This window comes from Mycobacterium shunyiense (assembly GCF_058270075.1).
Map to the genome: position 1 here is coordinate 345,440 of NZ_JBZDPU010000005.1, position 55,528 is coordinate 400,967.

The following is a 55,528-nucleotide window of genomic DNA, read 5'->3' on the forward strand; positions in this document are numbered from 1 at the left end:
GCTGCGTTTGATCTCGGTCTTGTCCTTCTTCATGCTGCGCGGCCCGTAGGCGACGTTGTCCCACACCGTCATGTGCGGAAACAGCGCATAGTGCTGGAAGACGGTGTTGACGTTGCGCTTGTGCGGTGGCACACGGGATACGTCGACGCCCTCCAGCCGGATCGCACCCTCGGTCGGGCTTTCGAATCCGGCGATCATGCGCAGCGTGGTGGTCTTCCCGCAGCCCGAGGGGCCGAGCATCGAGAAGAACTCACCCGAGGCGATCGAGAAGTCAGCCTCGGCCACGGCTACGTAGTCGCCGAACCGTTTCGTGACGTGGTCGATCTCTATGACTGGCGCGCCGGTGCGTGGCGAGCCGTCGTGACCCGTCGACGTGTCGACGGCGGTGATTTCTGGGCCGGTCAGCGGAATCCTCCTCCAGTACAGCCGCGGAAGCTGTCGGTAAACAATCGCCGATTGTTCCGACCTTCGCAACCGTTTCCGCAATGAATTAACAATTTTTCAATGGAATCCTTCGTCTGAAGCGCCTCGACAGCGTGATTCCATGGCGTGGCGGCTCAACGGCCACGGCGATTCTGGTCGGTCGACGATCGGGAGGGCAGCGACTGGCTGGCCTCAAGTTTCGCAGCTCAGTGGTTTGTCGCGACGCGAAAACCGGCGACGAGACGGATCAGCCCCACTCGTGGTTCATCGCGCGGGACTCAGAGAGGGTGTGCACGGAGTCGCCGTGACGGTCAGGTGCGCGGGACACCGCGATGAGAGCCATCGCCAACGCGGCGGTGACTGCACCGGCAACGAAGATCGTCACGAAACTGCCTTCCGAGGGCACCGCCCGGTGCCCGAGCAGCACGGCCACGACCGCCGCCGCCACGGAACTACCGATGGTTCGTGCAATCGCATTCATGCTCGTGGCGATGCCGGTCTCGCTGTTGTCCACCTCGCTGACCACCAGTGCCGGCAACGCGCCGTATCCGAGGCTGATGTAAGCGTTGGCCAGCACACCGGCCAGGACGACCTGCCAGGCCCGGTCATGTGCGACGGCGAGCATGACGAATCCGGCGATACCCGCGACAGCGGCCACCACCAGCACCCGACGCGCTCCGTACCGGTCGATGTACCGGCCACTGACCAGTGCCACGAGGAAACCGGTGAGCGCGCCGGGGAGAAGGAAGTAGACGCTCGCCTGCAGCACGCCGGCCCCGAATCCGTAGCCTGCGGCCTCACGCGACATCTGCACGAACTGGGTCAGGCCGAGGAACGCGAAGTACAGACCCATACCGACCAGGATGGTGGCCAGGTTGGTGAGCAGGACGGGTCGGCGGGCCAGCATCGTGGTCGAGACCAGCGGATCGGCGGCTCGTCGTTCCCACCACCACCAGCCGGCCAGCACGCCGGCACCGCCGAGCAGAAAACCGATCGTGCCCGGATGGCTCCATCCCCACGCGTTGCCCTGGGTGATCGCCAAGAGCACCGACGACAGACCGATCGCCAGACCGGCGGCGCCCAGCCAGTCGATCGCGCCACCGGCTTCGGGCCGGCGGTTCGGCACGACCAAGACCGCCACCACGATGACGACCGCGGTGAATGCGGTGGTGAGCCAGAAGACGCGGTGATATCCGGCGTCACCGGACATCAGGAGCCCGGTGACGACGAGGCCGACGCCGCCGCCGAAGCCCAGCGTTCCGGACAGCACCGACATCGCGCCGACCAGTCGATCCTCGGCGAGTTCTTCCCGCAGGATCGCGATGCTGATCGGGTAGAGCGCGTAGGAGGCGCCCTGCAGGATGCGCGCCGCGACCAGTAGCGGTACCGACGCGGTGACTGCAGCCAGCACCGATCCCGTCAGCACGACCACCAGTACACCCAGCAGGACCCGCTTCTTGCTGTAGAGGTCGGCGAGCCGCCCGATCAGCGGAGTCGAGGCCGCCGCCGCCAGCAGGTTGGCGGTGACGGCCCAGCTGACCGCAACCGAGGAGGTGTTCAGCTGATGGGCGATGATGCCCAGGATCGGGACCACCGCGGTCTGCAGGACGGCGACGGTGAGGGCGACCAGACTGAGGCCGGCAATCAGGACACCGGGGCGGCGCGACATGCCGATCACCGCGGGGGAGTCGGACCGGTCAGCTTCGGTCCTCGCCACTTCCGCTCCGATCCATAGCTAATCTTTGTGTTTCTCGATTATGGCCATGGTGCGGCACGCGCCCGTACACCGGGTACGTGGTCGAATAGACAAATGGCTTTCGGGGTCAGCGCACTCAACGCGTCAACGTTCAGCGGACGCCGGCCGACCGGTGCGGGCGATCTGACGGTCGAGACCCATGGGATCGCGCCGCTCGCCGCCGGCCAGCGCTACGGACATCCGGCCCGGTTGTTCACGGTCTGGTTCGCGCCGCAGGTGAACATGACCGGAGTGTTCACCGGGACATTGGCGATCACCCTCGGGTTGGGCTTCTGGCTCGGCCTGCTGGCCATGGTGATCGGCACGGTCCTGGGCTCGGCCGTGGTGGCCTACCTGTCGACGTGGGGGCCCCGGACCGGGGCAGGGCAACTTCCCAACGCACGCATGGCCTTCGGCGGTCTGGTGGTGGTGCCGGGCATCCTGCAGTGGGGGTCGTCGATAGCGTGGGACGCACTTGTCGGCCTGTTCGGCGGCGAGGCGCTCGCGGCGCTACTGGGCATCCCGTTCTGGAGTGCGGTACTGATCGTGCTGGCCGTCCAGGGCGTCGTCGGCTTCTTCGGCTACGAGCTGATCCACCGGCTGCAGGCGGTGCTGACCGTCATCCTGTTTCTCACGTTCGCCGTGTTCACCGTCAAACTGGTCAGCGGACATGACATCGTGGTGGCGCCGTCGGTGGGTGGTGCGGATCTGGCCGGTGCCTTCGTTTTCGAGGTCACGATCGCTCTGAGTCTGGCCATCTCGTGGGCCAGTTATGCTGCCGATTTCAGCCGGTATCTTCCGACGGAGTCATCGCGGTGGCAGGTGTTCGGCTATTCGTTCGCCGGGATCGTGTTGGCCTACGTCTTCGTTCAGGGCATCGGGATCGCGGCCGCATCGGTCATCGGAGAGCACACGGCCGATGGTGTGCACGCGGTCATGGGCGGCGGTCTGCTCGGCGCCGTGGCTTTGTTGGTGATTGCGCTCGCGGCGATCGGGTCGGGGGTGATGAACGACTACAGCGGTTCCTTGGCCTTGCAGACCATCGGCGTGCGGGTGCGCAGACCGGTCTCGGCGATCATCGTGACGGCACTGGCGTTCGGCCTGATCCTGTGGCTGCACGCCGCCGACACCGCGACCAGGTTCACCGATGTCCTGCTCTTGGTCAGCTACTGGATTCCGGCGTTCGTCGCGGTGATCGTGGTGGATTGGATGCTCCGCACCAGGGGACGCACCAGCATCGACCCGAGTGCCGAACCCACGGTTCGCCGCGACGCGGTGGCCGCTCTGCTCGCGTTCCTGCTTGCCTACGTGGTGGCCATGCCGTTCATGAACACCACCCTGATCCAGGGCGCGGTCGCGACCGCTTGGCATGGCGCCGACATTGCCTACTTCGTCAATTTCCTTGCAGCGCTGTTGATTTACGGTGGCTATCGACTTGTCACGCGCCGCTCCTAGCAGTCACTGCAGTGCGGCGAGTACGTGCTCGGTGAAGGACGAGGTCGACGCGCTGCCACCGATGTCGGGCGTTCCGACACCGGCGTCGAGGATGCGACGGATGGCCTGCTCGATCCGGTCGGCGGCGCCGCCGAGTGCCGGTGTGCCGCCGTCGCGGCCGGCCAGCCAGCGCAGCAACATCGCGGTGGACAGGATCATCGCCACGGGGTTGGCGATGTCGCGTCCGGCGATGTCGGGCGCCGATCCGTGTGCGGCCTGCGCCATCGCGTGCGTGTGCGACGCGTTGATGGAGGGCGCCATCCCCAGTGAGCCGCTCAATTGGCCGGCCAGGTCGGAGAGGATGTCACCGAACATGTTCTCTGCGACGATCACGTCGAAATCGCGCGGATGGCTCACCAATCGAGCCGCCAGCGCGTCGATGTGCTCGCCACGCACTTCCACATCGGGGTAGCTCTCGGCGACGGTCAGACACACGTCGCGGAACAACCCGGTGGTCTTGGCCAGGACATTCGTCTTGTGGGCGATGGTGACTGACTTGCGCCGGGCGACGGCCAGTTGGAACGCCTGATGGGCGATCCGCTCACACGCGGTCCGGGTGAAGACGGCGACGGCCAGCGCGACATCAGGCGTTGGCATGAATTCGCCTGCACCGTCGTACATGTTGCGGTCGGCGTAGAACCCTTCGGTGTTCTCCCTGACGATGACGACGTCGAGATCGGGGCATACCGCATGGACGGCGGTGCTCAAGGTTCGCGCGGGCCGGATGTTGGCGAACAGGTTGTAGCGCTTGCGGATTGCCCCGCCGGGCGACAAGGTGCCGCGGAACTGGTCGGGGTACCCGGCGTTGTCGTGCGGTCCGAGGATCCATCCGGGCAGCCCGTCGAGTTCGGCCAGTGTCGGTTCTGGCAGCGGAGTTCCGAACTCGCCGATCGCCTCGATGCCGAAGGCTAGTTCGCGCCAGTGCACGTCGACCGACGCTGTGGCCAGCGCCCGTTCGGCAACCCTGGTGGCCGCGTCCACGATCTCCGGTCCGATACCGTCGCCCAGAAGCACTCCCAAGGTCAGCACTCTGTCACCTTCCGCTCACACGGGATGGGTTGCGAACCACTGCAACAACATATCCGCGATCTCCGCCGGCTTTTCCTCCGGCAGCCAGTGTGACGCGCCGCGGAGCGTCTCGAAACGGTAGGGACCGCTCACGTAATTCGCGGTGTCGCGCGCCGGCTTGGCGGTGATCGCGATGTCGCGGTCACTCCAGACATACAGCGTCGGCACCGTGATCTTGTCCGTTGCGGCCCGCCCGAGCCGGCTCAGCGGCATGGCGCGATACCAGTTCAGCGCCGCGGTCAGGGCCCCGGGCTCCGCCATGGCCCGAGCGTCACGGTCGGCGGCCTGGGGTGCCAGCCCGCTGCGGATCAAGGATTTGGCAATGGCCTTACCACGGCCGTCGCGCCCGAGCATCAATCGTTCGGACACCCAGGGCAGTTGATTGACGTACATGTACCAGGACGCCAGACCCTGCCGGCTGGTCAGCATGGACCGCACGAACGCCATCGGGTGGGGTACGGACAGCGCGGACAACGAGGCCAACCTCTCGGGTGCGCTGGCGGCCACGCCCCATGCGACCGCGGCGCCCCAATCGTGGCCGACGAGATGCACTCGGTCGGCACCGCTGGCGTCGATCAGCGCCAGGGTGTCCTCGACCAATTCCGCCGAACGGTAGTCGCGGCGGCGGGTCGGCCGGGCACCCGGCGAGTACCCGCGCTGGTTGGGTGCCAGGCACCTGAAGCCCTTGGCGGTGAGCAGCGGGGCGATCTGCGCCCAGCTGGTGTTCTGCTGCGGGAAGCCGTGCAGCAGCACGACCACCGGGCCGTCGGCAGGTCCGCTCTCGGTGACGTCGAATACGAATTCCCCGCGGCGGTATTGATCCATGAGCAGCATCATGCCAAGTAGACGAGTCGGTCAGGCATTGTCCTTCGACGAGATGTTGTTGAGCAGGCTCTGGGCCTGGCGGTCCACCATTCCGGTGATGCCCTGTTGTGACGCTCCGAACAGTAACGAGTAGCCGACTACGTGGGCGCTGGTGGTGACGCTGACCCCGTCTCCGGCGATGCCCGCCTTGACCATCAGCAATCCGGCGACGGCGGTCAGCGCGCCGGTGGGAAGTTTGAGCAGCAACGAGGCCATCGGCACCGCATAGGCCGTCGATGTTCCTTTCATCCGGCGGATTGCCACCGCACCGACCAGGCTGGCGCTCACCAGGCCCAGGAGTTCGGCTATCGCGACGTCGGCACGGGGTGTCGACGTGCCGGTTGTGACGAGACCGAACGTGTCAGGCCGAAAGGCGCCGACAACCCCGAAGCAGATGGCCAACAGCCCCAGCACCGCCGTCGCACCCAGCAGGATGTTGCGGAAACTGCGTAGTCGCATGCTCTCGCTATCGGAGGCGGCATGTACCGCCCTGGCACTGTGCGCCAAGACTTCCCGATCGTGTTCGGTCCACTTCGAGTGCCCCAGAATCTCCCGGATCGCTACGACCGACTGATCATTGTCGCCGATCAATTCCTTTCCGGTAGAGACGATTTCGGGCAGCCTGGCCCGGACGACTCCGGGTGTCGCCAGGCGGATGACCGCGATGTCCACGGCGTGAATCCGGAGCCAGGTGGCTTCCACGGCGGCCCCGTTGAGCAGGCCTCGCACAGTCCGTGGCGCGTTGACGATCTGGATGGCCTCCACGAGTCGCCGCCGGGCGTCGAGGTAACGCGGGTCGTCGCCATGCTCAGCAGCCAGCTCGTCGAGGTCAACTTCGAGGTCGGCGAGCCGGCCCCGGGCGACCTCACGCCACACCGACAACGGCCGGTGGCCCACCGTGCGCCGCAGTGTGGAACCGGATGGTTGGTTGTCGGCTGTCGCCGACGCGGCAGCGGCGAGTGTGAGCGTCGGGCGGTCGCCCATGGCGGAGTGCTGTGTGGTCAACGCGGTCATGTCCACGTCTCATTCGTCATCGTCATCACCGTCCGGCAACTGAACTGACAGGTCGAGCATTCACAGCATGGCCGGATCCGGCGGGTGTGGGCACGCGTAGCGCACTACCTCAAGTCCGATTCGGCGACTTGAGGTAGCCGGCTACGCGCGACCGCCACCGTCCTTGGCTCCCACACTGAGCCGATCGACGCCTCAAACAACCAGAAAGGCACGGACAGATGAAGAACTACACCGTGACACTCGGGGACACCCTGTTCGGGATCGCCGAGCGCGAATATGGCGATGGCGGTCTCTATCCCGTGATCGCCGAACAGAATCACCTCAGCAATCCGGCCCTGATCGACATCGGGCAGGAGCTGCTGATCCCGTACGTCACCTATCGGTACCTGTTCACCGCCGATGACGGTACCGCTGTCCGGCAACAGCTCACGCAGTCCTTCTATGGCACACAGAGCGCTGCCATCCAGTTCATCTGGGAAGTGGTCAACGGAGTGGCGCAGCGGGAGATCCATCGCGGCACGTGGTTGCTGTTGCCCGACCTGACCAACGTCGGACACCACACGGTCGCCGCAGGGGAGACCTTCGCCGGATTGGCCGGCCGCTGGTATGGCGATGATCACCTCGCGGCCGTCGTCGCCAACGCCAACGATCTCGATGCGTCCGTCGATCCGACACCGGGCCAAGTCCTGATCGTTCCGGGGCTGAACCGTCGTCGCCACCTCGCCGGGGACACCCTCGAATCAATGTGCGTCGAGGAGTACGGGGACCACGATGTGAAGACTCGGGCAGCAGTTGCTGCCGCGGCCAACTACATCACCCGCCCGGACACCTTGTTCGCGAGCCAGGTGGTGCACTTCCCGTCGTGAACACCGCACGCTGACTGAGAGTGGTTGTTTGCCAGGCGATCCCGTTTCGGCCAGGTTCGGTGGGGTCGTGATCTTTCGGTGGCCAACTTGTGACAGCAACGTGGTGACGTAGGAGCGCTTTCCGGTTGCCGCGCGTGCACAGGATCCGGTACCAATCTTCAGGTGTGGGTGGGAAGGGCGAAACGATGACCGGGTTTGGAACAGAAGATGTTCCGGGGCACTGGCTGACCGCGGCAGAAATCGCCCGGGCGTCGCAGCTGCGTGAAGACCTGGTCGAGCGGTTCCTCCCGGCGGGGCAACCGCAAACGAATCTCTACGGACGCGATCTCGTGACGGTCGCGCGGTTCGTCAAGGCACTCACGGATCTGGGAACGCCGACCGCAGCTGTCGAAGTGGCTGTCACCGAGCTACGGGCACGGCCGGACGCAGCCTTCAACGTGGCGCTCGGCGCCGGCGGGGGTTCCGGCCGCCGGCAGCTGAGCGCCAGGATGCCCGGTGCACGGATGTGGAAAGCGATCGGTGCGACCACCGCCGCCGCATTGCTCGTCGGTGGCGTCGTGGCGGTCACCGTCTCCGGTGACGATGAGCGGCAGACCGCGGGACCGCCCCCGCCCACTGCGAAACCTGTTCCCGCTGAAGTGGTTGCGTCGACCGTGACCGATGGCCCCGGCAGCAAGCCTGCGCAGGCGTTTGCCACGGCCAAGCCGGATCCGGTCTGTGCGCAGTGGCTGCGGGCCAGCGCCGGGTACGACGGCAAGCAGCAGGCCTGGGTCAAGACCGATCATCGGATTCCGGCCTCGCGCTGGTCGCGCAAGCAACGGTCGGTGACGATGTCGGTCATCCCGGTTCTGAATCAGGAAGCCGCGGAATTACGCCGCTTGGCCGACAAGGCCTCGGATCCGCTGTTGGCCGGTCTGTTGCGGGCGCAGTCGCGGTACACGGACACCTACGCCGCGAAGCTGCCGAAGTTCGAGCCGCCAGACCAAGCGGACTGGACCGCGGCCACTGCGATGGACGGCGCAGTGAAGGCAGTCTGCTCCACGCCACGTTGAGCGTTCTGATTCTGAGATTCTGGTGGGGCACTAGGGGATGAGTGCCCCACCAGAATCGGTTGCCTACATCGGAACCCAACGATCGAGGAACCAGAAGCCCCAGCCGCGGCCGTCACCGGAGGGCATCGGGGTCACTCGCTGGCCGTTCCATTCGAAGGGTTGGTGATCGCGACGGCCCTCGTCGATGCCGCGACCGTGCCAGTCATCGGGCCTGGCGCCGCGGTCGTCGTGCCGGTCACACTGCGGCGCGCCCGGACGGCCGCAACCAGGCCCCGGGTCGGCACCGGCGGTACCGATGCCGAGGCCCAGTAGCCCAGCCATGCCGATTCCTGCCGCCATCGCCGATATGCCCACGGATCTCTTGAAACCCATTGCTCTACTCCGTTTCTGACCAGTGCGACGACGGTGCCGCACGGAGAGCAAAGCTATTTCGGAGGGTTGTGTTTGCCCTGTGCTGACGATTGGTAGGCGCTGTGCGGTCGGTAACGGGATGAAAACTGCTTGGAATCAATGCTGTTGAGAGTCGACAGACGACTCTCAGGTTCGGGCCGGCAGCCCAACGTTCACCAGGTCAGGTTGTGCTTCTCGAAATGACGGGCCAGCGCCTCCATGTATTCGTCGCCGTGGAACGGACCGCGAGCGCCGATCGCCTTCTCCAGGAAGGGGCCGTACTCCTCGTCGTTGACGTAGGTCGACCAGTGGGTGATCTGGCCGTCCTCGTTGGTGTCGATGAAGCTGATCGAGTAGAAGCCCATCGTCTCGCCGTCGGCCGTCGTCCCTTCCCACCGGTAGCGCATGACGAGGCCGTTCTCTGCCGGCCAGAACTTGTGGTCGACGGGTTTCCAGTCCGGGAAGACCACCGAGTAGGCCTTGGCCTCGACGGTGGCTGCGACGTCGAAGGACGTCGCCACATCTTTGAGGACGAGTTCCTGACCGGCGACGAAGTAGGGCGAGGTGTACACGGCGTCGTCGGTGAACTCCCACTCGTCGTAGGACTCGCCTTCCTGGACCTTGCGCAGTACGTATTTGTCCCGGTAGCTCTCGGCCATACGGCGGTGTTTGGCGATTCGATCGACCAGATCCATTGCGGTCCTTTTCCGTTGGAAGGGTGAGGGCAGGCCAGCGGCTCATGTGGCGTGGCGCACACGCTTAATATACAGAGCTGTATCGCAGATTCAATGATGAATTTGCACGCTCGAGGCGGCCCGGCGACAGCCCTAGCTGCGGGTCAGGAAGCCCAACACGGTCTGCTCGAAGGCTTCTTTCGCCTCGATCATTGCCCAGTGCCCACAGTTGGGGAACACGTGCAGTTCGGCGTTCGGGATCGTGCGCATCGGGATCAGGGCCATGTCAAGGGGGCTGACCCGATCATCTCGTCCCCAAGTCAGCAGTGTCGGCGCGGCCACCTTGTGCATCTGCGCCCAGGGCATCGGGGCGTCGGACGACCGCATGGCGGCCATCATTCCCGCGAAGGCCGCCTTCCCGTACATCCGTTTGGCGGCGGCTAGCGTCGTGGGATCGGTCGCCAGCTCCCAGCGCTGTTCGATCAACTCGTCAGTCACCAGCGCCGGGTCGTAGACCATTGAGTTCAGCCAGTCGATCAGGCGTTGGCGGCTCGGGTCTTCGGTGAATTCCTGAAGCAACCGGATGCCCTCGCTGGGTCCAGGGCTGAACACGTTCGTTCCGATACCGCCGATCGTGACGAGCTTGCCGATGCGGTCGGGTTGGCGGATGGCGAAGTTGATCCCGACGCCGCCGCCCATGGAGTTGCCGACGATGTGGACGCGGCCGAGGCCGAGGGCATCCACGAACGGCCCCACCACCCCCTGGGCGGTGACCATGGGATGGCCGCCGATGTCGTCGGTGACTCCGAATCCTGGGAATTCCAGTATGAGACAGCGAAATTGCTGCGAGAAGGTGGGCAGAATTCCCTGAAAGTTGCGCCAGCCGGTGACCCCTGGGCCCGAGCCATGCAGGAACAGCAACGTCGGTCCGTCGCCCGTGTCGTAATACCGCAGGACTCCGGCGGGTGTGTCGATCTGCTTCAGTTCCAGCTCCGTCATGCCGACCAACCTACGGGTTTCTGAGCACCGCGCCGTTGGCGATCCCGCTTCTCGGAACACGATCTGAATACGACTCCGTCACCGCCGGAAACCCCGCGGTGACGGAGGACGTGTTCCGGTCAGAACGTCGGTACGAACACTCCGTTCATCCAGACGCCCCAGTGTTGCCAGCCGTCATCCCACACCTGAGGATTTCTGGCACCCCACATCGGCGGAGCCGGTGCCGGCGGTGCCGATGCAGGCGGCGGACCGGGGTTAGGTCCCCCAGGAATGGTCATTGCGACCATCGGCTGGTTGGGCGCAGGTGCTGGTGATGGGGGCCATTGACCACCGGGATCATCGTTCTCACCGGTCCGCCGGGTTCGGGAAAATCCACGATCGCGGGCCACGTCGCCCGCACGTACCGACGGGGGGTTCACCTGCACACCGACGACTTCTGGCACGCGATCGTGGCCGGTGCCATACCGCCCCACCGGCCCGAGGCCGATGATCAGAACCACACCGTCCTGGACGTCATCGCGGAAGCTGCTTTCACGTATGCGACCGGAGGATTCACCACAGTTGTGGACGGAATCGTCGGTCCGTGGATGCTGCATCACTTCCAGGCGCGCATGGATCTCCAACCGCGAATCCCCGTGCACTACATCGTGTTGTTCCCCAACCGTGAGGCCACCCTGTCGCGCGCAACGAGCCGCAAAGGCCCGAACGCCCTCACCGACCGGCAACCGATCCTCGACCTCTGGGATCAATTCGCCGATCTTGGTCAACTCAACTCCCATGCCTTCGACACCTCCGACGAAACCGCTGCGGAGACGGCCCGCCGCGTTCTTGTTGCAGTAGAAACCGAGATCTGCTTGCTTCCTGCGACGTAGCGGAGCGGCGGTACCTGGTTATCCGGTTTCGTTGCAAGGTGCTTCGCAACGGAACAACATGGCGCTGATTGCGCCGCCGCAAAGCGCAACCGCGCCCGATGCGAAAACGGCCGTCACCACCGCGCCGGTTGCCAGCCCGCCGCCGGTGTCTGCTGCCCGGCTGATGGTGCCGCACAAGGCGATACCGATGGTCAGACCGAGCTGGCGAGCAGCATTGGCCGCCGCGGCGGCCACTCCCGCCCGTTCCGGCGGGACCGATGTCGCCGCAACTGCAGGAAGCACGGGGGATACGATCGCCGCCCCGATGCCGGTGACGATCAGCATCGCGATCAGGGAGGTCCAATCCGGGCGTAGCAGAAGTGCAGCACCGGACAGACAGGCCAGGCCGGTGAGTGCGGTCCCGCCACCGAGCACCCAGCTGCGCGGCGCTTCGTGCAATCGCGCGCTGAATATGAGCGAAACGAGAACGAACGCAGCAAGTTGCACGGTCAGCACCAGGGCAGCCTGCAGGGGCGCCATGCCGGCGCTGGACTGCAACCACCGGGACAGGACCGGCAGAACGGCGAAAGCGGCAAAGTAGTAAGCGAATCCGGCGACGAGGACGGCGAGGAAACCGCGGGTGGCGAAAAGGTCCGGAGGCAGCAACGGGATCGTGGCTCGGCGTTGGACCTGGACGAAACTCCAGATCGCGGCGACAGTGATCGCAGCGGCACCGATGGTTCCGGGTGAAGCCCAGCCGGACTCGCCTGCATTGATCACGCCGTAGGTGGCCCCCGTCATCATCGTGGTGATGAGTGCAACTCCAGGGACATCGAGTCGTACCGTCGCGTGACGGTCACGTGACAGCGACCGCATGCCGGTGATCACGGCGACCACGCATATGGGCAGCGCCGCGAGAAACAACCAACGCCACGAGATGAATTCGGTTGCCGCTCCGCCGGCAATCGTCCCCACAGTGCTGCCGATCCCGGCCACTGCGCCCCACACGGCGAATGCAGTCCCACGCGCCCGGGCGTGGTAGTGCCAGGTCAACAGCGGGACGGCGGTACCGAAGATCGCGGCACCGCCGACGCCCTGGACGGCACGCGCCGCTACCAGAAGGCCGCCGCTGGTCGCCGCCGCGCAACCCGCCGATGCAACCCCGAAGGTGATCAGACCGAGCAGGAACAAGCGCCGATGTCCCAGCCGGTCGCCGAGCGTACCCATCGCCACCACCAGCGCCGCCAACGCGAGGGTGTAGACGTCGATGATCCATTGGGCTACTGCGAATCCCGCGCCGAGCCGGTCTGCGATGGGCTCGGCGCTGACGGTCACGACGGTGGTGAACGCCAGCAGTAGGAAAGTCCCGAGACAGCAAGTCACCAAAGGGCGCCAATCGGTGTCTCGATCGCCTGCGGCAGCGTGGACGGAATTGGAGTTGAGGGAGCTCGACGGCATGGCCTGACCCTGCTGTAATGGTCTTGTGCATGTAAACCATTACGTCGAGCCGTTGCTCCGGAATGCGCTCGATCTGGTCAACCACCCGGCGACGACGCCCGGCGATCTGGAACAGCGCTGGACGGGTCTGGGCATGCCGATCCACTGTCGCGTCACGCGCAGAGACCTCCGACAGGTGGGTGAATTTCTCGAGGGTTGGACGGACGTCGTCGATGCCGGCAGCGAGGAGAACCGGGTGTTCATCCTCAACGAGTTGCTGGCTCGGTTCGCCACCAGTCCGTCGATCACCAACCACGACGGCAGTGGTTGGCATCTGCACTACCGCGATGACGACGCGAGCTTCGCCGGCACCCTCGCCGGCGCCACAAGTGCTGCGGCAGCGCACTTTCTCACCGAACGCGGGATGCAACGTATCCGCCGGTGCGCACTGAAAGACTGCGCCACGGCATTCGTCGACTTCACCCGTCCCGGCACACAGAAGTACTGCAGCCACGGCTGCGCCAACCGTGACGCCGTCAGGCGGCACCGAGCCAGGTCCAACCGCCCTTCGGAGCGTCGCTGAAACCTGCTCTCACGCAACAGCTCCCGCCGCTCCGCGCGATCGGCGTCCGATCGGTCCTTTTCTGGCGGCGCGATTCAGTCCCGGTTCGTATATTGGTTGGTGAGGGGTTGACCCATACCTCGGGCAGCACGGGGAGATCGTAGATGTGACTTCGCCACCGGCACCGGCCTCACGCCCACCTACCGGCGTGACAACGGACGCCGTCGGCGTCGGTTTCGGTGCCCACCTCAGGCTACGGCTGCGTCTCCTGCTGGCCGTGGTCGTACTGACCCTCGCGGGCAGTACGGCGGCACTGGTGGTGGATCACGACACGGGGCGCATCGGTCACGAGTCGGCGCTGATGAGTCTGGTCGCGGTGTCGTTGGCCGCGACGATTCTGCTGCACGGTCTGCTCCTCGGACGCCCGATGACCGTGGCCCATGGCGCCACCGCGGCAGCCGCCGTGACGCTCGGGGCGTTTGCGGTGCTGATCGGGCACCCTGCGGACGGGTGGATCTGCCTGGTGCTCGCAGCGGCGATGTTGGTCAGGCCGAGGGCGTCGAAAGCACAGCCAGGCGCACTGCCCGCGGTGTCAACGCTGGTCAACCGGACCACCCGCGATCCACTGGCGCCGTTTGCGATGTGTTCGGACAAGAGCTACGTGTTCTCTGCGGACGGCACAGCCGCCCTGGCCTACCGCGCACTGGCGGGGATGGCGGTGGTGAGTGGGGATCCGATCGGAAACCGGGCCCGCTATGGCGAAGTGGTAGCGACGTTTGCGGCCCTGTGCCGGGCGCGGGGCTGGCGAATGGTGGTGTTGGGAGCCTCGGAACGTCGGTTGACGTTGTGGCGTGACCGAGCCGTGACGGGCAGCAGATTGCGGGCCATTCCGATCGGGCGTGACGTCGTGGTGGACGTCAACGATTTCGACCTCGTCGGCCGGCGCCGCCGCAACCTGAGGCAGGCGGTCCAGCGGACCCACAACGCCGGGGTCAGCACCGAGGTGGTCGCCGAATCCGACATCGACGGTGTGGTGCGGGCAGAACTTCTCGACGTGATGCAGCAGTCGGGAGAGGCCGTCACGGCCGAGCGTGGGTTCTCCACGATGCTTGGCGGCACCTTGTCCGGCCGATACCCCGGCGTGTTGCTGATCTACGGGCGCGATCGTGCCGGACGGATTCAGGCATTTCAGCGGTATGCCAGTGCTGGTGGCGGCAGCGAGCTGAGCCTTGACCTGCCGTGGCGGCGATCAGGCGCGCCAAACGGGATCGACGAACGGCTGACCGTGGACATGATCACGTGGGCCCGGTCGCACAAGGGCGAACGCGTCTCGCTGGCCTTCGCGCCGTTCCCCGAGCTGTTCAGCGATGACCGCAGCGGTGAGGTCATCGTGCGCGCGCTACGGACCTTTGCGCACGTCGGCGACCGGCTGATCAAGCTGGAGTCTCTGTATCGGTACGTCCGCAAGTTCGACGCCATGGCGGAGCGGCGGTACGTGTTGTTGCCACTGATCGATGTCATTCCGGCGGCGGCCGCATTGCTGACCTTGGAACTCACCCCACACCGTTCGACCCATCTGACCAGCGCATTTCGGTAGCTTCGCGCCGGTATGCTGTATCGAGATGTTGTCGCGCTTGTTCTCCAGTCTGCTCCGGGTCCGGGTGACCCTCAGTTACTCGACGGCACTTTTCGTGATCGCGTCTCTGCTGCTGATCCTGGGGCCCCAGGTGCGGGACCGGGTGGTCAGCCATCTGAGCACCAACCTGGAGAATCTCGGGCGGGGTCATCTGGGAACACTGCTCGGCAGCGCCTTCGTCACCGCTGAGGGATACACGTTTCTGCTGTTGCCCGGCTTGGTGTGTCTGCTCGCGCTGGCGGAGCTGCTCTGGCGCAGCAGGTGGTTGATCCAGGCGTTCGCCCTCGGCCATCTTGGTGCCACCCTGATCGTGGCCGCAGGACTGGCGGCCGCGATCAAACTCGGGTGGCTGCCCATTTCGGTCGCACACGCCAACGATGTCGGGTTGAGCTACGGCGCTCTCGCAGTCCTCGGCACCTTGACCGCGGCGATCCCCATGAGGTGGCGTCCGGCATGGGTCGGCGGGTGGGTGACCACCGCGCTGGTGGTCGCGGTCGCGGGGTCGGACTTCACCGCCATCGGCCATGCTGTCGCGTTGACACTCGGAATTCTGTTGTCGATGCGGTTCCGGTCTGATTCGCATTGGACGCCGCACCGGCTGTCGTTGCTGGCAATCGGCATCGGCTTCGGGCTCCTGATGCTCGTCGGTGTCTCGCCGCACGTGGCGCCGATCGCGCTGCCTGCGGGTATTGCCGCCGCACTGCTTGCCACATGGGCCCGGCGGCATTGGGTTGCCAGGTCGCAGAGCAGCAGGGCAAGCCTGGCTACAGTGTCCGCATGACGCTGCACGCCGACGCCGCCCATCCCGATCTGGTCACGGTCGAGGTGCCGACGCACTGGTACAACCTGCCGGCCGAGCTCGATCAACCGATCCCGCAGCACCTTCACCCCGCCACCAAGGAACCGGTCACCCCGGACGACCTTGCAGCCCTGTTCCCGAGCGGGCTGATCGCGCAGGAAGTGTCCACCGAGCCGTACATCCCGATCCCGGACGCCGTGCGTGAGATCTACTCGATGTGGCGTCCGTCCCCGTTGATCCGGGCTCGGCGATTCGAACAGGCACTCAATACGGGTGCCCACATCTACGTCAAGTACGAAGGCGTCAGTCCGGTCGGTAGTCACAAGACCAATTCTGCTGTGGCACAAGCCTATTACAACAGCATCGACGGGGTCCGGAAGCTGACCACCGAGACCGGCGCCGGGCAGTGGGGTAGCGCGCTGGCGTTCGCCGGAGCCCAGTTCGGTCTGGAGATCGAGGTTTGGCAGGTCCGGGCGTCCTACGAGTCGAAGCCGTACCGCGGTCACCTGATCCGCACCTACGGCGGCACCGTGCACTCCAGCCCCTCGACTCTCACCGCGTCCGGGCGCGCAATCCTGGCAGCCACCCCCGACACCACCGGCAGCCTGGGAATGGCGGTCAGCGAGGCGGTCGAGGTTGCGGCCGGCGATCCGGACACGCGCTACGCGCTGGGCAGCGTGCTGAATCACGTGGTGCTGCATCAGAGTGTGATCGGTCAGGAGGCCGTGGCGCAGCTCGCCGCCGTCGAGCCGAACGGCGCCGACGTGGTCTTCGGCTGCGCCGGTGGCGGTTCCAACCTTGCCGGGCTGGCATTCCCGTTCCTGGGCGAAAAGATCCATGGACGGTCGAACCCGAAGGTCGTGGCCGCCGAGCCGGCTGCGTGCCCGTCGATCACACAGGGGGAGTACCGCTACGACCACGGTGATGTGGCGGGCCTGACCCCGCTGCTCAAGATGCACACGCTCGGAATGGATTTCGTGCCCGACCCCATCCATGCCGGTGGTCTGCGTTACCACGGGATGGCGCCGGCACTCAGCCACACCGTCGAACTGGGACTGGTCGAGGGCGTCGCCGTCGGCCAGCACGACGCGTTCTCGGCGGGGGTGCTGTTCGCGCGGACCCAGGGCATCGTCCCGGCACCGGAAGCCACCCACGCGATCGCCGCCGCTGCCCGGCACGTCGCCGGTGATCCGGCCGAGCAGGTGGTGGTCATCGGACTGTCGGGTCACGGCCAACTCGACCTGCCGGCGTACGCAGAGTTCCTGGACGGGAAGTTCTGACGGGCTCGGCCCTCATATCTGAATTCGACCTGAATTCGTCATGAAACTCGTATGCGGCTAATTATGCGTCGCATATGAGTTTCGCCCTGGATTCGTATTCGCAACTAGGCTCGATGTCAGACGCCTCAGGAATACGAGGTTGGCTTATCGACTGGCCGGAAAGGGAATTGGATGACGAAGAATCTGCTCGTGAAGACCGTCGCCGTTGCCTCGATTGCGACTGGACTCGGGTTCGCCGCATCTGCGCCGGCACATGCGGCACCCAGTGGTCAGACGTCCGCTCAGGCGACCATCAGCGACCTCGAAGCACAGGGTTTTCGCGTGATCCTCAACAAGGTGGGCAATGCGCCCATCGATCAATGCACCGTCACTGCAGTGCGGCAGGGCACGGACGTCAAACACTCATGGGTGCAGCGGGGGCCCACGGGCAATGTGAACAATCTCGTGCGCTATACGACTGCATACGTCGACCTCATGTGTAATCGCTGAATTTCATTCCAAGGTCGACAATCAATTTCCTGCCATTAATTCAGCCCAATTCGCGAGCCCATTTCGGCCGCACCGGAAGCGCCGAGCCCGCCACAGATCAAGGCGGCGGACTCGGCACCCCGCGGTGATCAGATCTGCCAGTCCTGGGCGCCGTCCGGCTGGTTGTAGAGGCCGACGGAGTTCTTGACGACGACAGGGTCGCCGCTACCGAAGTGGTCGAAGAACCACTGTGCGTTGGCAGGGCTGAGATTGGGGCAGCCGTGGCTGACATTGCGTTTGCCTTGATCGGCGACCGACCAGGGTGCGCTGTGCGCGAAGATCCCGGTGTTGCTGAGACGGACGGCATTTTGGACCTTGAGCTTGTAGCCCTCGGCCGAGTTCACCGGGACCCCGTACGTTGACGAGTCCATGATGATGTCGGAGAACTTCTCCAGCACGTAGTAGGTGCCGTTGAGGGTTTCGTAGCCGGGCTTGCCCAGGGACACCGGAAAGGTCTTCTCCAGCTCGCCGTTACGGTGGATCTGCATCTGATGGGTGTTGTCGTCGATGGTGGCCACCAGTGAATCGCCCACGCGGAAATTGGATTTCGCACCGGCGGCATCGATGTTGACCACCGTCCCGGCCGGCCAGAAATCGATTGGACGCCAACGCACCTGCGTGTTGCTCATCCAGTAGAACTTGCCGGGCACCGGAGGGTTGGACGAGATGTGGATGGCGTCCTCGGCCATCTGGCGGTCTGCGATCGGCCGCTGGAACGTGATGTAGATCGGCTTGGCGACACCGACTGTGGCACCGTTGGCCGGATTGAATGCGGGTGGCAGGAACGGCGGTTCGCCAGTGAAAGGCAGCAGGTTCTGTCCTGCCGGGGTGCCGACAGTAGCGGCCTCGCCGAAGGGGGCGGGCCACGGCATCTGGGGCGCGAGGTGGGGTGCCGGTTCGACGGGTGGTGGGGGTCCCGCCGGCTCCGCCAGTGCGGAAGTGCCGGTCACGCTCGATGCGGTGACCATGACGGTTGCCGCGATCGCGGTGATCCACAGGTAGCTGGTGCGGTGCTGCACGAGGCCTCCATCGACGAGGTGTCCTTGATGACCACGCCCGCTCGGGCGGATTCATGGTTGCGCGACCAGTCTACTAGCTACGTACGGGGATAGTAGATCGTGGCGGTGAGTGAACGGCCGATCGCCAGTGGACCTACTCGTCGAAAGTGGTTATTTACCATTGCTTTTGTGTAGGTTCTGTAAAGCCACCGCGCGCCCGAGCGCTGCGTTGACCTGCGTGATCATCCCGTACGTAGGTACCACATACGGGATTAATGCGTAGAAATGGGCGTAGCGCTTTGTGTTCGACATGAGTTTCGGTTCCTACGACGGTGTGCCACCGCTGAGGCGCAGTTCTTCAACAAACCTTCATTCAACCCATACCAATTCACTGTCCTCCGGTGGTCAGGTGGAGGCCAAGCACACATGCACCCATCACGTCAGACCACCGGAGCCCCGACCATGCCCGACACCACCAGCCTGCCGCGTCTCAGCCGCCGGGGATTCCTCATGGCCACGGCCGCCTTGAGCACAACGGCCATCGCGGCGTGTCAGCGTGGCGCCGACGCCACCTCGACCGCCGCGACTTCTCGGGACGCCATCACCGCGGCCGAGGCTCGCCGCCCGCACAGTGGCCGCACCGTGTCGACCACTTTGACCGCGCAGCGCACGCGAGTCGATCTCGGCGGTCGGATCGCCGAGACCATCGCCTACAACGACGTGGTGCCCGGGCCGCTGTTACGGGCGTCGGTCGGCGATGAACTGGAGGTCACGGTGCGCAACAGACTCGGCCGAGCCACCTCGGCGCATTGGCACGGCCTGGCGCTCCGCAACGACATGGACGGGGCTGCACCGGCCACTCCGGACATCCCCGACGGAGGTGATTTCACCTACCGGTTCTCGGCGCCTCATCCCGGAACCTACTGGGCACACCCGCATACCGGACTCGACGCCGACACCGGCCTGTACTTCCCGGTGATCATCGATGACCCCGATGAGCCGGGCCGATATGACGCCGAATGGGTGGTGATGCTCGACGACTGGACCGATGGCGTTGGCGAAAGCCCCGCCCAGATATACGACCGCTTGCGCATGCCGTCGGGCGAGAGACACGACATGCCGGGCATGGGTGGCATGCCTGGCATGAGCGGCCACGACGCGATGAGGCCCGCCGTTGGTCGCGGAAGTTCGCCCCTCGGAGGTGACGCCGGCGACGTCGACTACCCGATGTACGTCGCGAACGGTCGAAACGCCCAGAACCCCACCAGCTTCCGGGTGCGAGTCGGACAACGGGTGCGGATCCGGTTGATCAACGCCGGTTCCGATACGGCATTCCGCGTGGCATTGGCCGGGCACCCCATGACCGTCACCCACACCGACGGTTTTCCCGTGGTCCCCACCGAGGTGGATGCAGTACTGCTCGGGATGGGGGAGCGCTATGACGTGGTCGTCACCGCACGGGACGGGGTGTTTCCGCTCGTCGCGACCGCCGAGGGGAAGAATGCGTCCACGAGGGCCTTGCTGATCACCGCCGATGGCTCGACCCCGCCGCCCGACTACGCGCCGCCGGAACTGCGGGGACGGCTTGGCACGGTCAGGTTGTTCACTGCAACTCCGGAGGCCACATTGGAATCCATGCCCGTAGATGCCGAACTGCCCGTCGAACTGGGCGGCTCGATGGCGACCTACGAGTGGACGATCAATGGCCGCACCTTCGCCGAAGCGCAGCCGCTGACCGTGCGCGAAGGGCAGCGCGTGGCAATGACATTCCGGAACTCGTCGATGATGTGGCATCCGATGCATCTGCACGGCCACACCTTTCAGGTGGTGGGTGACGACGGCCGGCCCGGCGCCCGTAAGGACACCCTGATCGTGTTGCCGATGCAGCGGGTACGCGTGGTATTCGCCGCTGATAATCCTGGCGCATGGATGCTCCACTGCCACAACACATACCATCAGGATGCGGGGATGATGACCCGTGTCGACTACGCCGGCTGAACTTAGTCCAGTACTACGTACTAGCCTATGTAGTAGATACGGCCACCGCGTCGAGACCGCTGCGGCACCCCGGCGCGGGGTACGCTCACCTCACCGATCTTGGAGGGATGCTGTGCGCGTACGAGGATTCGGCGAACTCGAGGCCGACATCATGGACCGCATCTGGAATCGCGGTCCCGCGGCGGTCACGGTGCGCGAGGTGTTCGATGAGCTCGTCGAAGAGCGTCGGATCGCGTACACCACCGTGATGTCGACGATGGACAATCTGCACACGAAGGGCTGGCTGGAACGCGACCGCGACGGCCGGGCCTACCGGTACTGGCCGCGGTTGAACCGCGAGCAGCACACCGCTCAGTTGATGCGTGAGGCGCTCGACGGTGGCGGCCGTTCCGATCTGGTGCTCAGCTACTTCATCGAGCAGATCGACCCGCAGGATTCCGATCGACTGCGCGCCGCGCTACGCACGCTGGCAAGACGATCGACGAGGGCGAAAAAGCGGTGAACGTCGCCGCGGGTCTGCTGATCTACAGCGTGGCAATGATGGTGTTGGCGCCGACGCTGCTGAGCGCTCTTACCCGCGGCGGATCCGCCCCCAGATTCGGTGTGGCGGCATGGTTGACGGCCGTCGTCAGCGTCCTGGCCACCTGGATCGTCATTCCGGTGCTGGTCATCCTCGACGTGGTCTTCCACGGCGGCCGGCGCACATCATTCCTGGCGTCGTGTGTGGAGTTCCTCTGCGACATCGCGGCCGGGCGTGCAGGCATCGTGGCGCAAGCATCGGTGATGGTCGGGGCAGTCGCGCTGTTCGTGGCGCTGGTCCGTGTCGGGATCAAAGCCCAGCGCACCATTCGGCGGCTGCGCGCCCATGCCGACGGTCACGCCCAGGCGGTGCGTCTGGTGGGACGTCCGACCGATCAGCGCGACGTCTTCATCGTCGACACCGGTGAGCGCACTGCGTACTGCGTGGCGGGAAAGCCGCCGGCAATCGTGGTCACCACTGGGGCGATTGCCGCACTGGGCAGCGATGAGCTGCAGGCCGTACTGGCCCATGAGCGGGCGCATCTCGACGGACGCCATCCGAAGATCGTCACCGCGTTGCGCGGATTGGCGATGGTTTTTCCACGGGTGCGGCTGATGACCCGGGGCGCCGCGGATGTCGGTCGGCTGCTGGAAATGTGCGCCGACGATGTAGCGGTGCGCCGCCATGGACAGCACACGCTTCTGTCCGGGCTGATGGCACTCGCCGGAGCGACGCCGGCACAGGCCCTCGGCGCCGCCGACGTGGCCTTGCTGAACCGTGCTGAGCGCATTGCTCTTCCTCCCGCGCCGTGGATCCGGGTCGGGGCCGGGGCAGGTCTCTTCGGGGCGATGGCAGTGATCGCCCTGGTTCCGGTCGCGACGGTCGTGTTGGGCGCATCGGGCCTGCTCTGTCGCTGAGGTCAGTACTCGATGATGCGAGTGACATACGGCGTCATCCCGGAGGTACGTACCGGAGAGATCTTGATCGGGACACCGGTCTGCTGCGCCTCGAGCATCTGGCCACCGCCGAGATAGAGCGCTTCGTGCTGTCCGCCACCGGGGCCCCAGAACAGCAGATCACCTCGCTTGGCCTGCGACGGCGGCAGGTGGCGTCCCGCCGTGTACTGATCGCCCGAATAGCGGGGGAGCAGGACTCCGACGCCGGCGAACGCATAGCGGGTGAGCCCGGAGCAGTCGAAGCCGACGGTGCCGGCGCCGGAATCCACTCCGCGACTGGGCCCGGTCAGGCTGCCGCCACCCCACGAATACGGCACCCCGAGTTGGGTGCCGGCCCGCCGGATCACGTACTCGACTGCCTGCCTGCCATAGACGCGGTTGCCGCGGAGGACGGGGGCCGCACCGGTGTCCGCGGGCCCGAGACCCAGGCTGCCGAGAAACTTCCGGCCCATGTCGAACGTCGTCTGCGCGGCAAAAGCGCTCGCCTGCAACGACGCATTGGCAATGGCGACCGGATCACCCGGCGCTCCCGCACTGAGAATGTTGGGCAGAGTGGGGTCCCACTGGCCGGCGTTGGGTTCCGCGTGGGCAAGGGGAGTGCCCATGGCTGCCAACGCTGCCGCGGCGAGAATCCCTGTGCGCATGAGTGTTCGGCGATCCCAGCAGAGGGAACGCCTGTGGGCCATGGAAGGCATGGTCACGCATCCCCCTCCGCCTTGCGATAGCCGTGGCGGAGACAAAGCCTCCGCATCCACGGGAACTATGTAGGAACTACGTACGTACGTACTCTAGACCACAGTAATCACGTCAGCCCCATCCATTATCAAATTCCACGGTGGTAATTCATTGCGTAGGTTGCGTTTTGGTATCGGACGCAACGCTCGAACGCCGCCCGGCGGTGCGTCAGAACGGGTAGCGCAGTACTCATGGCACCTGCGCGCGCAGTTCATACGCTTGTGGGGAATGGGGAGGCGAGATGGCAGAGCCGAGCGCGGTCGAGGTCAAAGTGAACATCATGGGCGACGTCGACGATGCGCTGTCGCGGTTAGGGTTGAGCGGTGGCAAGCCGCGCAGAGTCTGGTTCCTCGACGACCCGAAGACCCTGCGCGCTATGAAACTGTTGGCCGACGCGCAGCAGCGTCAGGGTTGGTACCCGTCGAGGAATCCGGTGAGCCCCGACGGTGCGTGTGGCCCGATCGCGATCTGCTCGACGACACCGATCCCGGTGCGCTCACCCATGGTGGCCTTGACGACGTTCTGCAAGTGAATCGAGGCGAAGTCGGTCGGGTCGAAGGCGTCGAGATCGATGGACTCCCTGCCGATCTCGAATTGTCCGTGATGGGAACCGTGTCCCCAATGCGGATGCCAGTAGCCGATCCCGCGCATCCGGAAGGTGAAGAGCTTTTCCACTTCGATGTGGGTCTCACCGTCGACGGGATCGGTGAACCACAGGTGAGCCCGTCGGATCTCCCGCCGTCCCGGCTCCCACTCGAGTTCGTAGCCGATGTCGTAACACTCGCGCACACCCACCCGGCTGCACGGTGAGGCGCCCGCCGGAATCGGATCCAGAATCTGCGCCGTCTCCAACCAGCGGCGCCCGTCCTCGTGTTCGTGGAAGGCGTAGTGCGTGAATCGATCGCCGAAATGCAAAGGCGCCCAGAGCCAGAACACCTGAAAGGGCATCGGCTGCCGGAGCACGGGTACCTGCTCGCCGATGGGCCGAACTCCCCAGGACCGGTCGCGGGTTCCGGGCACGGCGCCGGCCTCGACCGTCAGATCCTCGCCGTCGACGCAGATCGTTCCTTCCCATGATCCCCACTGGGTGAGCCGGGTGTGGTCGGTCAGCACGATGCCTTCGGCGGTACGCCGCTGTTGGCGAGGTTCCTCGATGGCGACGGTGGTGGCGCGGAAGGTCAGATCGCAGGAGATGGCGTGCTCGTTGGAGTCGACGAGGTAGCGGATGGTGCGCAGTGGTTCGACGACCTCGATACGGAACGGGCCGACGGTCGCCGATCGGTCCAGCGGCATTGCCCCCGAAGCGAAGACCGAATGTTCCACCCCGTCCTTGACCACACTGAAGGCGGCGTCGATGATCCCGCGAACCGGGTAGTGGCCCATCGCCGCACCGAAGTAGAACTCGCCGCCACGCTGATGACCGTTGAACCAGTAGCGGTCGTAGTGGTTGGGGTCGGCACTGACCGGTGTGGCGACCGGGTCAGCCGAGCTGTGAATGGGGTAGTCATCAAAAGGGGTCAGCACGGTGTCAATTTTCCGGTTCGTTGATCCTGACGAGCATCTTGCCGATGTTGGCCCCGGTGAACAGTCCGTTGAGGGCGTCGATACTGGATTCGAGTCCCTCGTAAACGGTTTCGCGATGGACGAGCAGCCCTTGTTGCTCCCATTCACTCAGCGCGGCGAAGGCCTCATCGAAGTGCGCCCACTCTTCGAGTGCGATGAAGCCCTGCATCGTCGAGGACGTGGCAAGCAGGTTGACGTAGTTGGCCGGGCCTGGGTGATCGCCGTTGAGATAGCTCGAGATGATGCCGCACATCACCACCCGTGCTTTGTGCGCCAAGTTGCCGAGCACCGCATTGAGGATGTCTCCGCCGACATTGTCGAAGTAGACGTTGATCCCGTTCGGACACTGCTCCTTGAGCGCGGCGGACAGGTCGCCGGCCTTGTAGTCGACGCACGCGTCGAAGCCGAAATCCTCGACCACGGCCCGGCATTTTTCCGGGCCGCCCGCGATACCGACCACGCGGGCACCGGCGATCTTGGCGATCTGGCCTGCCACCGATCCAGTCGCGCCCGCTGCGGCCGACACCACCACCGTCTCACCGGCCTGCGGCTTGCCGACCCCCTTCATGCCGAAATACGCCGTGGCGCCCGTCGGTCCGTAGATCGACATCACCGCCAGCGGATCGGTGTAACCGACCACCGGCGTACTGAAGAGGTCGTCGCGGATGATCGCGTAGTCCTGCAGCCCCGTCAGCGTGGTGACCAGATCGCCCACCTTGTAGGCATCACAACGTGATTCGACAACTTCGCCGATGCCGGCGACTCGGACGACCTCGCCCAATTCGAGAGCGGGCAGGTAGCCGGGTTCGCCGTCCAGCCAGGTGCGAGCGGCCGCGTCGATGCCCACATACGTCGTCCGCAGCAGTGCCTCACCGTCGGCAGGAACCGGCGCGGACGTGGTCACCATTTCCGTGTCGTCCGGGGAGACCAGCCCATTCGGGCGGCGACGCAACAGGACTTGACGGTTCTGGCGGTGCGCGGAGTCAGTCATGTCGCTGCTCATTTCTATGGAGGATCGAGAAGATCGAGGTGTCCATCCGATTTTTCATATTGATTCTTAGAATGCGTATCGATTATCGTCAAGCCCCAGACTGAAAGTGTCTCGCCAGGCGGGAGGGCACCCGTGAGCCTGCAGGGGAAGCAACCGGGATGACATGAGCGCCAACGAATTAACGCCGCGTCGAGGGAGGCCTCCCCGCATCGACCACAGCGCCATTGTCGCAGCGGTGCGGGAGATCGGCACTGAAAACGTCACGATGCGCCGGGTGGCCGAACACCTCGGCATCAGCCTGCCCGGGCTGTATCACCACGTGAAGAACCAGGACGATCTGCTGCGACTGGCCACCGAGAGCGCCTTGGTCATGTCACCGCCCCCGCGTTACTCCGGCGAGCATTGGGCGACCTGGATGCGCAGCTATGCGTCCTACATCAGGACGGTCTTGGCCTCCGAGCCGGCGCTGGTCGAGAAGTTCGTCACCGGCGGGGTCCGCGACGAGATGGAGATGCAGTGCAACGGCGACGCCGTCGAAGCACTGGCCGGGCACGGCCTGTCGCCCGACGACGCGATGGCGGTCTGGGCTGCGGTGAGCGCGATGGCGATCGGCAGCGTCACCGAGGCGCACCGTGAACACCTCCACGCCGAAAGCGGACAGCCCTGGCTGGCCCGGATCTTCAAACTCACCGCCAAACGTTCCGCGTCCGACTATCCGACGTTGCGTGCGGTCGCACAGTCCGGGTTCGATCCGTTCAGCGAAGACGCCTTTCAGCACCGAATGACGATGTTGCTCACCGGTATCGCGGTGCAGTATGGGCTTCCGTCCGAACCTGCGGACTAGCTACCCGGCATGCGGCGGACCAGGCCGTCGTCGAGCATCTGCTGGAAGTGGTCGGTGACTGTCTGCGCCGCCGGACGATAGGTGAGCCCCAGCTCGTTGCGGCTGCGGCTGTTGTCGAACGCCAATGGATATCCCACGTTGTGCTCGACGAACTCTCGCGTGAGTCCGGCAGCCGGCGCGATGGCCTTCACGAGCACCTTGGGTGCGGTCATCCTCGGGAACGGGTAGAACGGGCCGAACCGCCGCCGCAGTAGCTTGCCGATCTCCAGAAGCGTCAGAGAATCGGCGTTGACGATGTAGCGGCCGTGGGCCTCGGGTGTGAATCCGGCACGCAGATGGGCATCGGCGACGTCGCGCACGTCCACCACGCCCATGGTCAGCGCGGGCGCTCCGGCCAGGAGACTGCCGTCGGTGAACTGCTTCATGGTGCTCAGGCTGGCCGAATCACTGGCCGTGGTCAGCGCCGGGCCGAGCACCAGGCCCGGGTGGATGGTGACCATGTCCCAGCGGTTCTGCGCCCGTTGGTACCGCCAGGCCTCCTGCTCCGCGACCGTCTTGGAGTAGGGATAGGGCTGGTGGCCGACACTGCTGGTGGTGTTCCAATGTTCGTCGGTGAAGACACCGCCCGCGACATCCAACACCTCACGGGCGTCCCCGTAGATCGCGACCACGCTGCTGGTCAGCACCACGCGTTTGACGCTATCGGTGCGGTTCACCGAGTCGAGCACATTGCGGGTGCCCTCCAGCGCCGGGCGGACCAGTGCCTCCTGCGCGTCCTTGAAACCTGAGAGCAGGAACGGCGAGGCGGTGTGCATGACAAGCTCGCACCCGGCCATCGCGTCGTCGAAACTGCCGGGCTCGAGCAGGTCTGCCTTGAACAGTTCCAGTCGGCCGGGATGGTCGGCGGAGAGCTTGTGCAGATGCTCCAACCCGGTGGCCTTGGCAGGGTTGCGCACCGTGCCGTGGACGGTGTGACCGGCTTCGAGGAGTAACCGGACGATCCAGCTGCCGATGTACCCGCTGGCGCCCGTGACGAGCACCGGCGCGTCCGGGTCGATCGAGGTGCGAGGTGTGCTCATTCGGGGGTTCCTCTCGTGCGGGTCAGCTCGAGCATATTGCTGACGGAGTGGCCGACGACGGGGGACAGTTAGCGGTATGAGTAGCCAGAAGGTACCTAAACCCAGCGACCTCAAATCGGCCGCTCAGGCAGCCGTCGAGACGGCTCAGTCCGCCGTCGGCGCCGCCCAGGCGGTGGCAAGCGGCGCGATGCGCATTCCGCCGGCGTCGGCTCAACTTGCCGCCCAGCTACCCGATCTGCTGGAGAATCTTGCGGTCGCGACAGAACGGCTCAACACCACCATCGATCGGACCGAACGGTATATGGCCATGGCCGACCCGATGTTCCGTACGTTGGACCGCCTCCTGCCGCAACTGGAATCGTTGATCAACACGGGTAACGACGTCTTCCGGATGTTGACGAACATCCCGGGCGTCTCCGCGTTCAACCGGATCACCGGGCGCGGTCGCGACGACCGGGACTGACGCGGTTGGACTGTCGGTCTAGGTGATGCCGAGGACTGCTGCCGTGAAGCGCCAAAGTGTCTGTGTGGCTTGATCGGAATTCGGCGTCGGGATGACACGGAGCTGCTGCGCGATGCCGTGGCGCAGGCCTCCGATGAGGTAAGCGGCAGCGCTGTCGGGGTCCAGATCCGTTGGGATTGCGCCGAGTTGCTGTCCATGGCGGATGTTGGCGGCGGCGTTGTCGATGAGGTCGTGAATGTAGGCCTCCCCGAGTTCGGTGAGCTGCGGGTCGCTGGCGGTGCGGTTGAGCAGAATCGGCGCCAGCGGGTCGGCGAGGTGATAGGCGACGAAGCGATGGGTGCGGTCGTGTTCGCGGGTAGCCCAATCGCCGTCGGGTAGGTGGGTATCGGCGATCGCGTGGCGCAACCCGTCGTAGAAGCCGTCATAGATCGCGGTCAGAAGCCCGCTCTTCGATCCAAAGTGGTGATAGAGGGCGCCGGTACTGAGGCCGGCGCGACGGGTGAGCCCGCTGAGTTCGAAGACGCCGTTTCCGTGTACGAGTTCGTCGCGCGCGGCATCGATCAGTTGTTGACGTCCGACCGGCGCGCGTGCCATAGTCCGTACCATAACAGAAGTCAGTTATGTTTCGGTGAGGGCGATATGAGCACTGAAGTGACGTCGTTGACGGAGTTGTCCGGTGACCTGGCCGGTACCTATCGGCGGACCCGCAGCAGCGGTGAGCAGGTGGACCCTGCCGTGGCAGACGCGGACCTGGCGGCAGTGCTGCGCGACGGATACGTGATCCTGCCCGACCTGCTGAGTGCCGCCGAGCTCGACGACATCCGGAAATCCGTGGGCCCGCTGTTGGACCTGGTGGGCCGCAACGGGTTTGAAGGACACGCGACCCAGCGGGTGTACAGCGTGTTGAACAAGACCCGCAGCTGCGACCGCATCGCCGACCATCCGCGGGTGCTGGCGCTGCTGGATCGGTTGTTCATGCCCAACTACCTGTTGTCCATGCTGCAGGTGATCAACATCCTGCCGGGGGAGCAGGCCCAGATGTTGCACACCGATGACGGCTTCTATCCGCTGCCCCGACCGCGAAAGGCCCTGGGCGCGGCCACGATCTGGGCGATCGACGACTTCACTGCCGACAACGGTGCCACCGACATCGTCGCGGGTAGCCACCAGTGGGGTGATCGGCTGCCCGAGCCCGCCCAGCGCGAGCCGGTGGTGATGAGCGCCGGGTCATGCGTGTTCTTCGTCGGCACCTTGTGGCACGGCGGTGGCGCCAACCGTTCTGCAAACGCACGGCTGGCCCTGACGGCGCAATACTGCGAGCCCTGGCTGCGTCCGCAGGAGGCATTCACCTTGTCGATGACCCGCGATACGGTGCGGGCCGTCTCCGAGGACATCCGCCGCATGCTCGGCTACAGCATCCACCCACCCTTCATCGGTCAGGTCGACGGCATGCATCCGAAGCGTTTGCTCGAGGCCGGTGTTCAGTCCGTCTGATGCGTCCGCCTCCGCCTCCGCCTGCGGTGCCGGTTCAGTGTGCCGAACTGTCGGATGACTTCTGTTGAAATCGCTTTCGCCCAATCGTGACCAAACGTGGTCGAGCGCAATCTGATTGCCGCATCTTGGCCGCGCGCAACCGATAAAAGCTCACGAACCCGGCGCTGCACAGCCCTGTCTGTCGCTTTATTGTGTGACTGCGAGTATCGTCAAACTTATTGGTGCTCCGTCATACAGATTCCCGTTCGGGTTTGGAGCATCCATTCGACAGGTCGGTTTGCTCGGCCATAGATGGGAGCGTCCACATGACGCTACAAGCTGTTGAGAACTCGCCACGGATGCAAGGCCTGTCACGTACTCCAAGATTGCGGTTGAAGCCGAAGGCGCGACGCATTGGGTTTGTCGATGGGGCGTGGTGGCCCCGCGGTGATGACCTCAGCGCGGAACTTCCCGACCTTCTAGCGGCGCTGTCCGTCAAGCTGGGACACGTCGAACGCGTTCTCTACCGATTGTCTGACTGGCGGCCGGCGCCTCGAAAACTCACCACTGGTGACGGTTCAGTCAAGCTGGATGGCTATGAGCGCCAACCGACTTCAACTATCAGCCTGCTGGGACCCGGGCTCCGTCGACTCGACCTGCTGATCGTAGCTGTACACGCGGACGCATCCGACGCGCACGCGACAATGATGAGGGCCGCACATCCCAGCGACGAGACCCGTGTGGACCGCCTTCTCGGGATTGAGCCGCGCGTCCGGGTCAGTCTGGACCGGGCCGCTGTTGCCCAGCAGCGCTGGGCGTCACAGACCTCGTAACCACACAGTGCGTTCCCGAATATCCATTCGGTGAACACTTCTGAACAACATGACGCTGACGATGTCGTCAGAGATCGGATTTGACCATGACGGTACAAGTAACCCGCAACGACGGTGCCACTGATGAGTTTGCCCGCTTCGGCGATCGCTACATCAAACACACCGACGGGTCATTGGAAGTTGTCCGTGCCGGAACAATGCAGGCCGCGACTTATCCGGCGGGAGGCTGGACCCAGGTGACCGGAGATGAGAAGCGGAAACCCCACGGCCTGTTTCATCATCGTGCATGAGCAATATGCCAGCTTCGAATTTACTCGCTTGCTGTATGCGAATCACTCGATCACCAAATAGTATGCGCCACGCCACATCAACCGGCGATGCTCCATCGGTGATGTATGCGGACCCGGGGCTCCCCGTGTCAGTCGCGTAGTTGCGCCAACCGTGAGGAAGCCGTGGTTCCACCTTCTGATTCCCATCGTTCCTGAGCAGCAGACGCTTGGGTGCGTCTGTCCCGGTCTCGTTGGCCGATCATGAGCAATCCGTCGACGGTCGCGGCGTTGTGGGGTTGCGCCGCGGTCATCATGGTGTGGTGGGCGTCGTCGGCGTCGGTGTGGGGCGCGATTACCAGTAGCGTGAGCCGGTCACCGTCGAGCCCGAGAACTTCAACGGTGTTGATCGGCTGCCGCCGATACCCATCCAGGCGTACCGCCCGCCCTCCGGTGACCAGTTTTCGTGGCGCTGTCGCCCATGCGCTCAGGTGATACAACACCCGGTCGATGCGGCCCAGGCGGACCGAGAGCACGGCCAACAGGTCTGGCAGTTCTGCGCTGAGGTCATCGCTGTGAGGCCACCACGCCCCGTCGACATAGCCACTATGTGGCGCCTTGGGCTTCAACCGTAGGCGTGGCGTACGCGCCGGCACGGTGGAGTTCTGATCATTTCTGCGTGTCTGCTGTGGCGTCATGACGACGCTCCCGTCTGGACCGCGTTGACGCGGTCCTGTCCTTCAAATCAGCGATGACACACCCGAAATGGTTGCGTGTACGAAGTACCGCCGATAGTTGTGATCCTACGCTGATCCAGTCTGAATGCGGGCCGGGAGTCCTCATCGTCGGTCCTGTCATGCCGTGTTGCCCAACGCACCTTGGGCACGAGGCGCGATGTCTGCCGTCTCGGCGATGAGGTGATCCACGACGTCGAACAGGTTGTTGCTCATGCGCATGACGCGACGCTGCCGGGCCGCCGAGCTGCCGTCCGTCAGTGCCTGGCGCGCCAATTCCTCGACGGCCTGCCAGTCTCCCGACGCCTCCAGCTGTGGGCGGAGCATCTGGACCAAGTCGGTGACCATATCGCCCGCGGGTCGGCTGGCCGGATGTATCAAGTCCACCAGGTCGCCTTCCAACCCTGACCGAGCGGCTCGCCACAGTGCGGCGCGGCCGAGTGGGGGGACCACCATGGCGGCAGGCACCCCAGCGCGTATTCCCTCGATCTCGCGTTCGACGAGCGCGCGGAACAACGCCGCGATGAGCACGATGGTGTCGGTGCGTGGGCAGCTGTCACACACGCGCAGTTCCAAGGTGGGAGTTCGCAGGGCGGGGCGAACGTCAAAATACGACATCCCCGCATCGGTGATCACTCCGGTCGCAACTAGATTGGAGATCAACGTGTCGTATTCCGCGGCTGACGTGGCCGGGGGTGCCAAACCAGTGGTCGGCCACCGTTGCCAGACCAGTGTGCGGACACTGCTGTAGCCGGTGTCAGATCCGTCGGACCAGAATGGCGAACTCGCGCTCAGCGCAAGCAGGGTGGGGACGTAGGCGGCCACCCGGCCGGCCACCAGGACAGACTCATCGCGGTCGTCGATCCCCACGTGGATCTGAGTCCCGCAGATCAGTTGTTCGCGTGCCAACAGCTGATATTCGGCAAGCATCTGCTGATAACGGAAAGTCTGGGTCACTCGCATCTCGCTGGGCACCGACAACGGAACGGCGCCCGCGGCGACCACGCCCAACCCGAGAGTAGCGGCGGTGTCGACGAGGACTCGGCGTCGGGCGATCAGATCAGCTCGCAGATCTGAAAGAGTGCTGACCACACTGCCGTTCGTCTCCACCACACAGCGCTGCAACTCGGCCACATAACCGTCAGACAGTAGTTGCAGCAGCTCTGGCGCCCGCGCGGCCAGCCGTCGGGTTGTGAGGTCTACAACGTGGAACTCTTCCTCTATGCCGACTGTCCGGCGCACCTCTGAGACTGTCAATTGCCTTGGCGTTCCTTGCGTTCGGCATTCACATCTGCACGAGGGGCTTGTGAAACGGTATTCATCGTGTCGGCTCGGTCCCACTGGGTCGTCGAGCTGTTGAGGGGAATTCGCCGCCGTGTTGCAGCGGATGGCGTCCCGTTGAGACAGGCCCCATGCTGGGGGCGCCCAGATACCCGCCTATGGCCGCGCTCAGCGCTGCCGGCGGCGGCCTCGTCAGCCCATGCCTCGCGCCGGCGAACTTCCGGTGCGTCCAGTTCCACGGATCGGTGGATGCCGTGGTGCGCAGAGCGAACTTTGTCGCGTCTAGTGCCTGCCACCCACGCGAAGACAGAGATGGGCACCATCGTGGCGCACACCACGAGGAAGACGAAAACCATAGTGCTGGTAGCCATATCGGCTCCTTGCGATTGTTGAAACGTGAGTTCTGCAGGGGGGCACGGACCGATCATGGCCGTCGATTCAAGGTCGTCGGCCATGACCCACGGGCCGGTCAGTAGTAGTGACGCCGGCCGCCGACGGCGTGACCCGTCCGCCCCATCAGCATCATGAGCAGGCCCACGACCAGCAGGATGACGCCGATGACCAGGACAACGTGAGCGAAAGCGAATGTGGGGACGAGGCTGGGGAGGAGGAGCCCCAGAACGATCATGACGATTCCGAGGATGATCATGGCAGTTACCTAGTTTCGATGTGGATGGTCGGGGGCGGGTTTGCCCGAGATCAGTGTTTGAAGGCGTCTTTCAGCTTGTCGCCTGCCTGTTTGGTGTTGCCTTTGAACTGGCCGGCGCGTCCCTCAACCCGCAGACGGGTGTTGCCGGTGGCGCGGCCGAAGGCTTTCTTCATGCTGCCCACAGCCGCTTCGGCTTTGTGGGCGACCTCTCTACCAAAACTCATTTCGCGGCTCCTCGTTCTCCGTAGTTCACGTCCCGCGATCGCGGGACGAAGGCATGCGTTTGAGGTTCGTTTTGCCGGGGAGGCAACCGCGGCGCGTGCACGCGCCGCCAACACGATCAAGCCGAGCTTCGGAATAGGCCGACGTAGATCCCGGAGGGGAGCGGCCTGCGTCGGCCCGGTGAACCCCACGACCACCGCGACGAGCCAAACAACCGATCCAACGATGACGATCATGGCGGCGCCTCTACTGATACTTAGAAGTCCAGTACACGCCCCATCGGTGGGGTTGTCAACAGTGTATGTCTACAGCATAGTTCTACCCTGTCGATGATCCGAGGCTGTGCGTCGTTGTGGGGTCTACGGTGTAGGACTACAGTGGAGGACAACACTGGAGACACGTCGAAAGGTGGCAGCATTCATGACCGCACCGCCCGGAGGTCCACCCGCGACCGGCGCCCGTAACATCGAGTCGAACGGTGAGGGCGTGCCGATCACCCGCGCAGCGGTCCTGGCAAGCGCTCTGGAGATCATCGACCGCGACGGCGTCGACAGGCTCTCGATGCGGCGACTCGGTGAGGCGCTCGGACGCGACCCAATGGCCCTGTATCGGCATGTGCCGAACAAGGCTGCGGTGCTCGACGGAGTCGTCGAGATGGTCTTCGAACAGCTTTCGCTGGACACCACAACGCCGGATTGGGCCGCTGCATTACGCAAGCTCGGCCACGAGTTCCGCGATCTGGCACGTGCGCATCCCAACGTGGTGCCTTTGTTGGTCACCCGCCCGCTGGCAACACCGCTTGGGATGCGCCCACCGGGAATCCTGCGGCACCTCGAAGAGATCCTCACCCTGCTCATCGGTGCCGGGTTCACCGGAGAGGACGCGCTGCACGTCTACCGGGCGTTGTTCGGGTTCCTGTACGGGCACGTGCTTACCGAACTGCAGGAAATCGTCGAGCGGCCCGAGGAAACCGACCACGTCTTGCGCTTGGGACTACACCGGCTTCCGATCGACCAGTTCGGACACCTTCGCGAGCTCGCACCAATATGGGCTACCTACGACGGACTGGCCGAACTCGACCGCGGGCTCGACATTCTGCTCAGCGGACTGGCCGCGCGGCTCTCGGTTCCCGGTGCCGCTCCCGCGCACACCGCCGAACCTCCACAAGACAATCACGAACGGACGTGATCTCGACGCCGCACTCCACGCTTCTCCCACTCGCGTTCGTCCTGTGCGAATACGTATGACCCGAAACTAATTACAGACTTGGCAAGAAGATGGCAGTAACAGACGCAGCCGAATACGCGCACCTTTGCGAGGCCGACCTCGAGGAGCTCGGAGTCGAACTCGAGGCAATCCGTCGCGACATCGAGAATTCGCGCGGTGAACAAGATCGGGCATACATCCAGCGGGCCATCGCGTTTCAGCGCTGCCTCGACATCATCGCACGGCTCATGATCGCCGGCAGCCGAGGCGGGTCCGGCTGGGCACTGGGAACCGCCGCGCTGGCCACCGCGAAAAGCATCGAAAACATGGAACTCGGTCACAACATCTGCCACGGTCAATGGGATTGGATGAACGATCCGGAAATCCACTCCAGCACGTGGGAGTGGGACATGGCCGGTGTCTCCTCGCAGTGGCGGTACGCCCACAACTACCGCCACCACGTGTTCACGAACGTGATCGGCGTGGACGACGACCTCGGATACGGCATCATGCGGGTCACCCGCGACCAGCAGTGGCGGTCGACCAATCTACTGCAGCCGCTACGGAGCATGTTGCTGGCCATCATGTTCGAATGGGGCATCGCCCTGCAGGGGTGGGAGTCGCAGCAGAAGCGCGCGGCGACTCGCGCCGACAAATCCGCGCTCACTCGAGCCTTGGTCGGCAAGGTGGCACGGCAGGTTGGGAAGGACTATTTGATCTTTCCCGCGCTGAGTCTTCGACGATGGCGCCGCACGCTCACCGCGAACGCGACCGCCAACATGTTGCGCAACGTGTGGGCTTACGTGGTGATCTGCTGCGGGCACCTAGGCGACGGTACGCAGAAATTCGCACCCGCCGCGCTGGAGGACGAGTCCAAATCCGAATGGTATCTGCGACAAATGCTCGGCACCGCGAACTTCCGCGCCGGGCCAGTGTTGGCGTTCCTCAGCGGAAACCTCTGCTACCAGATTGAGCACCACCTCTTTCCGGATCTGCCGAGCAACCGCTACGCACAGATCGCTCCGCAGGTTCGGTCCATATGCGGCCGCTTCGACCTGCCGTACACGACCGGCCCGCTCGTACGTCAATACCTGGAGACCGTGCGCACTATTTTCACGCTCGCGCTCCCGGATCGGCTTCTCGCCAAAGATTCTGAAGGAAAGGTCGGTTACAAACCTGACTCCCGGTGCGTTGAGAGACCTCGAGCTTTCGTCGTGGCAACGCGATTGGGGCAGCGCCGGTAGCGATGGTGTCGGTTTGACGACCGGTATCGGTGTCCCTCAGGTCGGCGACTCGAACTGTGGTGAGTTCCATGCGCAGTTCAGCGAGGGCGCGCGTGAAGTCGTCGGAGAGTGCATAGTCGGCATAGTTGTGGAAGCTACGGTTCTTCCACCAGGCATTGACTTCGAATGACACTTCCTTGCTCATTGGACGACGCCCAGTCAGGCCTTTCGAGGCCCGGTACCCGATCCCGACCTCGTTCAGGCACCTTGAGAGCGTTTCCTGGTCGAACTGCGGATACCGTGTGGAGCCGGGAAGCTTCCGGGTATCAACAATCAGCCCGACACTGCTACCGCGTAACAGGTCGACGAACTCATCGAGCGTTCGGGTGGAGTGTCCGGCCGTGAAGAACGGCTCACTCATCGACCAGCCGCAAGGCGCTGCCCTTATGAGCGGCGATGTGGTCGGTTTTGTCGCTCTTGGTCTCGTACTGCGGATCGTCCGGGGACGCCCGCCGCGTGTAACCCTTGTATTCGAAATCCTTCGTGCGGATCTTCGTCACCGTGCCCGACACGTGTCCGGCCTCCGAGTTCCACGTCACATGGGCATCAACGCTGAACCGGTCAGACATATCGACTCCTTCGTCCTGGACCCATTGAAGCAGTGCTGGCGGCGACGCACTACTGGCTGCCGCCGCCGATAGCAAAGCCTCCACTGGATTTCGTCCATTGCTTCGTCATCGACCACGAGCGGGGCGGCCGGGACCTCCATACGGTCGATGAACGTGGCTGCGCAATGCCTGGCTAATTATGTTGTCATGCAACGGAATTGGTACTCAGTTCGTGCGGGTCAAACCACCTCATCGGCAGCCCTTGCTGCGGTTTCTACTTCAGCGGCGGCACGTTTCCCCACGGTCCGTAGGGGCCATTGGCGCCGATGCCCATTCCCGCGCTGGTGCTCGGCGGCTCTGAGTACACCTGCGCGTTGCCAGGGGACTGGCACAGCACGGAGCCGCCGTCATTTCTGCAGTTGGCTCCGGGTGCGGCTTGAGCATTTGGTGCGAGCAAGATCCCCAGCGCTGCGGCTGCGCTCGCCACCACAGCCACTGTTGGCATTCTCGATCGTTTGTAGGTTGTATTCACTGCCACCACGCTCCTTTGTTTGTGATTTCGTGTCTCTACTCCAGGGTTCCCAACACGCGGGGCGAAACCACTGGTGCTGGCCCCCAACTCGCACCCCGTTAGCCGGTACCACCACCAACTGGTAATTCCAGGTCCCGGCCGAAAGCGCGCGGAGCAGCCCGGGGGACCGGTTGGTGGTCACTTTGGAGGGGCGCGATGACAGACCCGGCCGAGCGAACGTCCTCCATGGCGCACTCCACCGAAATGGCAGCGTCCCAGCTAGCCCGTCAACCCGAACTCCGATGGTCAAGAAGACAATTCATCATCCTCCGGCATCCAGACCACACCCGGATATTAGCGTCAGGTGCCGCAGACGACGCAGCTGATAGAGGCCTGGTAGGCCGGGATGCCATCTGGAAATTGCATCAATCGCCGGTGGCCCGCAGCGTGATCTCTGAGATGGTGGTGCGGCTCTGCCCATCGAGGGTGCCCAACTTGGAAATCCACACCAGCACATTGGATGTTTCCGTCCGATTGTCGACGGTGATGGTGTTTTCCCCGGGCTGTAACGCCACGGTCGGCGTCAGCTCGGTTGTGTCGGACAGGTTGCTCGGGTGAGCACTGTCGGCCGCGCGAATCTGGACTTCTGTTCCGGTGCTGGGCACGTCGATCGTCACCTCGCTCAAAGCGGTCGGCGAGGGGAGCTGAAGTAGCAGGCCGACACCTTGTTTGAAGGCCGGGAACGGCGCGGCATCCTGATAGATATCGGTGGACCACGACGTATCCGGGTTGCCGTCGACGGCCAGACTCGCCTGATCCGGATGGTCTGGTGAGCCGCCGGGGGAGAACACCGTCGCACTCTCGGGCGTCACTATTGGCCCCGGGGCGCTGTGCGACGACGATCCCGAACCGCGAATGAGAAGAACGGACATGGCAACGATCATCGCGATCACGGCCAGAACCAAGACGATGCGCACGGGACGGGACGTCAGAGTTCGGCGGCGATTACCTGACCTCACTTCGAACGAGTTGCGCCGGCGGCGCCCGCGGCTCCCGGCCGAATGATTGACCACCGAGTCGGCGTACAGCGTTCGGTCATCCCAGGGGCCGCTGACCTCCACCACATCCCCGTCGGAGAGTTCGCCCGTGATGGAGTTGCCGCGTAGCTCGACCGGCACGACGGTGTGTGCTTCACCGGTCGACTCGTAGCGCTCGACGCGGAAGGCCCAGACCTCCTCGTCGCTGTCAGGTCCGGACGGTTGCTTCTGCACGCCGCGGGCAGTGCCCAGGATCGTCAGCATGGCCAGCCGTTTGGTTTCCGGGGAGCTGCTCCGCTCATGGACGTCGGGGATCTCCAGCGGGGCGGTGTGAACGCCCGTAGCGGGCGCCACCGGCTGGGGCGCGGTCGACACGTCCGTGCTCCCGCCCAGCGCCCGCGCGAAGTCCAGGCACCGCGCGTAGCGCTTGTCGGGTTGTTTGGCCAGCGCCTTCGCCATCACGGCGTCCAGATGGGCGAGGTCGCGGCGGCGCTCGGACAGCCGGGGCGGTGGCGCATAGAGGTGGTTGCCGGCCTGGACGATGCGATTGGTGTCTTCGAAGACAGGCGAGCCGGTCAACAGATGGAAGGCGGTCGCCGCCAGGGCGTACTGGTCTGCTCTGCCATCGAGCGCCTTCCCGGTGAGCTGCTCGGGAGCTACATACGCGACGGTACCGATGGCCACGTCGGTCTCCGTGAGGCCATTCGCGTCGTCGGCTTCTCGGGCGATACCGAAATCGGTGAGCAATATGCGTCGCCGGGCACTTCCCGACGGGACGGTGACCAGGATGTTCGCCGGTTTGACGTCGCGGTGCAGCAGGTTGCGTTCATGCGCGACGTCGAGCGCTTCGGCGACTGCCGTGACGATCTCCACCACATCCCGCAAGGGCATCCCAGATGGGTTCTGCTCGATCAAGTGCTTGGCGTCGGTGCCCTCGACGTAGTCCATCGAGATCCACAGCCGGCCGTCGAACTCGCCCCGGTCGTGCACGCCGACGATGTGCGGATGCCACAACGATGCGGCCAGCTCCGCCTCGCGGTTGAACCGGGCGCGGAACTCCTCATCGCGCGTGGTGCTCACCGAGAGGATCTTGAGTGCATCCAGACGGGGAAGGCGAGGATGTTGGGCCAGGTAGACCTCGCCCATGCCACCGGCGCCCAGGAGCCGCTGAATGGTGTACCCGGCAAAGACGTCACCGGCATTTAACGGCATGTTCGCAGCCTACAAAGGACGGCAACTCGAGCGCGAACAGATGTTCGTCAGGATCACGACGTCCCGAGCAGCTTCAGCCGAGGCCGTCCCAGAAGCGGGTGAGGGCCGCTGCGCCACCAGCCGGGTCCTGCACCATCCACCAATGTCCCAGTCCGTCGAGTACCTCCGTGCGTGCACCGGCCCGCGTCGCCGCTCGCTGTCGAATTTCGTCGGAGCCGATGTAGGGATCGTCGGTGGCGAGCAGGGAAAGGCCGGGCCGGGCCCGAGCATTCTCCAGCGCTCGCCCGGCCTCCGCCATCGCAGGTTGGCGGGCCGAGCGGTACAGCGCGAGGATCGCCCGTCCCATCTCTGGTCCTTGTTCGGCGGCAATCGAGGCTGCGATGTCGATCGGGATGCCCAACCCGGACATCTGGGCGGCGCGATCCTCGATGGTTCCGCCGAGCATGGTGTCGACGAGTTCCTCGCCTTCTCCGGGTGTCTGCCAGACCTGGGCCATGTCGTGCCACACGTAGTCGGGGTCGAGGACACCGATCACATCGGTGGCCCAGCTGCGCACCAGTTCGGGTCGGTGCATGACGACGCTCATCACATGGCCGCCACCCCAGTCATGCCCGACTACGTCGACTGGTTCGTCGATGTTCTCCAGCTCACCTTCGAGCCAGTCGCGGTAGGCAAGGAAGGTCGCAGCAAAGCCGTCGGGGAGTGGTGCACCGAATCCCGGCGGCGACAGCCGCACCACGTCATCGCGACCGAGCGCATCGACGAGTGGACCCCAGATCGCGTCAGTCTCCGGATTGCCGTGCACGAGAACCACAGTCATGGAGGCCATCCTTGCATCGTCATCGCCGCAGGGGCGCCTGTTGGCTTGATCCGCCTGCCGCGCTCGGAAGCTCCGTCGTTGCTGTCCTCGGTGTTGTCCGGGGAGCGTTCGGGGGTCGGTCAGCGGGAATCGGAGCGGCTCAGCAGGCGATCTCCAGGTCGATCCATTTCGCATTGGCTTCGGCGACGAAGCCGTCCGGCAACACCTCGTTGCCCTTGTCGCTACGTGCACAGCTGATCTCGTGGTCTCGGAGAGCCGTGAGCAGCTCGTCCAGCGGGATGTTGTTGCGGTATCTTCCGAGGCCGGCCTGTGTGGAAACCATCGCGGGGATCTCTCGCGGCAACACCTTCTCGACGAGAGTCTTGGACGTGGCGTTGTGGCTGCCGTGGTGGCCGACCTTGAAGAAGGATGCGCCACGCAGCAGCGAGCGCGCTTTGTTGTTCGCGAGGATGCGCTTCCAGGTTCCCCATTCGGCGTCGCCCGGCAGCAGCAGGCGTGCGCTGCCGATGTCCAGCACGAGCACCAGGCTTGTCGAATTGATCATGTCGTCAACGGCTTTCGCGGCCAGCAGCGCGTCGGCCGAGTGCGCGAGCCCCTTCAGCCGCTTGAGGTCGTCGTCGGCGAGCTTCGGCCCCGGATCGGTGGCGGGCACGCGCCACTGCGCCGAGAATGGGGCCGTCACCTCCTGGTGGCGGACGCTGGCGGCCTGCAACATGAGCGCCTTGTAGGTCTCGTCATCGCTCGCGGGATCAAGCTCTTCGATCTCGTCGGGATCACGCGGCGGACCGAGGACGTGCACCTTCATCCCGGTGATCACGTTGCTTTCGAAGGTCTCGGGAAAGTCGTTGCCTTCGGGCAAAAATCGGGGATCGGAGCGCTCGCGGTGCTTGAACCCGTCGTGAAGCACGTCCAGCGCTCCCTGGTTGCTCCATGCCGCCAGCTCGGCGTCGGGCACGAGGCCGGTGATGTCGATCCCGGCGTTCCACAGCAGGAAGTCCAGCTCCGCACGGTCGTCCGGATGGAGGTCAAAGCCCGGGGCTGCTTGGGCCAGCGCCATCGCAAACCCTTGCTGCTTCTTCCAGAGCTTCTTGGCGTCCGGGTTGTCGCGGTCCTCGACCCAGGGCATCCATACTTCGCCGATCTCGACGTTCTCCCATTCGGCCGAGTTGAAAGCGAACACATGGTCCTGGTGCCGGTGCGTAGCGATGACGACATCGATGCGGGCTCTGCCGCTGTGCGCCTTGACGTCCGCCACAATCTGCCTGGCGAGGTCGTTGGCGGTAAACGCGCCCTTGCCCTGACTGTGGAAGCCGGCGTCCACGAGGATCGTCTTCTTGCCGGGCAGTAGCAGCAGGAACGAGTCGCCGAAGCCGACGTTGTACATGCGGATCGTCATTGTCGAGCTCATCGCCACCTCCGTGCGTCCATGGCCCGCGCCGAGTACGCCGCGACGATTCTGTTGGGTTCGGGATTGCGTGGCTTCCAGCCCATCCCGTATGCGTCGTCGAACGCGGTGACCCGGTCGCGCAGGGCTTGCTTCCGGTCGTCACGGAACGGCTTGCGAATGTAGTAGCGGATCTGACCGTCGATGTTGGCAACGAGTGTCAGCCCTGCGCGGTAGCGCAGGCCACCGAGGTCGTCTTCGACACTCATGGTCTGGACGATCTGCGCGACCATCTCGACCAGGAGCTCGCCAGTGGCCGCGATCCGGTGCACCGGATGGAATCCGACGACTGCCGCGGGAATGTCGATTTCGAGACCGAGCTTGGGGCGGTTCAGCTTCACCCAAGATCCAAGCCTGCCGCCCAGGCTTCGCCAATCGTCGTCCGGTTCCTCGGTTTCGGGGATCTGCGCATCTTCTCTCGGCGGCTCCGAAAGCGACTGATACTGCTGCGCGTCCCAGTCGGAACGGCTCGTCACCTCGCGTGCGCGCGGCCTCTTCGTGTAGGTGCTGGACTTCGCCGGGCCCGTCGTCCGGCCGAGCTCACGTGCACCAACCTCGACCAAGTCCGCGACGATCCTCGCGAGGTCGATGTCCTTCGGCGCGGTATCGGGCTGCGCGTCGAGCAGCAGCGATTCGACAGCCAGCGAACCCACCGCCTGGGGCCGGATTCCGCGTTGACGGAACGCCTCGATCATCGAGGCGCGCACGCCGGTCTCGTCCGATCGGTTCAGTTCGAAGTCGGCCGTGATCATCGCCCGCAGGTAATCGCTGAACGTCGGGTCGACAGGCGGCAGGTAGTCAGTGGCGCGGATGCACATCGACAGGACCGTCTGCGCCGTGCGGACGCACTCTCCGGCGAGGCGGTTCACCAGGTCTGGATGCAGCTCCCCGTCCGGCAGCTTGCCGCTGCCTCCGGTCGCGATGCGAATGAGGTCGCGGGTGCGCCGTTCGTAGGTGTCGACGAACCCGTCGTACACCGCGGATACCAGGATCCAGCCGAGTGCGTGCGGCTCGGTGGTCGAGGCGACTTTCGACGGATCGCGCGTGGCCGCGATGCTGCGCAGCGCATGGCCTTTACCCGCGGCAGAGCCGAATTGCGCGCCGATGTCCAGCAGCCGTCCCTTCGGATCCAGGAGGTTGTTGCGCGTCTCGCGGATCGCGGCGGCCACGACTTCCGGGAACGTCAGGCGCTGGAACAACGCGACGATGTCGGCGAACGCCTCGTGCAGGGCGGGCACCTGCGCGTTCGTGGGCTCGCTATACCGGCGATGCAGGCGGCTCAGCGCCGCGTGCGCGACCTCGTGAGCCACGATGTCGTGCGACAGGCAGGTGAAGATCAGCTGGCCGGGGAGGTTCGCGCCGGGATCGTCCACATCAGCGGAGAAGTACCCGAAGAGAACGGCGTTCAGGTCGTCGTCGAAGTACGCGTTGCTCCCTTGAAAGGCGTGCGGCATGAGGCGCAGCCGCGCGCCGCCCCAGAACCGCAGGCGTCGGCCGAGCGCGCGGTCGAAGTTCTCGAGCACACGCGAGGCGACCGCGTACACCATCTGCTGGTGGAACTGCGGATCGGAATCCGACGGCTCAATGCCCTGCTGCATCGCGATCGCGGCGTCGTCGAGTTGGACCGCCTTGTAGTACACGTCGGCGGCCGCGTCGTAGTCGACCACTTCAAGCCGGTCGTCCCAGAAGGAACGCTCCGTCCGTTCGAGCTTGCGATATGGCACTTCCACGGTGACACGATGATCGCCTGCTCGCGAGATCATCGGATCGAACGCGAATATTCGCAGGGCTCTGCGTTCCGGGGATTTGCGCATCGAGGCCTCCTTGCCGGCTGCCGAAGGGGCTACTGCGGTGGAACCGTTGGTTGAAGATGCGGCGGTGATTCGGGGCTGTCGATACGACGGCGCCGCAACGGGTCTGGCGTGACCAACTGACGAGTCTTCTCGTCGGTCGGAATTCCGACGAGCGGATAGTCGAGCAGAACGTGGCAGTTGACCATGCTCAGGATGTAGCCGTGCCGGATCAGCGACTCGGCGCGTGCCTGGGAGACCCGGGACAACGTCGTCTTGACGCGGCGATTGCGATCGGCCTCGCCTGCCCAGAATGCCCTGTTCTCTTCCCCCAGTGTCACGATTGCCGCCCGTGCGCGAGCGGCAATCGCATCGGACCCCGACTTGTAGGCATCGGCTATCGCGAATGGGCTGCGATTAATCTGAATCGTCGTGCCACGCAACGCCTCCTGCAACACGCCCGCGTTGGGGCCGATGTTGCCGAGGTCGTCGTCGCGGGAGATGCGGTAACGCGTGTTGAGCAGTCGCCGCCGCACCGCGGTCGTCTGGCGGTACATCACGTCCTTGACCGCCAGCAGGCTTCGGACCTCGCCGATGAGCGGAAGTGTGACCGATGGACGCGAAACCACGTCGTCGTCCGCGGAGGCATTGACCACGATGACTTCGCCGACCGGTTGCAGGCCGGGCGGGGGAGAACCTTTGAGTCGATCATCGAGTTCCAACAACCACTCTGAACCCATGTTGTCGTAGACGCCCCCATCGAGAAGCTTGAAGCATTGGGGCGCTTGCCGATCGGGGACGCCCTGCTGAGGCAGACCGAAGCGGCTCAGCGGCAGCGACACCACACTGAAGGCCCCGGGTAATGCGGCTGAGGCTTGCACCGCTCGCGCGATCCTCAGGTCACCCGGTGTGCCCCATCCGGTGCGCCACGAGTTGACGAAGTTGCTCGAAAAGAAGACGGCCTGGCCCATCTGGAGATCGGTGGCGCACAAGACGTGTGACACAACGGAGTTCATCGATGTCAGCGGTCTGCGGTGGAAGAGCGTGGTGTCGAGGGCGCGGGCAACCACTACGCTGCGCTGCTGGGCCAGCCATCCACACAGTGCGATCACGATCACCCACACCGCGGCGACCCACCAGCCGGCACCGACGAAACTGACGGTGGCCGCGAGTGCCAGCAACGCCCCGATGCTGCCCAGGTACAGGTAGGTGACGGGAGCGGCCCATAGCGTCCCGCGGCGGGCGACCTGGGTCGCGAGCGCGCGGGCGTGCGCCCACACAGTCTCGGGGTCGACAGTCGACAAGTCGACGGCATGCCCGAGGTACGCGTTGGTCAGCGATCCTCCCGAGACGGACGACACGGATCGCAGCTGAGGGCCCTTGCGGGCGTCGATCAGATACAGCAGCGCGCCGAGGTTGAACAACGCGGCGCGGTGCCCACCTCCGGACAGTGCCACCCCGATTCCGGGTCCGTCGTTTGCCATCACCCGCCCCCTCTGTTGCACATCGCGCCCGGTGGCCCGCCGAGCGCGCGAGGCGTGGGTCGTCGAGCAGCGGGACCGCCGGCCGCCGGTCGTCATGTCGATTTTCGCGTGCCGTCGGCGCACCGACGTGAGTAATGCACTACTCGAATCGACATGTCTGATGGGCGGAATCCTGTGGTCGAGGAACTGCCGCCACAGTCTCGGCGCCCCGATCGAGCAGCCCGCATGCCCGGTCACCGGGTTTGAACTCCTTGCCCTTTGAGATGCCAGGGCCGCCAGGACTGCCCGCCTGGGGCATGGCCGCTCCGATGTCGTGGGCAACGATGTCGAGATGCATTGCCACAACAGGCGATTTGCTTCTCTGACCGAGCGGGGGCGTGGCTGCCCGATTTGGCTTGGACCCATACTTGACAGGCGTATGAGACAGGGTGTCCCATGTACATACGGAATGGGACTCGCAGTCTCGGTAAATCGGCCACGGTGATCAACCGTCTAGGAGAAATGACGTCATGGCATTTGCGAAGGCGGTCAGTCGCTGGCGGGACGCGATGAACGTCCGTGGCGACGCGGGCTATTGCACGAGGCTGGAAACCCTCTCGGCAGGGTCAGTGCGCCGGAACTTCACCCCCTACCTGGACATTCCGTGGGATTCGCCGGAGTTCAAGGTGATCGAGAACGACCCGCGCTGGGTACTTGCGGCGGACAGCGACCCAATTGGGATGAGCCCGTGGTATCAGGCGCAGCCGCTGGAGAAGCAGATCGCGATCGGCATGTGGCGTCAGGCGAATGTCGCCAAAGCCGGCCTGCAATTCGAGAACATGCTGATCCGAGGAATCCTGAATTACACCTTCTGGGTTCCCAACGGCAGCCCCGAATATCGGTACTGCCTGCACGAGGCGGTCGAAGAGTGCAACCACACCCTGATGTTCCAGGAGATGGTGAATCACGCGGGCGTGGATGTTCCAGGTTTGGCCCGGTGGCTCAGATGGTTGCACTCACTGCCTCCGCTGTTCGCGAGTCCGATGCCGGTGTTCTTCTTCATGATGGTCCTCTGCGGCGAGGAGCCGATCGACCACATGCAGAAATCCATTCTGCGCGAGGGTAAACCGATACACCCCATCATGGAGCGCGTGATGGCGATCCACGTCGCCGAGGAAGCCCGGCACATCTCATTTGCCCACGAATTCCTGCGTCGGCGGATCCCGGAGATGCGGCGGCTCAACCGATTCGGGCTGTCGATCATCTATCCGCTCAGCTTCCGTCTGGCGGCCACGCTCATCGCGAAGCCGCCGCGCTCCTTTTGGCGTGAGTTCGACATCCCACGCTCGGTGAAGAAGGAGATCTACTGGCGGGCACCTGAATCCAGGGCGATGCTCCGTGAGATCTACGGCGACGTGCGGATGCTCGCCGTTGACACCGGCCTGATGAATCCGATCGCCAAGATCCTGTGGCGGGTTCTGCGAATCGACGGTCCGGCGTCGCGTTACCGGAGCGAACCCGCGCGCCAAGCGGTCAGCGTGGCTTGATCGACGAAACCCCCTCCGCCGGATTCGCTGGGCGGGGATAGAGGGACGGCGGAAGGCACATCTTTTAGGATTCGGCTCGTGCTATCCCGCCCAGCGTCCATCAGTGACGAGACGATTGCCAATGTGGTCGCCGTACACTGGCTGCCCCAGATCTCCGACATCAGTTATTTGCCATGGGGTTTCGGTGCGCACCACTGGCGGGCGAGCGGCGGCGGCACCACACTGTTCGTGACGTTGGACCAGTTGGAACCCCGACACACCAGATCGTCTCTCGAGGCTGCTTACGCCGGGGCCGCCGCCCTTGCCGCCGCCGGTTTGGGCATGGTGTGCGCACCGCTGCCGGCCCGCTCCGGACGGTTCACCGTCGATGTCGGGACCAGTGCGCTCAGCGTGACGCCATGGCTGCAGGGCAACAGCCCAACCGAGGCACAGGCCCGCGAACCCCAGCACGCCCGCCAAGTGGTTCTGGCTCTGGACGCGCTGCATCGCGCCGTTCCACCTGAGGCACTGCGGCCATGGACCCCACAGGTCGGGCCGTCGTTCGCCGACGAATTGCGAACGCGTACCGCCGAGCCCTGGACGAGCGGTCCGCTGGCAGAGAAGGCGCGGCTGGCGCTCGATGCGCACATTGAACCGATTCAGCGCTGGACCGAGCGCTACCTGAACCTGTCCGAAACAGCCTGCTCCCGACGCGACACATGGGTGCCGACGCATGGCGAGCCGCACAACGACAACCAGGTCGTGACCGCCGACGGGGTCCGGCTGGTCGATTGGGAGTCGCTGGCTCTTGCACCGCCCGAACGTGACTACGCCGACCTGGTCGCTGTGGCACAGGACCTATTGCGGCCCGACCCCGCGATGTTAGAGCTGTTCGCACTGGACTGGCGGCTCTCCGAAATCGCTGAGTAAGCAAGGTGGTTCGCCGCTGCGCATATCGGCTCCGAAGACGACCACACCGCCCTGCAAGGGTTGTACGAAGAGTTGACCGAGGGTAGGAGTTAACCCATGCCACTCATCAAATCCGTTCCGCCACAACATAATACGTCACAGTGACGAATATCGCCCCTGGCCCTGATTTTACGGGAAGGGGATAGGAGGGATCGCAGAAGGCAACTGGATCTGGGGAATCGCGGCCGGCAACTCGATCTGGGGCACATCGGCCGGCAGCTGAGCCCGCGGGATGTCGCTCGGCAGCTGGACGGTAGGCACGGCGCTGGGCAACGGGACCTGTGGAATGTCACTCGGATACGGGAACGGTGGCATGTTGGCCGGGACGGGAAGTGTTGTCACGGGATCATCCGATGCGACCGGCCAGCCCGGGTCGCCAGAGCACCCGGTGGCGAGCGCCACGGCGGCCATCATGGCCAGCAGCGGCGCAACTCGCCACCGAGTCCGCCTCACTCCAACAGCCATCTGGTCAGCCCCTTGCATTCACTGACAACGCTATCACCGGCCGCGCGCTCGCGGCTGCCGCTGGAACCTTCGTTCCAATCCGGCGCGGCCGAAAGCGCCTGCGCTGCAATCGAATCTGCCACACGGGCACCAGAAGAGAAATCGTCACTGTGACGTAACTGCAGAGTCGTGCCCAGGGGTGGCCAGGGGCGTCAGCGGCCGTCGTCACCGATCGACCGGCGCGAGTACCGGCGTGCATATCCGAGGCGTCGACGTGTGGCGACCGGATCCTTTGCGGCACGGCCGGCGCCGCGACGCTTGTGCGGTTTACACATCGCGCAGCCACGCCACGAACGAGACGGATGATGGTTGGGCATGAGAAGCTCCCGGAAACGACTCCGCAGGCAAGGCGAAGAGATCGACTGTACGCGGCGCCGGCGGTTGCGTATCGCCAGGTTGATTATGTACCGATAAGCGACATTATGTCAGGTTGAGTACGCCGTTTTCATCAGATGAATCAGCATCCGTCTCCGAGACCATCAAGTTCCTGGCCTCTGTCGAGCGGAACTGATCGACACGTCGCCGTCCCTGCGGCCGTCATCGTTGTAGAACAGCTCCATTCCATCACCCCCATCTCGACCCGCACGTCCAGGCGAAAGCCGTTTCACGGGCGACAACCCTACGATGTGAAGAGTTCGTGGAGATGCTGATCGATTGCGGCGAGGGCCTCCCCCGGATTGATGACCTCCAGGTCGAGAAGGGGTGTCAGGCCGGTCAACGCAAGGATGCGGTCGGTCTCGGTGTTCACGTCGCGATGACGGGCGATCTCCCCATCCGTAATCGCTTGCGCGATAATCACTTTGACCTGCTCCCGTCCCTGGCGTAGACCCTCGCGCGTGTGATCGCGAATCGTGTTGTCGTGCAGTGCTTCGAGGACGTAGGCGGCATTCATTCGGCTCGTCGCGCGCGCATCGTCATGCAGCGGCAGCATTTCGGTGAGTATCAGCCGCAGGACGTCTCGCGGATGCGGCACCGCGCCGAGCGCCTCCAGACCACGCGTCACTCGCTGAGCAGTCTGTTCGGCAGCGAAGTCCATCGCGAAAGAAAGCAACTCCTGACGACTCGCGAAGTAGTGCTGGAGTTGGCCGTGTGACATCTCGGCCTCCGCCGCCACCTCACGCAGACTCAGCCGCAGAACCCCGCGTTGATCCACTACCCGCCACAGGGCGCGAGCGATGGTTTCGCGGCGTTCTCGGTGGTCGACCTGTTTCGGCAACGCACACCCCCTTTTCGTTATTACCATACATCTGACATAATACAACTGACTTGGAAAGGTATGGTGCGAATGACCAGTCAGCCAAGGAACGTCGAACCACTCACTGAGGACCGCGACCGGGCGAGCCGGAGGGAGGTTGGCGGCGCGCCGCACGCCCTCCCCGGCGAGTGCACCCGTTTCGAGTTGGGGAGCGCGCGATGACCGCATTCACCGAACCCGAGCTGGCGGCAGCATATTTCGCGGCCTACGACGCGGTGATGGCCAATTGGCCTATGCCGGCCGAGACGGTAGATCTTCCGGGACGTTACGGAACGACTCGGGTCACCTCCGCGGGCCCGACCGCAGCGCCGCCGCTGGTACTGCTCCACGGATACAGCGGCACGTCCGGAATGTGGTATCCGGTAGTCGGTTCGCTGGCCGAGGAGCACCACGTGCGGGCCGTGGACACCATGGGCGAACCCGGCCGCAGCCGACACACCGGCGCCGCCTTGACCAGCATGGACGATCTGGTGGACTGGCTGGCGGAAACTTTCGATCTGCTCGAGCTGCCCGCCGCCGACCTGTGCGGCCAGTCCCTAGGCGGGCACCTCGCGCTCCGGTTCGCGCTCGCCCATCCCGAACGAGTGCGGCGGCTGGTCCTGCTCGATCCACCCCTGGCCTTCGTCGGGCTCAGCCCCGAGTTCGAGGAGCTGGGCCGGAACCGCGACCCGCACCCGACTTTCGAGGAGGCTCGCGCGATGCTGACACCGGGCGCCCCCGGCAGCGGACCGGCGCATCTGGAGGCCTACCTAGACCTGCTTGCTCACGGAGCCGCGCACTTCCCGGCCTCGCCGATCGTTCACCCCCGCCTGCCAGACGGCCTGACGCACCTGCCGGTCCCGACCCTCGTCGCACTGGCCGGGGCGAGTCAGGTGCACGATTCGGAGGCAGCAGCGGAAACCGCACGGCATGCCGGAGCGCACACGGTGATTCTCCCCGGCGCGGGACACGGTCTCTTGGCCGACGTCGAACCCGTCCGCAGCCTTGTCCTCGAACACCTCCGGCGGAGGGACTGGCCGACCTGCCACCGCGACAGTGGACCCACCTTATGAGCGCGATTGCTGGTGGTGCAGCAGCCGGCACCAGCTGTCGCTGAAATTCTTGTTGATGACGTTCCTGCGGTTTGCGTGGACGATGTCCGCCATGGCCGTCGTGGTAACTGCGCCGAACCTGAGTCGGCGCATCGCTTCACCGGGTGAAATATGGCGAAATCGAATATGGAGGGTCACCCGGCATACACATATGGAACTCGTTATCCCGTTGTCCCCTAGCGCATTTCGTTGGAATCACCGGTCGCTCGTATTTCGACCCAGCAGGTCGCGTTCCAGGAAATCTCGGAAGATTCGCGCGAGATTCGTCGCGATTGGGTCGGAGCAATCACCGAGTCGGTTCCCGAGTTGAAAGGCCTCATTGACAACGGCCCGACGTGGCAGCTCAGCGCGGACCTCGTCGCCAAATTCCGTCTGTACCCGTTCCCTGATCGACTGGTCGATGCCGTTTCTACGGTCGAAACCGGATAAAACCACACCACACCACCTGAGTGGATGCGTTCGTTGGATACGCTCAACTCTGTCACGAGCCTCGCGGGCTTTGCGTACCGCATCAAGGGTCGGAGTGATCGGCGCGTACGCAACATCACCTAGATGCATTGCCAGGGCTTCCAGAGAGCCAGTGCGGCCGCCAGTGTCAATTAGGACAACCTCATAACGACCAAAGATGCCGGCCTCATCAAAGATGGCCCGCAACAATCCGGTGTCCGATACGCCGAAACCCGCAACACGGCCTAAGGAAGCACCTGCAGGCAGCAAATCGATGCCGGGCCATCTAGTTTCAATGATCTCCTCATCGATTCGCTTCGCGCCCTTGTCGGGATTCCCCCAAAAACTGATATCGGCAGCCTCAAGCACTGACCCCAAGCCGGTCGAATGCTGCGACACTCCAAAGTGGTTAGACAGGTTTCGCTCTGGGTCTGCGTCGACCAACAACGTCGAGATCCCGGCACGCGAGGCCTCTCCCGCCAGCATCATCTGCCATAGCGTTTTCGCTGTTCCGCCTTTACCTGAAAGCACCAGCACCGAAACAGCTACCATTGTGAGCCTCTATGCAACGCCTGACTCACCTCGCCGTACTCCCCCCATCGTGGTCGCGCTCTTGCCGGACACCACCCGTTCTCAGCTTGTATCTCGAACAGCGGATATCCCTTCGTCACCCGATGCAAGCGGACATCACGGCGGGCTGATCGGAGCCTTGATCCTATGTGGTGCTCACAACACGAGCATTTCCTCCCGGCTTCTGGCGAGAATCCCCTGGCCAGGTCCATGCCTACTTCCATCGCGCGCACAGAGCCATAGAAGTCGTTGGTGTGGCAGTACACGCGCACTGCTTGCGCGGCGGCCTGACCACTCAAAGCGGCCCGACTACTCGAGGACATCACCTGGGGTGCACACTATGACGTGGCTCTATCCGCAACAGTATTCAAAGTCGAACTTGGCGTCTCCGATGTGGATCACGGTTACTACGCCGATCACACGCTGACCGTGGCCCGCCATCCCAGTGAGACCGATGAGCGGATGGTCGTGCGGTTGTTGGCGTTTGGGCTACGCGCTCACCGACTCAGCGACATCGACGGTGAGTTGGCGTTCGGGGCGGGCCTGTCCACCCCTGGCGTACCGGACTTGCGGCTCGCCGACTACACCGGCCGGATCCTGGAGTGGATCAACGTCGGCCAGCCCGACGAACGCGTGTTGGGCAAGGCCGCCAGTCAGGCCGACCAGGTGCTGCTGTTCCCGTTCGCCGCTGGCGTGGCGACCTGGTGGCGAACCGTCGGACCCAAAGTGGCGGGCCTGGCGAACCTGTCGGTGGTGCAGATACCGCACGCACCGGTCCAGCATCTGGCCCAGACTGTCGATCGACGAGTCTCGGCGCAGGTGATGGTGATCGAAGGTCAGGTAACGATGACCGTAGGCGGAGTCGACGTCACCTTCACTCCCGAGCCATTGCAGTGAGCGTCTGAGCCCGAGCTGCTGGTCGATGGCGTTGGCGCCCACCCTCTAATGGTCCGGGTGAGTAACCGCGCGTAGGTCCAGCTGAGGTATCCCGGAAAAGTCAGCTGGGTTGCACGTGTACAACGGCACACCATGCGCGACGGCGCTGGCCGCAATGAGCGCGTCATAGGCCCGCGCGGCGGGTTTGCGGCCCGAAGTACGCAACGCTGCAGCGACACCCCCAAATGCCCGCGCACTCTCGGCGTCGAACGGAAGGACCTCGAAATCCGCCTCTGCCTGCTGCAGGTGCTGCTGCCGCGCACTACGTTCCGCATCCGTCTGCGCCACATGCGGCCCGACGGACAGCTCAGCGAGGGTTACCGCACTGATCACGGATTCGTTTGGCAGCTCGTCCGGATCCGCCAGGCGGCCGAGCAGAATCACCGTGGACGTGTCGAGCATGCCCCGTGACTGGTCGGCCGGCCCTGTCACAACGCTGGGTCCATCACGCTGTCCACATCTGAACGCAACGTCTCCACGTCCACGAGCGGCAGGTTTCGGCGACGGCGAATCAGTTCAGTCGGACTGACACTACGACGCGGTAGCGGGCTCAGCTCGGCCACCGCCGTGCCATCACGCGTCACCACGATCCGCTCACCCCGTTCCACCCTGCGCAGCACTTCCCCACCGTGGTTGCGTAGGTCGCGAACTGTCACTACCTCGGTCATGCATCAAGCGTATCACCGGTGAGACACACCTGCGGAGGTCATTGCAAACCCGTTCGACACGTTGGTCATATGGCCGCGTTGCCATGGTTACGGGTCCAGAATTTCTCGCTCCCGCAGTACCTCCGCCCAGCGCCCAACAGCCGTGCTGATGTTGCGGTCGAAGATCGACCAACGGCTTTGATGCCCGAAGCAGTTATGCAACGTCGTGACATATTCCGTCAGTGTGTCGATGTCGTCGATTGCGGCGAGGTATCGGCAGGTCTTGTCGTATTCGATGAGCAAGTTGTTCTCGACTGCATATCGCACTAACTGCTCAGTAGTGCTTATCCGTTCCATCTCAGCCAGAGTCAGGTCGAAACCGTCGCAGAGAGCTGCGGCGAACTGCCGCATGTCGGTGCCATGCCCGAACCGCACCTCGTATGGCAAATCAGGTACCAAATGTTCCCAACGATGTTGCAGTAGTGAACCTTTGAGCGGATGCCCCGCTCGCTCGTATCCGGGGCACGCGGCATCGATCTCAGCCGATCCGATGCCCACGTTGACGAAGAATCCATGCCACGACATGGTCCCGTTGTGCCGGTCGCCCTGAAAGTTGATCACGTCATAGAGCGGTCCCCGTTTCCGCTCGAAGGTGGGGCCGGCCACGTCGAATCCACGCGACCGCAGGAAGGGTCCGACGTCGGCGGAAACCATCGCTTCGTAAGCCCGTCGCAATGATCCGACGGCCATCCCCTCGCCCATGCCCCAAGGCTAGGTCGTCGGCGCAGACCCTCCGCGCACCAATTTCGAGGCGCAGTGCGCTACACGCCGCCGCGGCGCAGCATCCGACCCTGCGCGGTCTTGAAGTCAATCTTATTGCCGCGCAACCAGGTACCTTTCACCACACCGGCCAGTGCCCGTCCGTCGTATGGGCTGATCGGGTTCTTGTGGTGCAGCTTGTGCACGTCGACGACCTGCGCCGAGTCGGGCTCGAAGATCGCGAAGTCGGCGTCGTAGCCAAGCGCGATCTTGCCCTTGTTGTTCAGTCCGGCGAGCGCGGCGGGTTTGGCCGCCATCCACTCGAGCACCTGCGTGAGCTTTATCCCGCGACGCTTGGCCTCGGTCCAGATCAGCGACAGGCCGAGCTGCAGTGACGCGACACCGCCCCAGGCAACGCCGAAGTCACCGTTCTCGACGTCCTTCAGGTCGACCGTCGACGGTGAGTGGTCAGACACGATGCAGTCGATCGTGCCGTCGAGAAGGCCCTGCCACAGCAGCTCACGATTCGACGCCTCACGGATCGGCGGGCAGCACTTGAATGCCGTTGCGCCGTTGGGGATCTCCTCGGCGAGAAGCGTCAAGTAGTGCGGGCACGTCTCGACAGAGATCTTGACGCCGTCACGCTTTGCGGTCGCGAGCATCGGCAGTGCATCCGACGACGACAGGTGCAGGATATGCGCGCGGGCACCGGTCCACCGAGCACGCTCGATGACCTCGGCGATCGCCACATTCTCGGCGCCGCGCGGCCGCGACGCGAGGAAGCGTTCGTACCGGTCCCCCTCGGCTGTGGGGGCATGGTCGATGGCGCGAGAGTCCTCGGCGTGCACGATCATCATGGAGTCGAAGTCGGCCAGCACGGCCATGTCCTTCTCCATCTCATCCGCGTCGAGATGCGGGAACTCGTCGACGCCGGAGTGCAGCAGGAAGCATTTGAAGCCGAACACGCCTTCGTCGTGGAGACCGCGCAGATCGTCGGTGTTGCCCGGAATGGCGCCGCCCCAGAAACCGACGTCGATGTGCGTCTTGCCCGATGCCGCCGCACGCTTGGCGTTGAGGGCTTCGACGTTGACCGTCGGCGGGATCGAGTTCAGTGGCATGTCGATCAGCGTGGTCACACCGCCCGCCGCCGCTGCGCGGGTAGCGGAGTCGAACCCCTCCCACTCGGTGCGGCCCGGCTCGTTGACGTGCACGTGCGTATCGACCAGGCCGGGGATCATGACCTGCTCGTCGGTGAGTTCGACGATCTCCGCGCCGGTGAGACCACTCCCCAGCGGCTCGATCGCGACGACGCGACCGTCGCGGATGCCGATCTCGCGGGCGACGATTCCCGCCGTCGTCAGCGTGCGTTCGCCTCGGACCACCAGGTCGAATTCAGGGTGGTTCAGCGTCTCGGGCGCATCGGTGGTCATCGGCAGCTCTCCATGACTAGCAGCATAATTCCTCATCGTGGAAATGAAACTCCACCCTTCGGGCAACTCTAAGTGTGAGCGTTGACACAGTCAATCGCGCCAAAAGCTTGACAGTGGGTGCCTGGATGCGACCTACTTACTAAATTCGTGGAATATTACTTCCACATAATGGAATGCATGCGCCGACGTTGAGCGTCGTCGCACTGACCGTGACAGGCTTATCCATGACCACAGAGTCCACCGGGCTCATCGGCGACTCCAGTCGTACCGATGCGACCCCGTTCGCCGACGTGAGCCCGTTGTTGTACAACGCCGATCTCGCGCCCACCGAGCGCGAAGGCCGACGATGGGGCGCGTACAACATCTTCACCTTGTGGGCGAACGACGTACACAGCCTGGGGAACTACTCGTTCGCCATCGGCCTGTTCGCGCTCGGCCTGGGTGGGTGGCAGATCCTGCTGGTCCTCGGACTCGGCGGCGCGTTCCTCTTCCTCCTGCTCAGCCTCTCCGGGTTCATGGGAGAAAAGACCGGAGTCCCGTTCCCGGTGATGAGCCGCATCTCGTTCGGCATCCGCGGCGCGCAGATCCCCGCCGTCGTCCGCGGCGCGGTCGCGATCGCCTGGTTCGGCATCCAGACGTACCTCGCGTCGGTGGTGCTGCGCATCTTGATCGTGGCACTCGCTCCGTCGGCGGCGACCCTCGACTCGAACAGCTTCCTGGGGCTGTCGACGCTCGGATGGATCTCGTTCGTCGGGTTGTGGGTCATCCAGGTGGTCATCGTCAGCTACGGCATGGAGATGATC

The 55,528-nt window shown here is 64.4% G+C and carries 57 protein-coding genes and 1 pseudogene (2 of these 58 cut by a window edge); 24 read left to right on the forward strand and 34 right to left on the reverse strand.

Annotated features, from left to right (window positions below; translation table 11 throughout):
• Together AC4ELH_RS03980 and AC4ELH_RS03985 are read right to left on the reverse strand one after the other, a co-directional pair.
• A protein-coding gene (locus AC4ELH_RS03980) for an ABC transporter ATP-binding protein (protein WP_498883285.1) crosses the window boundary here: on the reverse strand, positions 1–285 show its 5' portion. The gene continues 789 nt to the left of window position 1, outside the view; only the first 285 of its 1,074 coding nucleotides appear in the window; the start codon lies at positions 283–285; its stop codon lies off the left edge, out of view.
• Between the two features lie 385 nt (positions 286–670).
• The gene (locus AC4ELH_RS03985; protein WP_498883333.1) at positions 671–2,092 is read right to left on the reverse strand and encodes an MFS transporter; all 1,422 of its coding nucleotides are present in this window, start codon (positions 2,090–2,092) and stop codon (positions 671–673) included.
• 141 nt (positions 2,093–2,233) lie between these two features.
• Between AC4ELH_RS03985 and AC4ELH_RS03990 the strand changes: the two genes are divergently transcribed.
• On the forward strand, positions 2,234–3,613 hold the full coding sequence (locus AC4ELH_RS03990; protein ID WP_498883286.1) for a purine-cytosine permease family protein: 1,380 nt from the start codon (positions 2,234–2,236) through the stop codon (positions 3,611–3,613).
• A gap of 3 nt (positions 3,614–3,616) precedes the next feature.
• On the opposite strand, the gene AC4ELH_RS03995 is transcribed toward AC4ELH_RS03990, so the two are convergent.
• Genes AC4ELH_RS03995 through AC4ELH_RS04005 form a run of 3 tightly spaced genes read right to left on the reverse strand, consistent with a single transcriptional unit; the run spans position 3,617 to position 6,598 of the window.
• Complete coding sequence (locus tag AC4ELH_RS03995) at positions 3,617–4,681, reverse strand: isocitrate/isopropylmalate dehydrogenase family protein (RefSeq protein ID WP_498883287.1); 1,065 nt, start codon at positions 4,679–4,681, stop codon at positions 3,617–3,619.
• Between the two features lie 15 nt (positions 4,682–4,696).
• Complete coding sequence (locus AC4ELH_RS04000) at positions 4,697–5,545, reverse strand: alpha/beta fold hydrolase (protein WP_064881545.1); 849 nt, start codon at positions 5,543–5,545, stop codon at positions 4,697–4,699.
• Positions 5,546–5,575: 30 nt separating this feature from the next.
• Positions 5,576–6,598, reverse strand: coding sequence for a hypothetical protein (locus AC4ELH_RS04005; protein ID WP_131811628.1), 1,023 nt, complete (start codon positions 6,596–6,598; stop codon positions 5,576–5,578).
• A 218-nt stretch (positions 6,599–6,816) separates the two neighbouring features.
• Here AC4ELH_RS04005 and AC4ELH_RS04010 point away from each other — a divergent pair, with 218 nt between their 5' ends.
• Both AC4ELH_RS04010 and AC4ELH_RS04015 read left to right on the forward strand, forming a co-directional pair.
• Entirely contained in the window at positions 6,817–7,464 is a 648-nt protein-coding gene (locus AC4ELH_RS04010) for a LysM peptidoglycan-binding domain-containing protein (RefSeq protein ID WP_448447351.1), read from the forward strand.
• Positions 7,465–7,649: 185 nt separating this feature from the next.
• Positions 7,650–8,516 carry an ESX-1 system-associated protein gene (locus AC4ELH_RS04015; RefSeq protein WP_448447353.1) on the forward strand — a complete coding sequence of 289 codons (867 nt, stop codon included), beginning with the start codon at positions 7,650–7,652 and terminating at the stop codon, positions 8,514–8,516.
• Positions 8,517–8,579: 63 nt separating this feature from the next.
• Here AC4ELH_RS04015 and AC4ELH_RS04020 read toward each other — a convergent pair whose 3' ends face one another.
• From AC4ELH_RS04020 to AC4ELH_RS04030, 3 genes are all read right to left on the reverse strand, one after another.
• Complete coding sequence (locus AC4ELH_RS04020; RefSeq protein WP_064958694.1) at positions 8,580–8,888, reverse strand: hypothetical protein; 309 nt, start codon at positions 8,886–8,888, stop codon at positions 8,580–8,582.
• A gap of 191 nt (positions 8,889–9,079) precedes the next feature.
• Positions 9,080–9,601, reverse strand: a complete 522-nt coding sequence (locus AC4ELH_RS04025) for a nuclear transport factor 2-like protein (protein ID WP_064881473.1) — start codon at positions 9,599–9,601, stop codon at positions 9,080–9,082.
• Between the two features lie 132 nt (positions 9,602–9,733).
• Entirely contained in the window at positions 9,734–10,579 is an 846-nt protein-coding gene (locus tag AC4ELH_RS04030) for an alpha/beta fold hydrolase (RefSeq protein WP_448447357.1), read from the reverse strand.
• Between the two features lie 323 nt (positions 10,580–10,902).
• Here AC4ELH_RS04030 and AC4ELH_RS04035 point away from each other — a divergent pair, with 323 nt between their 5' ends.
• A complete protein-coding gene (locus tag AC4ELH_RS04035; RefSeq protein ID WP_448447359.1) occupies positions 10,903–11,451 on the forward strand; it encodes an AAA family ATPase in 549 nt (182 codons plus the stop codon).
• Between the two features lie 18 nt (positions 11,452–11,469).
• Here AC4ELH_RS04035 and AC4ELH_RS04040 read toward each other — a convergent pair whose 3' ends face one another.
• Complete coding sequence (locus tag AC4ELH_RS04040; RefSeq protein ID WP_448447361.1) at positions 11,470–12,888, reverse strand: MFS transporter; 1,419 nt, start codon at positions 12,886–12,888, stop codon at positions 11,470–11,472.
• 25 nt (positions 12,889–12,913) lie between these two features.
• On the opposite strand from AC4ELH_RS04040, the gene AC4ELH_RS04045 reads away from it, so the two are divergent.
• The 5 genes from AC4ELH_RS04045 (at position 12,914) to AC4ELH_RS04065 (ending at position 17,633) form a co-directional block, all read left to right on the forward strand.
• Entirely contained in the window at positions 12,914–13,450 is a 537-nt protein-coding gene (locus tag AC4ELH_RS04045; RefSeq protein WP_448447363.1) for a CGNR zinc finger domain-containing protein, read from the forward strand.
• A gap of 187 nt (positions 13,451–13,637) precedes the next feature.
• A complete protein-coding gene (locus AC4ELH_RS04050; protein WP_498883288.1) occupies positions 13,638–15,026 on the forward strand; it encodes a bifunctional lysylphosphatidylglycerol flippase/synthetase MprF in 1,389 nt (462 codons plus the stop codon).
• Between the two features lie 25 nt (positions 15,027–15,051).
• Positions 15,052–15,846 (forward strand): rhomboid-like protein, encoded by a 795-nt coding sequence (locus AC4ELH_RS04055; RefSeq protein WP_498883289.1) that lies wholly within the window; start codon positions 15,052–15,054, stop codon positions 15,844–15,846.
• Positions 15,843–17,144, forward strand: a complete 1,302-nt coding sequence (locus AC4ELH_RS04060) for a TrpB-like pyridoxal phosphate-dependent enzyme (protein WP_498883290.1) — start codon at positions 15,843–15,845, stop codon at positions 17,142–17,144. The genes AC4ELH_RS04055 and AC4ELH_RS04060 overlap by 4 nt, the downstream gene beginning before the upstream one ends.
• Positions 17,145–17,333: 189 nt before the next feature.
• Positions 17,334–17,633, forward strand: a complete 300-nt coding sequence (locus AC4ELH_RS04065; protein ID WP_448447371.1) for a hypothetical protein — start codon at positions 17,334–17,336, stop codon at positions 17,631–17,633.
• 128 nt (positions 17,634–17,761) lie between these two features.
• Here the strand turns inward: AC4ELH_RS04065 and AC4ELH_RS04070 are convergent, their stop codons facing one another.
• Positions 17,762–18,640 (reverse strand): L,D-transpeptidase, encoded by an 879-nt coding sequence (locus tag AC4ELH_RS04070; RefSeq protein ID WP_498883334.1) that lies wholly within the window; start codon positions 18,638–18,640, stop codon positions 17,762–17,764.
• Between the two features lie 492 nt (positions 18,641–19,132).
• Here AC4ELH_RS04070 and AC4ELH_RS04075 point away from each other — a divergent pair, with 492 nt between their 5' ends.
• The 3 genes from AC4ELH_RS04075 to AC4ELH_RS04085 all read left to right on the forward strand — a co-directional run bounded on the left by AC4ELH_RS04075 (position 19,133) and on the right by AC4ELH_RS04085 (position 22,105).
• Positions 19,133–20,668, forward strand: coding sequence for a multicopper oxidase family protein (locus AC4ELH_RS04075; protein ID WP_448447467.1), 1,536 nt, complete (start codon positions 19,133–19,135; stop codon positions 20,666–20,668).
• 112 nt (positions 20,669–20,780) lie between these two features.
• The gene (locus tag AC4ELH_RS04080; RefSeq protein ID WP_064881457.1) at positions 20,781–21,170 is read left to right on the forward strand and encodes a BlaI/MecI/CopY family transcriptional regulator; all 390 of its coding nucleotides are present in this window, start codon (positions 20,781–20,783) and stop codon (positions 21,168–21,170) included.
• Positions 21,167–22,105 (forward strand): M56 family metallopeptidase, encoded by a 939-nt coding sequence (locus AC4ELH_RS04085; RefSeq protein ID WP_448447373.1) that lies wholly within the window; start codon positions 21,167–21,169, stop codon positions 22,103–22,105. Before AC4ELH_RS04080 ends, AC4ELH_RS04085 begins: the two co-directional genes overlap by 4 nt.
• A 2-nt stretch (positions 22,106–22,107) precedes the next feature.
• On the opposite strand, the gene ripB is transcribed toward AC4ELH_RS04085, so the two are convergent.
• The 3 genes from ripB to AC4ELH_RS04100 all read right to left on the reverse strand — a co-directional run bounded on the left by ripB (position 22,108) and on the right by AC4ELH_RS04100 (position 25,433).
• Positions 22,108–22,788 carry an NlpC/P60 family peptidoglycan endopeptidase RipB gene (gene ripB / locus AC4ELH_RS04090; RefSeq protein ID WP_448447375.1) on the reverse strand — a complete coding sequence of 227 codons (681 nt, stop codon included), beginning with the start codon at positions 22,786–22,788 and terminating at the stop codon, positions 22,108–22,110.
• Positions 22,789–23,284: 496 nt separating this feature from the next.
• Complete coding sequence (locus AC4ELH_RS04095; RefSeq protein WP_448447377.1) at positions 23,285–24,403, reverse strand: Rv3169 family protein; 1,119 nt, start codon at positions 24,401–24,403, stop codon at positions 23,285–23,287.
• Between the two features lie 4 nt (positions 24,404–24,407).
• Entirely contained in the window at positions 24,408–25,433 is a 1,026-nt protein-coding gene (locus AC4ELH_RS04100) for an NADP-dependent oxidoreductase (RefSeq protein ID WP_448447379.1), read from the reverse strand.
• Positions 25,434–25,596: 163 nt separating this feature from the next.
• Between AC4ELH_RS04100 and AC4ELH_RS04105 the strand changes: the two genes are divergently transcribed.
• The gene (locus tag AC4ELH_RS04105; RefSeq protein WP_418025195.1) at positions 25,597–26,277 is read left to right on the forward strand and encodes a TetR family transcriptional regulator; all 681 of its coding nucleotides are present in this window, start codon (positions 25,597–25,599) and stop codon (positions 26,275–26,277) included.
• Here the strand turns inward: AC4ELH_RS04105 and AC4ELH_RS04110 are convergent.
• Complete coding sequence (locus AC4ELH_RS04110) at positions 26,274–27,356, reverse strand: SDR family oxidoreductase (protein ID WP_205879694.1); 1,083 nt, start codon at positions 27,354–27,356, stop codon at positions 26,274–26,276. The two genes, AC4ELH_RS04105 and AC4ELH_RS04110, sit on opposite strands and share 4 nt — an antisense overlap.
• Before the next feature lie 76 nt (positions 27,357–27,432).
• On the opposite strand from AC4ELH_RS04110, the gene AC4ELH_RS04115 reads away from it, so the two are divergent.
• A complete protein-coding gene (locus AC4ELH_RS04115; RefSeq protein ID WP_135360165.1) occupies positions 27,433–27,819 on the forward strand; it encodes a hypothetical protein in 387 nt (128 codons plus the stop codon).
• Between the two features lie 18 nt (positions 27,820–27,837).
• Here AC4ELH_RS04115 and AC4ELH_RS04120 read toward each other — a convergent pair whose 3' ends face one another.
• On the reverse strand, positions 27,838–28,413 hold the full coding sequence (locus AC4ELH_RS04120) for a TetR/AcrR family transcriptional regulator (RefSeq protein ID WP_498883291.1): 576 nt from the start codon (positions 28,411–28,413) through the stop codon (positions 27,838–27,840).
• A gap of 45 nt (positions 28,414–28,458) precedes the next feature.
• On the opposite strand from AC4ELH_RS04120, the gene AC4ELH_RS04125 reads away from it, so the two are divergent.
• The 3 genes from AC4ELH_RS04125 to AC4ELH_RS04135 all read left to right on the forward strand — a co-directional run bounded on the left by AC4ELH_RS04125 (position 28,459) and on the right by AC4ELH_RS04135 (position 30,415).
• Entirely contained in the window at positions 28,459–29,313 is an 855-nt protein-coding gene (locus AC4ELH_RS04125) for a phytanoyl-CoA dioxygenase family protein (RefSeq protein ID WP_498883292.1), read from the forward strand.
• A gap of 305 nt (positions 29,314–29,618) precedes the next feature.
• Positions 29,619–30,125 carry a DUF5994 family protein gene (locus tag AC4ELH_RS04130; protein ID WP_135360168.1) on the forward strand — a complete coding sequence of 169 codons (507 nt, stop codon included), beginning with the start codon at positions 29,619–29,621 and terminating at the stop codon, positions 30,123–30,125.
• Positions 30,126–30,211: 86 nt separating this feature from the next.
• Positions 30,212–30,415: a hypothetical protein gene (locus tag AC4ELH_RS04135; protein WP_135360169.1), complete on the forward strand. Its 204-nt coding sequence runs from the start codon at positions 30,212–30,214 to the stop codon at positions 30,413–30,415.
• A gap of 128 nt (positions 30,416–30,543) precedes the next feature.
• On the opposite strand, the gene AC4ELH_RS04140 is transcribed toward AC4ELH_RS04135, so the two are convergent.
• From AC4ELH_RS04140 to AC4ELH_RS04155, 4 genes are all read right to left on the reverse strand, one after another.
• Complete coding sequence (locus AC4ELH_RS04140; protein ID WP_237165857.1) at positions 30,544–31,089, reverse strand: DUF5994 family protein; 546 nt, start codon at positions 31,087–31,089, stop codon at positions 30,544–30,546.
• Between the two features lie 156 nt (positions 31,090–31,245).
• Positions 31,246–32,466, reverse strand: a complete 1,221-nt coding sequence (locus tag AC4ELH_RS04145) for a carboxylate-amine ligase (RefSeq protein ID WP_498883293.1) — start codon at positions 32,464–32,466, stop codon at positions 31,246–31,248.
• Between the two features lie 409 nt (positions 32,467–32,875).
• On the reverse strand, positions 32,876–33,055 hold the full coding sequence (locus AC4ELH_RS04150) for a DUF6131 family protein (protein ID WP_135360171.1): 180 nt from the start codon (positions 33,053–33,055) through the stop codon (positions 32,876–32,878).
• 50 nt (positions 33,056–33,105) lie between these two features.
• The gene (locus AC4ELH_RS04155; protein WP_418022816.1) at positions 33,106–33,279 is read right to left on the reverse strand and encodes a CsbD family protein; all 174 of its coding nucleotides are present in this window, start codon (positions 33,277–33,279) and stop codon (positions 33,106–33,108) included.
• Between the two features lie 418 nt (positions 33,280–33,697).
• Here AC4ELH_RS04155 and AC4ELH_RS04160 point away from each other — a divergent pair, with 418 nt between their 5' ends.
• Both AC4ELH_RS04160 and AC4ELH_RS04165 read left to right on the forward strand, forming a co-directional pair.
• Positions 33,698–34,465 (forward strand): TetR/AcrR family transcriptional regulator, encoded by a 768-nt coding sequence (locus tag AC4ELH_RS04160; RefSeq protein ID WP_135360172.1) that lies wholly within the window; start codon positions 33,698–33,700, stop codon positions 34,463–34,465.
• Positions 34,466–34,554: 89 nt separating this feature from the next.
• Entirely contained in the window at positions 34,555–35,727 is a 1,173-nt protein-coding gene (locus AC4ELH_RS04165) for a fatty acid desaturase family protein (protein WP_418007517.1), read from the forward strand.
• A 70-nt stretch (positions 35,728–35,797) separates the two neighbouring features.
• Here the strand turns inward: AC4ELH_RS04165 and AC4ELH_RS04170 are convergent.
• From AC4ELH_RS04170 to AC4ELH_RS04205, 8 genes and pseudogenes are all read right to left on the reverse strand, one after another.
• Positions 35,798–36,127, reverse strand: a pseudogene (locus AC4ELH_RS04170) (DUF488 domain-containing protein); the annotation flags it as partial.
• The gene (locus AC4ELH_RS04175; protein WP_135360174.1) at positions 36,120–36,335 is read right to left on the reverse strand and encodes a hypervirulence associated TUDOR domain-containing protein; all 216 of its coding nucleotides are present in this window, start codon (positions 36,333–36,335) and stop codon (positions 36,120–36,122) included. The pseudogene AC4ELH_RS04170 and the gene AC4ELH_RS04175, both read right to left, overlap by 8 nt.
• A 253-nt stretch (positions 36,336–36,588) precedes the next feature.
• The gene (locus AC4ELH_RS04180) at positions 36,589–36,819 is read right to left on the reverse strand and encodes a hypothetical protein (RefSeq protein ID WP_498883294.1); all 231 of its coding nucleotides are present in this window, start codon (positions 36,817–36,819) and stop codon (positions 36,589–36,591) included.
• A 431-nt stretch (positions 36,820–37,250) separates the two neighbouring features.
• Positions 37,251–39,074: a serine/threonine-protein kinase gene (locus AC4ELH_RS04185; RefSeq protein ID WP_498883295.1), complete on the reverse strand. Its 1,824-nt coding sequence runs from the start codon at positions 39,072–39,074 to the stop codon at positions 37,251–37,253.
• 73 nt (positions 39,075–39,147) lie between these two features.
• A complete protein-coding gene (locus tag AC4ELH_RS04190; RefSeq protein WP_135360177.1) occupies positions 39,148–39,894 on the reverse strand; it encodes an alpha/beta fold hydrolase in 747 nt (248 codons plus the stop codon).
• A 139-nt stretch (positions 39,895–40,033) separates the two neighbouring features.
• A complete protein-coding gene (locus AC4ELH_RS04195; protein WP_135360178.1) occupies positions 40,034–41,302 on the reverse strand; it encodes an MBL fold metallo-hydrolase in 1,269 nt (422 codons plus the stop codon).
• The gene (locus AC4ELH_RS04200) at positions 41,299–43,152 is read right to left on the reverse strand and encodes a gluzincin family metallopeptidase (protein ID WP_135360179.1); all 1,854 of its coding nucleotides are present in this window, start codon (positions 43,150–43,152) and stop codon (positions 41,299–41,301) included. Before AC4ELH_RS04200 ends, AC4ELH_RS04195 begins: the two co-directional genes overlap by 4 nt.
• 29 nt (positions 43,153–43,181) lie before the next feature.
• Entirely contained in the window at positions 43,182–44,612 is a 1,431-nt protein-coding gene (locus AC4ELH_RS04205) for a patatin-like phospholipase family protein (RefSeq protein WP_448447399.1), read from the reverse strand.
• A gap of 509 nt (positions 44,613–45,121) precedes the next feature.
• On the opposite strand from AC4ELH_RS04205, the gene AC4ELH_RS04210 reads away from it, so the two are divergent.
• Together AC4ELH_RS04210 and AC4ELH_RS04215 are read left to right on the forward strand one after the other, a co-directional pair.
• Positions 45,122–46,138: an AurF N-oxygenase family protein gene (locus AC4ELH_RS04210; protein ID WP_498883296.1), complete on the forward strand. Its 1,017-nt coding sequence runs from the start codon at positions 45,122–45,124 to the stop codon at positions 46,136–46,138.
• Between the two features lie 78 nt (positions 46,139–46,216).
• Positions 46,217–47,047, forward strand: a complete 831-nt coding sequence (locus AC4ELH_RS04215) for a phosphotransferase (RefSeq protein WP_498883297.1) — start codon at positions 46,217–46,219, stop codon at positions 47,045–47,047.
• Positions 47,048–47,215: 168 nt separating this feature from the next.
• Here AC4ELH_RS04215 and AC4ELH_RS04220 read toward each other — a convergent pair whose 3' ends face one another.
• Positions 47,216–47,551: a hypothetical protein gene (locus AC4ELH_RS04220; RefSeq protein WP_237165858.1), complete on the reverse strand. Its 336-nt coding sequence runs from the start codon at positions 47,549–47,551 to the stop codon at positions 47,216–47,218.
• Positions 47,552–48,209: 658 nt separating this feature from the next.
• Entirely contained in the window at positions 48,210–48,806 is a 597-nt protein-coding gene (locus AC4ELH_RS04225; RefSeq protein ID WP_498883298.1) for a TetR/AcrR family transcriptional regulator, read from the reverse strand.
• 197 nt (positions 48,807–49,003) lie between these two features.
• Between AC4ELH_RS04225 and AC4ELH_RS04230 the strand changes: the two genes are divergently transcribed.
• Positions 49,004–49,897, forward strand: coding sequence for an alpha/beta fold hydrolase (locus tag AC4ELH_RS04230; protein ID WP_498883299.1), 894 nt, complete (start codon positions 49,004–49,006; stop codon positions 49,895–49,897).
• Between the two features lie 234 nt (positions 49,898–50,131).
• On the opposite strand, the gene AC4ELH_RS04235 is transcribed toward AC4ELH_RS04230, so the two are convergent.
• A complete protein-coding gene (locus AC4ELH_RS04235; RefSeq protein WP_498883300.1) occupies positions 50,132–50,935 on the reverse strand; it encodes a ParA family protein in 804 nt (267 codons plus the stop codon).
• 363 nt (positions 50,936–51,298) lie between these two features.
• Between AC4ELH_RS04235 and AC4ELH_RS04240 the strand changes: the two genes are divergently transcribed.
• Positions 51,299–51,850 (forward strand): YaeQ family protein, encoded by a 552-nt coding sequence (locus AC4ELH_RS04240; RefSeq protein WP_448447425.1) that lies wholly within the window; start codon positions 51,299–51,301, stop codon positions 51,848–51,850.
• A gap of 45 nt (positions 51,851–51,895) precedes the next feature.
• On the opposite strand, the gene AC4ELH_RS04245 is transcribed toward AC4ELH_RS04240, so the two are convergent.
• The 4 genes from AC4ELH_RS04245 to allB form a co-directional block, all read right to left on the reverse strand.
• Complete coding sequence (locus AC4ELH_RS04245; RefSeq protein WP_498883301.1) at positions 51,896–52,291, reverse strand: type II toxin-antitoxin system VapC family toxin; 396 nt, start codon at positions 52,289–52,291, stop codon at positions 51,896–51,898.
• A 26-nt stretch (positions 52,292–52,317) separates the two neighbouring features.
• Positions 52,318–52,557, reverse strand: a complete 240-nt coding sequence (locus AC4ELH_RS04250) for a type II toxin-antitoxin system Phd/YefM family antitoxin (protein ID WP_448447430.1) — start codon at positions 52,555–52,557, stop codon at positions 52,318–52,320.
• Positions 52,558–52,644: 87 nt separating this feature from the next.
• The gene (locus AC4ELH_RS04255) at positions 52,645–53,298 is read right to left on the reverse strand and encodes a DUF4304 domain-containing protein (protein WP_498883302.1); all 654 of its coding nucleotides are present in this window, start codon (positions 53,296–53,298) and stop codon (positions 52,645–52,647) included.
• Positions 53,299–53,357: 59 nt separating this feature from the next.
• The gene (gene allB / locus AC4ELH_RS04260; RefSeq protein WP_498883303.1) at positions 53,358–54,725 is read right to left on the reverse strand and encodes an allantoinase AllB; all 1,368 of its coding nucleotides are present in this window, start codon (positions 54,723–54,725) and stop codon (positions 53,358–53,360) included.
• Positions 54,726–54,949: 224 nt separating this feature from the next.
• On the opposite strand from allB, the gene AC4ELH_RS04265 reads away from it, so the two are divergent.
• Positions 54,950–55,528, forward strand: partial view of an NCS1 family nucleobase:cation symporter-1 gene (locus tag AC4ELH_RS04265; RefSeq protein WP_448447436.1) — the 5' portion only. The gene runs 927 nt beyond the window's last position; 579 of the gene's 1,506 nt are visible here — the first part of the coding sequence; its start codon is at positions 54,950–54,952; the stop codon falls past the right edge of the window.

Excerpts from the sequence above, each read along its gene's own strand:
- AC4ELH_RS03985 (WP_498883333.1), bottom strand. The coding sequence starts at position 2,092 with ATGTCGCGCCGCCCCGGTGTCCTGATTGCCGGCCTCAGTCTGGTCGCC.
- AC4ELH_RS03990 (WP_498883286.1), top strand. The coding sequence starts at position 2,234 with ATGGCTTTCGGGGTCAGCGCACTCAACGCGTCAACGTTCAGCGGACGC.
- AC4ELH_RS04000 (WP_064881545.1), bottom strand. The coding sequence starts at position 5,545 with ATGGATCAATACCGCCGCGGGGAATTCGTATTCGACGTCACCGAGAGC.
- AC4ELH_RS04005 (WP_131811628.1), bottom strand. The coding sequence starts at position 6,598 with ATGACCGCGTTGACCACACAGCACTCCGCCATGGGCGACCGCCCGACG.
- AC4ELH_RS04010 (WP_448447351.1), top strand. The coding sequence starts at position 6,817 with ATGAAGAACTACACCGTGACACTCGGGGACACCCTGTTCGGGATCGCC.
- AC4ELH_RS04015 (WP_448447353.1), top strand. The coding sequence starts at position 7,650 with ATGACCGGGTTTGGAACAGAAGATGTTCCGGGGCACTGGCTGACCGCG.
- AC4ELH_RS04020 (WP_064958694.1), bottom strand. The coding sequence starts at position 8,888 with ATGGGTTTCAAGAGATCCGTGGGCATATCGGCGATGGCGGCAGGAATC.
- AC4ELH_RS04025 (WP_064881473.1), bottom strand. The coding sequence starts at position 9,601 with ATGGATCTGGTCGATCGAATCGCCAAACACCGCCGTATGGCCGAGAGC.
- AC4ELH_RS04030 (WP_448447357.1), bottom strand. The coding sequence starts at position 10,579 with ATGACGGAGCTGGAACTGAAGCAGATCGACACACCCGCCGGAGTCCTG.
- AC4ELH_RS04040 (WP_448447361.1), bottom strand. The coding sequence starts at position 12,888 with ATGCCGTCGAGCTCCCTCAACTCCAATTCCGTCCACGCTGCCGCAGGC.
- AC4ELH_RS04055 (WP_498883289.1), top strand. The coding sequence starts at position 15,052 with ATGTTGTCGCGCTTGTTCTCCAGTCTGCTCCGGGTCCGGGTGACCCTC.
- AC4ELH_RS04060 (WP_498883290.1), top strand. The coding sequence starts at position 15,843 with ATGACGCTGCACGCCGACGCCGCCCATCCCGATCTGGTCACGGTCGAG.
- AC4ELH_RS04070 (WP_498883334.1), bottom strand. The coding sequence starts at position 18,640 with ATGGTCACCGCATCGAGCGTGACCGGCACTTCCGCACTGGCGGAGCCG.
- AC4ELH_RS04075 (WP_448447467.1), top strand. The coding sequence starts at position 19,133 with ATGCCCGACACCACCAGCCTGCCGCGTCTCAGCCGCCGGGGATTCCTC.
- ripB (WP_448447375.1), bottom strand. The coding sequence starts at position 22,788 with ATGCGCACAGGGATTCTCGCCGCGGCAGCGTTGGCAGCCATGGGCACT.
- AC4ELH_RS04100 (WP_448447379.1), bottom strand. The coding sequence starts at position 25,433 with ATGACTGACTCCGCGCACCGCCAGAACCGTCAAGTCCTGTTGCGTCGC.
- AC4ELH_RS04105 (WP_418025195.1), top strand. The coding sequence starts at position 25,597 with ATGAGCGCCAACGAATTAACGCCGCGTCGAGGGAGGCCTCCCCGCATC.
- AC4ELH_RS04110 (WP_205879694.1), bottom strand. The coding sequence starts at position 27,356 with ATGAGCACACCTCGCACCTCGATCGACCCGGACGCGCCGGTGCTCGTC.
- AC4ELH_RS04115 (WP_135360165.1), top strand. The coding sequence starts at position 27,433 with ATGAGTAGCCAGAAGGTACCTAAACCCAGCGACCTCAAATCGGCCGCT.
- AC4ELH_RS04120 (WP_498883291.1), bottom strand. The coding sequence starts at position 28,413 with ATGGCACGCGCGCCGGTCGGACGTCAACAACTGATCGATGCCGCGCGC.
- AC4ELH_RS04125 (WP_498883292.1), top strand. The coding sequence starts at position 28,459 with ATGAGCACTGAAGTGACGTCGTTGACGGAGTTGTCCGGTGACCTGGCC.
- AC4ELH_RS04130 (WP_135360168.1), top strand. The coding sequence starts at position 29,619 with ATGACGCTACAAGCTGTTGAGAACTCGCCACGGATGCAAGGCCTGTCA.
- AC4ELH_RS04135 (WP_135360169.1), top strand. The coding sequence starts at position 30,212 with ATGACGGTACAAGTAACCCGCAACGACGGTGCCACTGATGAGTTTGCC.
- AC4ELH_RS04140 (WP_237165857.1), bottom strand. The coding sequence starts at position 31,089 with ATGACGCCACAGCAGACACGCAGAAATGATCAGAACTCCACCGTGCCG.
- AC4ELH_RS04150 (WP_135360171.1), bottom strand. The coding sequence starts at position 33,055 with ATGATCATCCTCGGAATCGTCATGATCGTTCTGGGGCTCCTCCTCCCC.
- AC4ELH_RS04155 (WP_418022816.1), bottom strand. The coding sequence starts at position 33,279 with ATGAGTTTTGGTAGAGAGGTCGCCCACAAAGCCGAAGCGGCTGTGGGC.
- AC4ELH_RS04160 (WP_135360172.1), top strand. The coding sequence starts at position 33,698 with ATGACCGCACCGCCCGGAGGTCCACCCGCGACCGGCGCCCGTAACATC.
- AC4ELH_RS04165 (WP_418007517.1), top strand. The coding sequence starts at position 34,555 with ATGGCAGTAACAGACGCAGCCGAATACGCGCACCTTTGCGAGGCCGAC.
- AC4ELH_RS04175 (WP_135360174.1), bottom strand. The coding sequence starts at position 36,335 with ATGTCTGACCGGTTCAGCGTTGATGCCCATGTGACGTGGAACTCGGAG.
- AC4ELH_RS04180 (WP_498883294.1), bottom strand. The coding sequence starts at position 36,819 with ATGCCAACAGTGGCTGTGGTGGCGAGCGCAGCCGCAGCGCTGGGGATC.
- AC4ELH_RS04185 (WP_498883295.1), bottom strand. The coding sequence starts at position 39,074 with ATGCCGTTAAATGCCGGTGACGTCTTTGCCGGGTACACCATTCAGCGG.
- AC4ELH_RS04190 (WP_135360177.1), bottom strand. The coding sequence starts at position 39,894 with ATGACTGTGGTTCTCGTGCACGGCAATCCGGAGACTGACGCGATCTGG.
- AC4ELH_RS04195 (WP_135360178.1), bottom strand. The coding sequence starts at position 41,302 with ATGAGCTCGACAATGACGATCCGCATGTACAACGTCGGCTTCGGCGAC.
- AC4ELH_RS04200 (WP_135360179.1), bottom strand. The coding sequence starts at position 43,152 with ATGCGCAAATCCCCGGAACGCAGAGCCCTGCGAATATTCGCGTTCGAT.
- AC4ELH_RS04205 (WP_448447399.1), bottom strand. The coding sequence starts at position 44,612 with ATGGCAAACGACGGACCCGGAATCGGGGTGGCACTGTCCGGAGGTGGG.
- AC4ELH_RS04210 (WP_498883296.1), top strand. The coding sequence starts at position 45,122 with ATGGCATTTGCGAAGGCGGTCAGTCGCTGGCGGGACGCGATGAACGTC.
- AC4ELH_RS04220 (WP_237165858.1), bottom strand. The coding sequence starts at position 47,551 with ATGGCTGTTGGAGTGAGGCGGACTCGGTGGCGAGTTGCGCCGCTGCTG.
- AC4ELH_RS04230 (WP_498883299.1), top strand. The coding sequence starts at position 49,004 with ATGACCGCATTCACCGAACCCGAGCTGGCGGCAGCATATTTCGCGGCC.
- AC4ELH_RS04235 (WP_498883300.1), bottom strand. The coding sequence starts at position 50,935 with ATGGTAGCTGTTTCGGTGCTGGTGCTTTCAGGTAAAGGCGGAACAGCG.
- AC4ELH_RS04245 (WP_498883301.1), bottom strand. The coding sequence starts at position 52,291 with ATGCTCGACACGTCCACGGTGATTCTGCTCGGCCGCCTGGCGGATCCG.
- AC4ELH_RS04250 (WP_448447430.1), bottom strand. The coding sequence starts at position 52,557 with ATGACCGAGGTAGTGACAGTTCGCGACCTACGCAACCACGGTGGGGAA.
- AC4ELH_RS04255 (WP_498883302.1), bottom strand. The coding sequence starts at position 53,298 with ATGGGCGAGGGGATGGCCGTCGGATCATTGCGACGGGCTTACGAAGCG.
- allB (WP_498883303.1), bottom strand. The coding sequence starts at position 54,725 with ATGACCACCGATGCGCCCGAGACGCTGAACCACCCTGAATTCGACCTG.